The 57,671-nt window shown below is 71.5% G+C and carries 47 protein-coding genes (1 of these 47 cut by a window edge); 27 read left to right on the forward strand and 20 right to left on the reverse strand.

The genetic code is table 11. The features are described 5' to 3' along the window. Together ACGFY5_RS28280 and ACGFY5_RS28285 are read right to left on the reverse strand one after the other, a co-directional pair. Window positions 1-476, reverse strand: partial view of a PHP domain-containing protein gene (locus ACGFY5_RS28280; RefSeq protein ID WP_392724435.1) — the 5' portion only. Its footprint begins 373 nt before the window's first position; the window shows 476 of its 849 coding nt (coding positions 1-476); its start codon is at window positions 474-476; its stop codon lies beyond the left edge, outside the window. Window positions 477-489: 13 nt separating this feature from the next. After that, window positions 490-1,353, reverse strand: a complete 864-nt coding sequence (locus ACGFY5_RS28285) for a sigma-70 family RNA polymerase sigma factor (RefSeq protein ID WP_392724437.1) — start codon at window positions 1,351-1,353, stop codon at window positions 490-492. Between the two features lie 296 nt (window positions 1,354-1,649). On the opposite strand from ACGFY5_RS28285, the gene flgN reads away from it, so the two are divergent. From flgN to ACGFY5_RS28330, 9 genes are all read left to right on the forward strand, one after another. Further along, window positions 1,650-2,132, forward strand: a complete 483-nt coding sequence (gene flgN, locus ACGFY5_RS28290; RefSeq protein ID WP_392724439.1) for a flagellar export chaperone FlgN — start codon at window positions 1,650-1,652, stop codon at window positions 2,130-2,132. A gap of 2 nt (window positions 2,133-2,134) precedes the next feature. Continuing rightward, entirely contained in the window at window positions 2,135-3,517 is a 1,383-nt protein-coding gene (gene flgK / locus ACGFY5_RS28295) for a flagellar hook-associated protein FlgK (RefSeq protein WP_392724441.1), read from the forward strand. 11 nt (window positions 3,518-3,528) lie between these two features. Continuing rightward, a complete protein-coding gene (gene flgL, locus ACGFY5_RS28300) occupies window positions 3,529-4,416 on the forward strand; it encodes a flagellar hook-associated protein FlgL (RefSeq protein WP_392724443.1) in 888 nt (295 codons plus the stop codon). Window positions 4,417-4,545: 129 nt separating this feature from the next. Then, on the forward strand, window positions 4,546-4,980 hold the full coding sequence (gene fliW, locus ACGFY5_RS28305) for a flagellar assembly protein FliW (protein WP_392724445.1): 435 nt from the start codon (window positions 4,546-4,548) through the stop codon (window positions 4,978-4,980). Between the two features lie 52 nt (window positions 4,981-5,032). Next, entirely contained in the window at window positions 5,033-5,275 is a 243-nt protein-coding gene (gene csrA / locus ACGFY5_RS28310; RefSeq protein ID WP_035850138.1) for a carbon storage regulator CsrA, read from the forward strand. Between the two features lie 129 nt (window positions 5,276-5,404). Further along, complete coding sequence (locus tag ACGFY5_RS28315; protein ID WP_392724447.1) at window positions 5,405-5,653, forward strand: hypothetical protein; 249 nt, start codon at window positions 5,405-5,407, stop codon at window positions 5,651-5,653. 109 nt (window positions 5,654-5,762) lie between these two features. Then, window positions 5,763-6,686 carry a proteasome assembly chaperone family protein gene (locus ACGFY5_RS28320; protein WP_392724448.1) on the forward strand — a complete coding sequence of 308 codons (924 nt, stop codon included), beginning with the start codon at window positions 5,763-5,765 and terminating at the stop codon, window positions 6,684-6,686. A gap of 35 nt (window positions 6,687-6,721) precedes the next feature. After that, window positions 6,722-7,186, forward strand: coding sequence for a hypothetical protein (locus ACGFY5_RS28325; protein WP_392724449.1), 465 nt, complete (start codon window positions 6,722-6,724; stop codon window positions 7,184-7,186). Window positions 7,187-7,206: 20 nt separating this feature from the next. Continuing rightward, complete coding sequence (locus ACGFY5_RS28330; protein WP_392724451.1) at window positions 7,207-7,623, forward strand: cupin domain-containing protein; 417 nt, start codon at window positions 7,207-7,209, stop codon at window positions 7,621-7,623. Here ACGFY5_RS28330 and ACGFY5_RS28335 read toward each other — a convergent pair. Both ACGFY5_RS28335 and ACGFY5_RS28340 read right to left on the reverse strand, forming a co-directional pair. After that, window positions 7,613-8,500, reverse strand: coding sequence for a GNAT family N-acetyltransferase (locus ACGFY5_RS28335; protein ID WP_392724453.1), 888 nt, complete (start codon window positions 8,498-8,500; stop codon window positions 7,613-7,615). The genes ACGFY5_RS28330 and ACGFY5_RS28335 overlap by 11 nt on opposite strands. Window positions 8,501-9,945: 1,445 nt before the next feature. Continuing rightward, the gene (locus ACGFY5_RS28340) at window positions 9,946-11,298 is read right to left on the reverse strand and encodes an MFS transporter (protein ID WP_392724455.1); all 1,353 of its coding nucleotides are present in this window, start codon (window positions 11,296-11,298) and stop codon (window positions 9,946-9,948) included. A gap of 187 nt (window positions 11,299-11,485) precedes the next feature. Here ACGFY5_RS28340 and ACGFY5_RS28345 point away from each other — a divergent pair, with 187 nt between their 5' ends. Both ACGFY5_RS28345 and ACGFY5_RS28350 read left to right on the forward strand, forming a co-directional pair. After that, on the forward strand, window positions 11,486-13,726 hold the full coding sequence (locus ACGFY5_RS28345) for a putative bifunctional diguanylate cyclase/phosphodiesterase (protein WP_392724456.1): 2,241 nt from the start codon (window positions 11,486-11,488) through the stop codon (window positions 13,724-13,726). Between the two features lie 16 nt (window positions 13,727-13,742). Next, entirely contained in the window at window positions 13,743-15,527 is a 1,785-nt protein-coding gene (locus tag ACGFY5_RS28350) for an ATP-binding protein (RefSeq protein WP_392724458.1), read from the forward strand. Window positions 15,528-16,380: 853 nt separating this feature from the next. Here the strand turns inward: ACGFY5_RS28350 and ACGFY5_RS28355 are convergent. The 3 genes from ACGFY5_RS28355 to ACGFY5_RS28365 all read right to left on the reverse strand — a co-directional run bounded on the left by ACGFY5_RS28355 (window position 16,381) and on the right by ACGFY5_RS28365 (window position 18,170). Continuing rightward, the gene (locus ACGFY5_RS28355) at window positions 16,381-17,334 is read right to left on the reverse strand and encodes a hypothetical protein (RefSeq protein ID WP_392724460.1); all 954 of its coding nucleotides are present in this window, start codon (window positions 17,332-17,334) and stop codon (window positions 16,381-16,383) included. Between the two features lie 63 nt (window positions 17,335-17,397). After that, the gene (locus ACGFY5_RS28360) at window positions 17,398-17,703 is read right to left on the reverse strand and encodes a winged helix-turn-helix domain-containing protein (protein ID WP_392724461.1); all 306 of its coding nucleotides are present in this window, start codon (window positions 17,701-17,703) and stop codon (window positions 17,398-17,400) included. Further along, window positions 17,700-18,170 (reverse strand): hypothetical protein, encoded by a 471-nt coding sequence (locus ACGFY5_RS28365; RefSeq protein WP_392724463.1) that lies wholly within the window; start codon window positions 18,168-18,170, stop codon window positions 17,700-17,702. Before ACGFY5_RS28365 ends, ACGFY5_RS28360 begins: the two co-directional genes overlap by 4 nt. A 158-nt stretch (window positions 18,171-18,328) precedes the next feature. Here ACGFY5_RS28365 and ACGFY5_RS28370 point away from each other — a divergent pair, with 158 nt between their 5' ends. The 6 genes from ACGFY5_RS28370 (at window position 18,329) to ACGFY5_RS28395 (ending at window position 27,367) form a co-directional block, all read left to right on the forward strand. Then, complete coding sequence (locus ACGFY5_RS28370) at window positions 18,329-19,486, forward strand: exonuclease SbcCD subunit D (protein ID WP_392724465.1); 1,158 nt, start codon at window positions 18,329-18,331, stop codon at window positions 19,484-19,486. Window positions 19,487-19,497: 11 nt separating this feature from the next. Further along, window positions 19,498-22,992, forward strand: coding sequence for an AAA family ATPase (locus ACGFY5_RS28375; RefSeq protein ID WP_392724467.1), 3,495 nt, complete (start codon window positions 19,498-19,500; stop codon window positions 22,990-22,992). Further along, the gene (locus tag ACGFY5_RS28380; RefSeq protein ID WP_392724469.1) at window positions 22,989-23,933 is read left to right on the forward strand and encodes a hypothetical protein; all 945 of its coding nucleotides are present in this window, start codon (window positions 22,989-22,991) and stop codon (window positions 23,931-23,933) included. Before ACGFY5_RS28375 ends, ACGFY5_RS28380 begins: the two co-directional genes overlap by 4 nt. Before the next feature lie 208 nt (window positions 23,934-24,141). Beyond that, on the forward strand, window positions 24,142-25,719 hold the full coding sequence (locus ACGFY5_RS28385; protein WP_392724470.1) for an ATP-binding protein: 1,578 nt from the start codon (window positions 24,142-24,144) through the stop codon (window positions 25,717-25,719). An 87-nt stretch (window positions 25,720-25,806) separates the two neighbouring features. After that, window positions 25,807-26,172 (forward strand): hypothetical protein, encoded by a 366-nt coding sequence (locus tag ACGFY5_RS28390; RefSeq protein WP_392724471.1) that lies wholly within the window; start codon window positions 25,807-25,809, stop codon window positions 26,170-26,172. A gap of 10 nt (window positions 26,173-26,182) precedes the next feature. Next, the gene (locus tag ACGFY5_RS28395; RefSeq protein WP_392724473.1) at window positions 26,183-27,367 is read left to right on the forward strand and encodes a 2-dehydropantoate 2-reductase; all 1,185 of its coding nucleotides are present in this window, start codon (window positions 26,183-26,185) and stop codon (window positions 27,365-27,367) included. 119 nt (window positions 27,368-27,486) lie between these two features. Here the strand turns inward: ACGFY5_RS28395 and ACGFY5_RS28400 are convergent, their stop codons facing one another. The 4 genes from ACGFY5_RS28400 to ACGFY5_RS28415 all read right to left on the reverse strand — a co-directional run bounded on the left by ACGFY5_RS28400 (window position 27,487) and on the right by ACGFY5_RS28415 (window position 32,954). Beyond that, window positions 27,487-28,305, reverse strand: coding sequence for an enoyl-CoA hydratase-related protein (locus tag ACGFY5_RS28400; RefSeq protein ID WP_392724474.1), 819 nt, complete (start codon window positions 28,303-28,305; stop codon window positions 27,487-27,489). A 280-nt stretch (window positions 28,306-28,585) separates the two neighbouring features. Next, window positions 28,586-30,211, reverse strand: coding sequence for an ABC-F family ATP-binding cassette domain-containing protein (locus ACGFY5_RS28405; RefSeq protein ID WP_392724476.1), 1,626 nt, complete (start codon window positions 30,209-30,211; stop codon window positions 28,586-28,588). A 207-nt stretch (window positions 30,212-30,418) separates the two neighbouring features. Then, entirely contained in the window at window positions 30,419-31,594 is a 1,176-nt protein-coding gene (locus ACGFY5_RS28410) for a glycosyltransferase (protein ID WP_392724478.1), read from the reverse strand. Between the two features lie 16 nt (window positions 31,595-31,610). Beyond that, on the reverse strand, window positions 31,611-32,954 hold the full coding sequence (locus ACGFY5_RS28415; RefSeq protein ID WP_392724479.1) for a PucR family transcriptional regulator: 1,344 nt from the start codon (window positions 32,952-32,954) through the stop codon (window positions 31,611-31,613). A gap of 312 nt (window positions 32,955-33,266) precedes the next feature. Here ACGFY5_RS28415 and ACGFY5_RS28420 point away from each other — a divergent pair, with 312 nt between their 5' ends. The 6 genes from ACGFY5_RS28420 to ACGFY5_RS28445 are packed head-to-tail and all read left to right on the forward strand — an operon-like array spanning window position 33,267 to window position 38,654. Continuing rightward, the gene (locus ACGFY5_RS28420; protein ID WP_392724481.1) at window positions 33,267-34,448 is read left to right on the forward strand and encodes an ABC transporter substrate-binding protein; all 1,182 of its coding nucleotides are present in this window, start codon (window positions 33,267-33,269) and stop codon (window positions 34,446-34,448) included. Next, the gene (locus ACGFY5_RS28425; protein WP_392724482.1) at window positions 34,445-35,323 is read left to right on the forward strand and encodes an ABC transporter ATP-binding protein; all 879 of its coding nucleotides are present in this window, start codon (window positions 34,445-34,447) and stop codon (window positions 35,321-35,323) included. The genes ACGFY5_RS28420 and ACGFY5_RS28425 overlap by 4 nt, the downstream gene beginning before the upstream one ends. Next, window positions 35,316-35,981, forward strand: coding sequence for an ABC transporter ATP-binding protein (locus tag ACGFY5_RS28430; RefSeq protein ID WP_392724484.1), 666 nt, complete (start codon window positions 35,316-35,318; stop codon window positions 35,979-35,981). The genes ACGFY5_RS28425 and ACGFY5_RS28430 overlap by 8 nt, the downstream gene beginning before the upstream one ends. Next, window positions 35,978-36,832 (forward strand): branched-chain amino acid ABC transporter permease, encoded by an 855-nt coding sequence (locus tag ACGFY5_RS28435; RefSeq protein WP_392724486.1) that lies wholly within the window; start codon window positions 35,978-35,980, stop codon window positions 36,830-36,832. The genes ACGFY5_RS28430 and ACGFY5_RS28435 overlap by 4 nt, the downstream gene beginning before the upstream one ends. Beyond that, window positions 36,829-37,773, forward strand: coding sequence for a branched-chain amino acid ABC transporter permease (locus tag ACGFY5_RS28440; RefSeq protein ID WP_392724488.1), 945 nt, complete (start codon window positions 36,829-36,831; stop codon window positions 37,771-37,773). Before ACGFY5_RS28435 ends, ACGFY5_RS28440 begins: the two co-directional genes overlap by 4 nt. Next, window positions 37,770-38,654 (forward strand): PaaX family transcriptional regulator C-terminal domain-containing protein, encoded by an 885-nt coding sequence (locus tag ACGFY5_RS28445; RefSeq protein ID WP_392724490.1) that lies wholly within the window; start codon window positions 37,770-37,772, stop codon window positions 38,652-38,654. The genes ACGFY5_RS28440 and ACGFY5_RS28445 overlap by 4 nt, the downstream gene beginning before the upstream one ends. On the opposite strand, the gene ACGFY5_RS28450 is transcribed toward ACGFY5_RS28445, so the two are convergent. The 4 genes from ACGFY5_RS28450 to ACGFY5_RS28465 are packed head-to-tail and all read right to left on the reverse strand — an operon-like array spanning window position 38,635 to window position 43,853. Next, entirely contained in the window at window positions 38,635-39,465 is an 831-nt protein-coding gene (locus ACGFY5_RS28450) for an IclR family transcriptional regulator (protein WP_392724492.1), read from the reverse strand. The two genes, ACGFY5_RS28445 and ACGFY5_RS28450, sit on opposite strands and share 20 nt — an antisense overlap. Beyond that, window positions 39,462-41,330: a thiamine pyrophosphate-binding protein gene (locus tag ACGFY5_RS28455; protein ID WP_392724494.1), complete on the reverse strand. Its 1,869-nt coding sequence runs from the start codon at window positions 41,328-41,330 to the stop codon at window positions 39,462-39,464. Before ACGFY5_RS28455 ends, ACGFY5_RS28450 begins: the two co-directional genes overlap by 4 nt. Further along, window positions 41,327-43,117, reverse strand: a complete 1,791-nt coding sequence (locus ACGFY5_RS28460; RefSeq protein ID WP_392724495.1) for an FAD-dependent oxidoreductase — start codon at window positions 43,115-43,117, stop codon at window positions 41,327-41,329. The genes ACGFY5_RS28455 and ACGFY5_RS28460 overlap by 4 nt, the downstream gene beginning before the upstream one ends. Before the next feature lie 10 nt (window positions 43,118-43,127). Further along, window positions 43,128-43,853, reverse strand: coding sequence for an SDR family NAD(P)-dependent oxidoreductase (locus ACGFY5_RS28465; RefSeq protein ID WP_392724497.1), 726 nt, complete (start codon window positions 43,851-43,853; stop codon window positions 43,128-43,130). A 211-nt stretch (window positions 43,854-44,064) separates the two neighbouring features. Between ACGFY5_RS28465 and ACGFY5_RS28470 the strand changes: the two genes are divergently transcribed. The 3 genes from ACGFY5_RS28470 (at window position 44,065) to ACGFY5_RS28480 (ending at window position 48,267) form a co-directional block, all read left to right on the forward strand. After that, window positions 44,065-45,135, forward strand: a complete 1,071-nt coding sequence (locus ACGFY5_RS28470) for an ABC transporter permease (RefSeq protein WP_392724499.1) — start codon at window positions 44,065-44,067, stop codon at window positions 45,133-45,135. Window positions 45,136-45,290: 155 nt separating this feature from the next. Beyond that, on the forward strand, window positions 45,291-46,337 hold the full coding sequence (locus tag ACGFY5_RS28475) for a sugar ABC transporter substrate-binding protein (RefSeq protein WP_392724501.1): 1,047 nt from the start codon (window positions 45,291-45,293) through the stop codon (window positions 46,335-46,337). Window positions 46,338-46,353: 16 nt separating this feature from the next. After that, window positions 46,354-48,267: a sugar ABC transporter ATP-binding protein gene (locus ACGFY5_RS28480; RefSeq protein ID WP_392724503.1), complete on the forward strand. Its 1,914-nt coding sequence runs from the start codon at window positions 46,354-46,356 to the stop codon at window positions 48,265-48,267. Window positions 48,268-48,795: 528 nt separating this feature from the next. Here the strand turns inward: ACGFY5_RS28480 and ACGFY5_RS28485 are convergent. The 3 genes from ACGFY5_RS28485 to ACGFY5_RS28495 form a co-directional block, all read right to left on the reverse strand. Beyond that, complete coding sequence (locus tag ACGFY5_RS28485; protein WP_392724505.1) at window positions 48,796-50,607, reverse strand: EAL domain-containing protein; 1,812 nt, start codon at window positions 50,605-50,607, stop codon at window positions 48,796-48,798. Between the two features lie 226 nt (window positions 50,608-50,833). After that, window positions 50,834-51,913 (reverse strand): hypothetical protein, encoded by a 1,080-nt coding sequence (locus tag ACGFY5_RS28490; protein ID WP_392724507.1) that lies wholly within the window; start codon window positions 51,911-51,913, stop codon window positions 50,834-50,836. A gap of 359 nt (window positions 51,914-52,272) precedes the next feature. Then, window positions 52,273-53,565 carry a pyridoxal phosphate-dependent aminotransferase gene (locus ACGFY5_RS28495; protein ID WP_392724509.1) on the reverse strand — a complete coding sequence of 431 codons (1,293 nt, stop codon included), beginning with the start codon at window positions 53,563-53,565 and terminating at the stop codon, window positions 52,273-52,275. A gap of 915 nt (window positions 53,566-54,480) precedes the next feature. Here ACGFY5_RS28495 and ACGFY5_RS28500 point away from each other — a divergent pair. Next, the gene (locus ACGFY5_RS28500; protein ID WP_392724510.1) at window positions 54,481-54,684 is read left to right on the forward strand and encodes a hypothetical protein; all 204 of its coding nucleotides are present in this window, start codon (window positions 54,481-54,483) and stop codon (window positions 54,682-54,684) included. Between the two features lie 283 nt (window positions 54,685-54,967). Here the strand turns inward: ACGFY5_RS28500 and ACGFY5_RS28505 are convergent, their stop codons facing one another. Together ACGFY5_RS28505 and ACGFY5_RS28510 are read right to left on the reverse strand one after the other, a co-directional pair. Next, window positions 54,968-56,320, reverse strand: coding sequence for an NAD(P)/FAD-dependent oxidoreductase (locus ACGFY5_RS28505; protein ID WP_392724511.1), 1,353 nt, complete (start codon window positions 56,318-56,320; stop codon window positions 54,968-54,970). After that, a complete protein-coding gene (locus ACGFY5_RS28510; protein WP_392724513.1) occupies window positions 56,320-57,576 on the reverse strand; it encodes a 4Fe-4S domain-containing protein in 1,257 nt (418 codons plus the stop codon). Before ACGFY5_RS28510 ends, ACGFY5_RS28505 begins: the two co-directional genes overlap by 1 nt. Window positions 57,577-57,671 lie beyond the last annotated feature (95 nt).

Here is a 57,671-nt window from a genome sequence, read left to right on the forward strand (position 1 = left end):
GCGAGGTACTGGCGGACGACGGCCTCGGCGGCGAGCACGTTGTAGGCGTCCCCGGCGTCGAGATCTTCGTCGTGGCGGATCGTGTGCACGGAACCGAGGACGCGGTCGAAGCCCGCGCGGTCGACGAGTTCCTTCGTGCGCTGCTCGTGCCAATGCGGTTCGCTGAGTTCGACGCCGGTGAGGATTCGTAGGCCGGGGAAGAGGTCGCGGCAACGGGCGACCTCGGCGAGGTAGCCCTCGACGTCCAGGGTCGGGGGAGTGACCACACCGGCGTCGTCGGTGTGCTGCGCGAGCCAGTCGGGCAGCTCGCGGTGCGGGTCGGTCAGCGTCGTGAGGCCGAAGTCCGCGTGCTCGGTGAACGCGATCGAGGGAAGCCCGAGTTCCACGGCGCGCGCACAGGTGCGCTCCATGTCCCCGAACGGGGCGTCCCACGAGAACTGAGTATGTACGTGCCCGTCAGGAGGGTACGAAGTCATGCTCCCAGTCTTGTCACCCGGCTACGCGGGTGGGAGTCCCCAGCGGTGTGGTGTGCGACAAACGCGTGCGCAGGTCGCCGCGGGCGGCCACGTCGGCGTAGTACGCGGCGCGGCGGCGGGCGACGCAGCCCTCGGGACGGTCGGCGCCGGCGACCTGGTCCGGGTCGAGCTGGGAGTTGATGCCGTCGCGCAGCAGCGTCAGCGCCTCGGCGCGCAGCTGCGAGACCCGCGATTCGGTGACGCCCAGCTCGGACGCGATCACCGCCATCGGCCGTTCGTCGAGGAAGTAGGACTCCACCACCGTGCGCAGCCGCTCGGGCAGCGCGGAGATCGCCTGGTGCAGGTAGCCGATCTTCTCCCGGTGCAGCAGGAGCTCCTCGGGGCCCTGGGTGCGGTCGGGTACCAGGTCCTCGGCGGTGCCGGCGGCGAATCCCTGCAGCGACAACACGACGGCGCGCTGGACGTCGTCGGCAGCGGAATGAAGCTCAGCCACCGCGACGCCGAGCGTTTCCGCCAGTTCCGTGTCGGTCGGTGTGCGGCCCAGCTGGGCCGTGAGCTCCGCCGTGGCGGTCTCGATCTTGCGGGCGCGGTGGCGCACCGAGCGGCTCGCCCAGTCCAGACCACGCAGCTCGTCGAGCAACGCACCGCGGATGCGGACGGTCGCGAACGAGCCGAACGGCGTACCGCGCGACGGATCGTAGGACCGCGCGGCGGCAGCGAGCGCGGCCAGACCGGCAGAGGTGAGGTCGTCGCGGTTGACGTGGGCGGGGACGCGGCCGAGCATTTCGCGGACGAGGTGGCCGACCAGCGGCAAATGCTCACGCACCAGGTCCTCGGTGTGCCGGTCGGCGTTGGCACCGGAACTGACGGTGCCCACGGTTGCAGCAGTGAGGCTCACAGGAACGGCCCTTTCACGTTCGTCGACGGTCCCCGGGAGACCGGGACCCACCGGACGCTTCGCGTGGCCACATGTGTCACTGCGTTGCGCCCCAGTTGCAGGGTGTAACCCCTCCAACCATCAAAAACACTAATCCCAACATTTGCAACAAAAGTTGCAAGACAGATGTCCGCCGGTTGCGGCGAAACCTCTCAGGCCGTTCGAGGCGCTGCCGACGGTCAGGGCAGCAAGGGGTGCCGAACAGGTGCTCCGCCGGAGCAGAGAAGGGTCGACCCGTGGCTTTTGCGGATCTGTCGAACATCCTCTGGCGCGGACGGGAGATGCTCGAACTGCTGCTCTTCAAGCTGGAAGAGGAGCAGCTGGTCCTGGCGTCCGCCCGGACCCGCTGGCTCGCCCACGCTACCCGCGAGGTCGAGCTGGTGCTGGAGCAGATCCGTCAGGTCGAGGTGCTCCGGGCCGCCGAGGTCGAGGTCGTCGCCGCACTGCTGGGCCTGCCGCCGAACCCGAGCCTGACCGCGCTCTCCGAAGCCGCCCCGGACCCCTGGGGGAAGCTGTTCGCCGAGCACCGCAAAGCATTTCTCACGCTCACCGCGGAGATCACCGCACTGGCCGACGCCAACCGTGACCTGCTGACCTCCGGCCACCGCGCGGTCCGCGAGACCCTGCTGACGGTCGGCGGCGCGGTCGAGACATACGGCCCCCGTGGCGGCACCGTCACGACCGGCGTGCGACCTCGGCTCGTGGACGAGGCGATGTAGCCATGTCCAGCACCTTCTCCGGTATCTCGACGGCGCTGAGCTCCCTGCGGGCACAGCGTCAGGGTCTCGACGTCTCCGGTCAGAACATCGCGAACGTCAACACCGCGGGGTACAGCCGGCAGCGGACCGAGATGACCTCGGTCGAGGGTGTGTCGAACGTTCCGACGATCTGGGCCAAGCAGGACCCGGTCGGTACCGGCGTGAACGTCGGGGACGTCTCACGCATCCGCGACGAGCTCCTCGAAGCCCGCGTCCGGACCGAGCACGGCAACAACGCCTACCACGCCGGTCAGAGCCAGATCTACGACAGCGTCCAGGCCGTCTTCAAAGAACCCAGCGACACCGGGTTGCAAGAACGTATGTCGACGTTCTGGTCGGACTGGCAGGACCTGTCCAACTCGCCCGGCGACAACGCGGTGCGCACGAAGGTCATGCAGCAGGGCGGCGCAGTCGCGACCGGTCTCAATCAGGCGCACACGCAGCTCTCCACGATCTACGAGTCGGCCTATTCGGGTGCGACGGCGCACGTCAAGGACATCAACACCACGGCAGCCGAGATCGCCAGCCTCAACAAGGGCATCATGCAGGCGAAGGTCGGCGGGCTGCCGGCCAACGAGCTCGCGGACCGCCGCGACGGACTGGTGCTCAAGCTGGCCGACCTGGCCGGCGCCACGGCGACCGTGCGTGAGAGCGGCGCGGTCGACGTCTCGCTGTTCGGATCGACGCTGGTCAGCGGCACCGCAGCCCGTTCCCTGTCCCTCAACGGGTCCGAGACGCTCGCCGACCAGGGCACCAACCCGCCGGCGCTGTCGTTCACCGACAACGGTCAGCCCGCGATCGTGACGTCCGGCGAACTCGGATCGTCGATGGATTCGCTCAACAACGTCCTGCCGAAATACGCGAAGTCGCTGGACGACGTCGCCGCCAAGCTGGCCAGCACGGTGAACACGATTCACACCGGCGGCTTCGACCGGAACGGCGACGCCGGCGAGCCGTTCTACACCGGCACCGACGCCAAATCGATCAGGATGGCGATTTCCGACCCGGGCAAGGTCGCGGCCTCCGGCTCGGCGAACGGCCGGCTCGACGGCAGCAACGCCGACGCCCTGGGCGACGTCGCCACGTCCGGTACCGGGCCGGACGTCAGCTACCGCCAGCTCGTGGCGGACCTCGGCGTCACCGCGAAGAGCGCGACGCTCAAGGCCGAGACCCAGTCCACGATCACCGCCGACCTCGACAGCAACCACCAGTCCACGTCCGGGGTGAGCCTCGATGAGGAGATGTCCAACCTTCTTCAGTACCAGCGGGCCTACGAGGCTGCCGCGAAGCTGATGAGCACGATCGACCAGACGCTCAACACCCTGATCAACAGCACGGGTCGGTAGGGGACAGCGCCGTGGTCATCCGCGTCACCGAACGCTCGCTCAGCATGAACGCTATGCGCGGGCTGCAGGCGAACCAGGGTCGGCTGAGCAAGACCGAGGAACAGCTGACCAGCGGCAAGCTGATCTCGAAGCCGTCGGACTCGCCGACCGGGACGATGACCGCGATGCTGCTGCGCAGCGACATGCGCACCCAGGAGCAGTACGCGCGCAACGCCTCGGACGGCAAGAACTGGCTCAACACGATCGACTCGACGCTGGGCGCCACGCACGACAACGGCCTGCGCGTGCGCGACCTGATGCTGCAGGGCATGTCGGCGGGCGCCGGCGGCTCGGACACCGCGCGGGCGGGCATCGCGTCCGAGATCGACCAGGTCCGGGACGCAATGATCGGCCTGGCCAACACGAAGTACATCGACCGGCCGATCTTCGGGGGCACCACCGAAGGGTCCTCGGCGTACGACAAGGACGGCACCTACCTGGGCGACTCCGGCGCGGTCACCCGGACGATCGCCGAGGGCACGAAGCTGCGGGTGGACGCCGGCGGCGAAGAGGTCTTCGGCACCGGCGACGACCAGATCTTCAAGGTGCTCTCCGACATCTCCGACCACATGAAGAACGACCCCTCCAAGCTGTCGGACGATCTGGACCGCCTCGACAAAGCGCTGATCACGATCCGGACCGCGCAGGCCAGCGTCGGTGCCCGGTCGAATCGCGTCGACTCGATGCAGCAGACCGCCAACGACCGACACCTGGAACTGCAGACGCAGCTCACCGAGGTCGAAGACATCGACCTGCCCAAGACCATCACGGACATGACCTTGCAGCAGACCGCGTATCAAGCCGCGCTGGGCGCTACCGCGAAAGTCATCCAACCGTCCCTGATGGATTTCCTCCGCTAGTGCGGACTAAAGACGGCGCCATGCCGAACCGAGAAACCGACCGGTCAGCCCGGCAGTCGAACAACCCAGGAGGAGTACATGTCACCAAGAACCAAGTCCGCGAAGTCGTCCTCTGACATGGCAACCGACATGTCCCTCGAGACGTCTGCGCAGAACGCGGAGGCGAAGGCAGCGGCTTCGGGTGAGCAGCTGCCGACGATCGAGTTCGTCACGCCCATGCCCGGATTCCCGGGGCAGAAGAGCTTCGTGCTGGTCCGACTCGACGAGGTCGGCCTGCTGAACTCACTGCGGTCCGTGGACGATCCCGAGCTGCGCTTCATCACGATTGCGCCGCACCAGTTCTTCCCGGAATACGCACCGGAGATCGACGACGAGACGCTGGCCGCACTCGGGTCCAAGGACCCGGACCAGCTGCTCGTCCTGTTGATCGTCACGGCCGGTGACACTCCGCGGGACTCGACGGCGAATCTCATGGCGCCGATCGTCGTCGACCCGATGACGATGAAGGCGGCGCAGTGCGTGCTGACCGGGACCAACCTGCCGGTGCGCGCTCCCCTCGCCTAGCTCGTCGCTCGGCTACGCTGCGGGTACTCGTCCTCGAGGGGGGATACTGCCCGTGCTCGTGCTGACCCGTCGACCCGGTGAGAGCGTGATGGTCGGTGATGACGTTGTCATCACCGTGCTCGAAGTCCGGGGGGACGTGGTCCGGCTCGGCATCCGGGCCCCCCGCAGTGTGCCGGTGCATCGAGAAGAGGTCTTCCTCGAGCTGCGCGCCGCGAATCAGGAAGCGGCGTCTTCCAGTGAGGATGCGGTCCAGGCGCTCAGTCGCCTGATCGGCAGCGACGGCGAGAAGGGCTGACCGAGGCGGTCTCCGGGCCGCGTTCCACCACCGTGGTGGGACGCGGCCCCGCACCCGTTTGCGCCTACGGGCCTCCGGGGTACCTGCGGGTGCATACCCGAGTTGCCTAGGAGGCCCCAGGTGTCGTCTGTGTCCGAGAATCCCGAGGTCGTGTCGGACAACGTCGGTCAGTCCGACGCGGTGGACGCCGTCGAGCTGGCCGAGGTCGTCGAAGAAGGCATCGCGGCGGCGTACGAGCAGGCCGCCGGCGCTCCGGTCGAGACCGCGTTGGAAACCGTGCTCGACGAGGAGCAGGCTCGCGGAGTCGAGCTGAACGAAGACTTCGCGCTTCCGTTCGCGGAGGCGATCAGTCGAGGCGACGATCCGCTCGCGAACTAGGATCAGAGGCGGAATGCTGTAGCGCTCGCCCGACTTGTCACTGGGGTGAGCCACCCTTCGCCAGTCACCCCGGCTGGCGAAGATTCCGCTGTCTGGAGAGGTCGCCGTCATGCCGGACCCCGCGGAGCTGTACGAGATCGTCGGCGACTGGGAACCCCCGTCCGATGGCCGGCTCGTGATGCTGCACGCCCTGGACGGTTTCCTCGATGCCGGTTCTGCCGCACAGCTCGCCGCCAACCACCTCGTGGAGACGCTCGAGGGCGAGATCGTCGCGCGCTTCGACATCGATCTGCTGCACGACTACCGTGCCCGCCGCCCCCCGATGGTGTTCGTCGAGGACCACTTCGAGTCCTACACGCCGCCACAGCTGGTCGTGCACGCGCTGAAAGACTCCACCGGAGTGCCGTTCCTGCTGCTCAACGGCCCTGAGCCCGACGTGATGTGGGAGCGGTTCACCACCGCCATCGGTCAGATCGCCGACCGGTTCGGCGTCCGTCTCGTGGTCGGGCTCGGCGGCGTGCCGATGACCGTCCCGCACACCCGTCCCACCACGCTGACCGCGCACGGCACCCGGCCGGAGCTGGTACGGCGCACCAACGTCTGGCGGGGGAACCTGCGCATCCCCGGGAGCGCGTCCGCGCTGCTGGAGCTGCGGCTGGGGGAGAAGGGCAAGGACGCGATCGGGTTCGTCGCGCACGTGCCGCACTACCTGGCGTCGGTCGAGTTCCCGCAGGCGTCCGCCGCGCTGCTCGACGGCGTCGCCGAGGAGACCGGGCTGCTGCTGCCGGTCGGGTCGCTGCACGCGGCCGGCGTCACCCGCCTGCGTGAGATCGACTCCCAGCTCGCGGACGATCCGCAGGCGGTGGGCGTGGTCAAGGCGCTCGAGGAGCAGTACGACTCGTTCGTGTCGAACCGCCAGCAGGCCGAGCTCGGCGGGGAGTTGGACGAGAACGTGCCGAGCGGTGAGGAGCTCGGAGCCGAGCTCGAGCGGTTCCTGGCGCAGCTCGAGCGCGGCGAGGACGACGGTCGGTAGGTGTCGTCGGCGGTTCGACGGGGAACGGTGTTCGCATGAACCCGCTCCCGTCGATCCACCGCCACCGGCGGCCTCACTGGGTCGTCTCGGGCGCTTTCTGGGGCCTGTTGGTGCTCGCTGACGTGGCGATCCTGAGTTTGTGGGTCGCGATCACGTCGATCGTGTTGGCGGCGGTGGGGGCGGGTGGGATGGCGTTCCGCCGCCGGCGTCTGCTCGCCGCGGGCGGCGCCCCAGTGGTGATGACCCCGTCCGGCGCCCCCTTGGAATCACCCCCCACCGGCGTGGTGCCGCCCCCTGCGCCCGCCGGGAGTCCTGCGCCGGCCGGGAGTCCTGCGCCGGCCGGGGGTTCTGTGCCGGCCGAGTCGGCCGCGCCGATGCCGCCCGCTGGGGCCGTGCCGCCGGCTGGGGCCGTGCCGCCGGCTGGGGCCGTGCCGCCGGGGGCACCCGCGCCCAGGATGCCACCCGCGGTCGCGGAGGAGGGGCCGACCGCTCCCGCGTAGTGGGCTTTTAGGGTGGCCGGGTGGAGAAACCCGTGTTGGCGCAGCAGTTGGACCTCGAGCCGCACCCGGAAGGCGGGTGGTACCGGCAGACCTGGCGGTCGCCGGTCGAGTTCGTGCCCGACGGCTACCCGGGCCCCCGCGCCGCGGCGACCGCGATCTACTTCCTGCTCGCGCCGGGAGAGCAGTCCCGCTGGCACGTCGTCCGCTCCGACGAGCTCTGGCTGTGGCAGAGCGGCGGCCCGCTCACGTTGCGGATCGGTTCCGCCCCCGATGCCGACGACGTGCGCGAGGTGACCCTTGGCCCCGGGCACGAGCTCCAGGGTCTGGTACCCGGCGGCCAGTGGCAGGCCGCGGCCCCGGCCGGGAACGACCCGGTGCTGGTGAGCTGCGTGGTCGCCCCGGGCTTCGAGTACGAGGACTGGCGACTCAGCGAGTGACCATCGCGACGGGGTAGCCCTCCGGGGTGAGGCCGATCTTTGCGACCACCTCGAACCCGAAGCGCTGGTAGAGGCGCTGGCTCGCCGGGGTCGTCGCCTCGAGGTAGGCGGGCTCGTGCACCCGGCTGAGCCGGTGGTCGAGCAGCGCCGAGCCGATGCCCCGGCGGCGCGCGGTGGTCGCCACGGCGATGTCCGACAGGTACCAGTGCGGCTCGTCGGGGTGCGGGCGGTGCGCGGTCGCTCGCCGTGCGGCGGCGGCCACCAGACCGATCGGTCCGTGCGCCTGCACGAGCAAGGGCAACTGCCGAACGGTCGCCCCGAGCCGCCCGGGGGCAGCTATCCCGAGGCGCTGCGCCAGCGTGCCGAGCGGTCGGGGCGCTAACCCGAGGCGCTGCGCCAGGGTGCCGAGCGGTCCGGGCGCTAACCCGAGGCGCTGCGCCAGGGTGCCGAGCGGTCCGGGCGCGGCATGCCCGAGGCGTTGCGCCAGGGTGCCGAGCGGGCCGGGGGCGATCCCGAGGCGTTGTGCGATCGTGCCGAGCGGCCCGGGGGCAGCTACCCCGAGGCGCTGCGCGATCGTGCCGAGCGGCCCGGGGGCGGCTATCCCGAGGCGTTGTGCAAGGGTGCGGGGCCGCGGCGCCGGCGCTACCCATGCGGCGGCGCCCAGGATCGGGCCGCCCTCTTCTGCCCGGGCGGTGTCGACCACACCCGTGAGGAAGGCGCCCCGCAGGAACCCTGCCGTGTAGAACGCGGTGAGCTGCCGGTCCCGGTCACCCCGTCTCGGTACCACCACGGCGAGGACGGGGTCGTCGCGTAATCCGCTCGCGACGATCGCAGCACATTCCGGAATCTCTTCGCGCAGCGCGGGACGGATGATCATCGCGGGCTCCTTCGTCGAGCCCTCAGCCTCTCAACGCCCAGCCCCACTTCACCCCATCTTCCCGCGCCCCCACCAACCCGGCCCCACTCACCACCGCCCCCACCGCCCACCCCGCTCACACCCGCCCCACCCGACCGCCCCGATCGGTCCCACTAGGGCATCTCCCACCCCGCCGAAACGGGCCCGCTCCGAGCGGTCCCAGGAGGGGGCGCCCCGGCCCGCCGCAACGGGCCCGCTCGGTCGGGCACCCACCGGTTACCGGCGTTCAGGCGTAGCTCCGCGCCAACCCGCCCCAACCACCTCGAGCGGTCCCCAATGAGCGCGCCCTCGCCCGCCGCAACGGGACCGCATCACCGCGCGCCACCGGCCACCGCTACCCGCTCCTCGCGCCACGCCAGCCCGCCCCGCCCCGCGCCCCCCGCCCCGCCCCGCCCGAGCGACGCCGCCCGAGCGGTCCCACAAGGTCGCGCGCGAGCCCGCTCAAACGGGCCCGCTTCGCCAGGCAACCCCGGCAACCCCCGGCAATCCCCGGCAATCCCCGGCAATCCCCGGCAATCCCCGGCAATCCCCGGCAATCCCCGGCCACCGCCGCACACTCACCGCCCCGCGCGAGCCCGCCACTGACCAGCCCCGACCGGTCCCGGCAACCCTGGGCCACCGGAGCCCACTCATCGCGCCGCCCGAGCCCACCCTGAGTGGCCCCGTAGTGGCGCGCTCCAGCCCGCCAGAACGGGACCGCTTCGCGGGGCACCCAGTCACCGGCGTTCACTCGCCGTTCCGCGCGAGCCCGCCACTGACCGGCCCCGACCGGTCCCGGTAAGGCCTGCCCCAGCCCGCCGCAACGGGACCGCTCCGCAGCGGTCCCACATGGGCGCCCCCCAGCCCGCCGGAACGGGACCGCTTCGCGGCGGCGCCACCGGCTGACGGCGTTCAGGTGGCGCTCCGCGTTCGCCCGTCATCTGCCGGCCCCTAGTGGTCCCGATCCAGCGTGTTCCCGCCCGCCCGAAAGGGGCCGCTTCGTCGCGGCCACCCCGGGCGGCCACCCCAGCCCGGCCACCCCGGGTGGGCACCCCAGGCGGGCACCCCCCGGCGGGCAGCCCCGGCGGGCAGCCCAGGCGGGCACCCTCGGCGGGCACCCTCGGCCGGCACCCCGGCCCGGCCGGCACCCCCGGCTGGCACCCCGGCCGCCCACCCGGGTGGGCACCCCCGGCCGGCCACCCCAGGTGGACACCCCAGCCCGGCCACGCCGGGTGGGCACGCCGGGTGGGCACGCCGGGTGGGCACCCCGGGTGGCCACGGCCACCCCGACGGGCACCCTGCATACCCCCAGCAACCCGAGGGTGGGCGAGCAACCGCCTACGGCGGGGCGGGACGACCCGACCCCGACCACCCACCACGAGACGCGGAAGCGGCGAACATCAGCCCGGCAGGCGTAGATCGGAGCGTTAGACACCAGCCAACCGGGACGGGGACCGGCGCAGATACACGAACCATGTCACCGCGAAGCACACCACGTACAGCGCGATGAACCCCAGATATGCCGCGTCGGCGTTCTGGTAGGTGAGGAACGACTGGCGGAACACGATCTGGACGAGCGCGCCACCGCAGGCGCCGATCGCGCCCGCGACGCCGACCAGGGCGCTGGAGAGTCGCCGCGCTTCGTTCGGGTCCGCGTACCGCGCCCGGAAGATCGCCGGGATCATTTTGTAGGTCGAGCCGTTGCCGACCCCGCTCAGCACGAACAGCGCGATGAAGCCGACGTAGAACAACGCGAGCGACTTCTGCTGTGACGCGAACAGCACCAGGGCGGCGAACAGGCCCATGCCGACGAACGTCCACAGCGTGATCCGGGCCCCGCCGAACCGGTCGGCCAGCCAGCCCCCGGCCGGACGGGCGACCGACCCCAGCAGCGGGCCGAGGAAGATGACTTTCAGCGCGTCCACCGGCGTGACTCCCTGCACCGCGATCAGCACCTGACCGAACGCGAAACTGAAGCCGATGAACGAGCCGAAGGTGCCGACGTACAGCAGGGACATGATCCAGGTGTGGGGGTTGCGGACCACGTCACGCATCGCGCGCTTGTCGTTCGTCGCGTGGGTGAGGTTGTCCATCTTCCGGGCCGACAGGACCGTGACCAGCAGGATGAGCGGGAGGTAGACCCCCGGGACGAGCCGCGGTTCGACGTTCGCCGCCGCCCCACCGGCCGCAGCCAGCACGATCAGCCCCACGACCTGCACCAACGCGACGCCGAGGTTGCCTCCGGCCGCGTTGAGGCCGAGCGCCATGCCCTTGAGCCGGTTCGGGTAGAACGCGTTGATGTTGGCCATCGAGCTGGAGAAGTTGCCGCCGCCGACGCCCGCCACCGCCGCCAGGATCAGCAGGGTCGCGAACGAGACCCCGGGCTGGAGCAGCACCGCGGTCAGGATCGACGGGATCAGCAGCAGCGACGCGGAGACGATGGTCCAGTTCCGGCCGCCGAACTTCGCCACCGCGAACGTGTACGGCAGCCGGAGGAACGAGCCGACGAACGCCGGAACCGCGGTGAGCAGGAACTTGTCGTCCGGTGTGAGGCCGTACGCGTCGGCCGGGAGGAACAGCACCAGAACGGACCACATGGTCCAGATCGAGAACCCGATGTGCTCGGAAAGGATCGAGAAGATCAGGTTGCGACGGGCGACGGCAGCACCCCCGGCAGCCCAGAAATCCGGATCTTCGGGTCGCCAATCGTCGATCCATCGGCCGTTCCGGCGCTCGGGCGGAGCGTGTGTCGTCGTCGTGGAGATCGTCGGCGCAGCCATGGGTGTCCCTCTCGGTCTCAAGCGTCCGACCGACCGTAGAAATCGGCTGTTTCCCCGCCGTTGGGCGTGCGCGACGCCCGCGCAACATCTCCCGCACGTTGCGGTACGGGGGCGGTGAGAAGAGAACACTTGGGAACGGAAGTGGGCCGGTCGAATAGTCCGTCAGAGAACTGCGGGAGGGGTACGGATGACGGAGCGGCCGGGACGGCTGACCCGGGTGGCGCTGCTCTGCGTCGTGCTCAGCGTGGGGTATTTCCCCCTGACCTGGGACGCGCCGATCGGTCCGCCGTGGGTGGGCTGGATCGCGCCCGGCGCCACGATCGTCGTGGGCCTCGTGGCTTCCGCACGGCTGGCGATCGCCACCCCGCTGGGCGACGCGTCCCGGCGGTTCTGGCGGGTTCTGTCGGTGGCGGTCGGCATCATCGGGATCGCCGGGATCAGCCAGGCGGCGGACGCGCTGTCCGCGCCGGGCGGGTCCACGCAGATCATGTCGCTGCGGTCCGCGGCCGGGTTCCTCGTGGGTCTCGTGCTGATCCTGATCGCGCTGCTGTTGCTGCCGGTCGGCCAGATGTCGCGCACCGCGTGGGTGACGTTCGCGCTGGACGCGGGCACGGTACTGGCCGGTGGAACGCTGTTCACCTGGTACTTCGCGCTGCGGACGGCCGTCGACTTCGAGAAGACCACCGGGTCGGCGCTGCCGCTGATCGCGATCGTGGTCGCGGGGTTCCTCGGTGTTCTGGTGCTGCTCAAGATCTCGTTCGCCGGGGTGCGGCAGGTCGATCCGGGTGCGCTGCAGTACCTCGCGGTCGCCGCCCTGACGGGGGCCAGTACCGCGGGTCTCACCCCGCTGCTGGCGACGCGCCCCTACCTGAACTCGTCGTTCCTGGCGTTCCCCGCCGCGTTCCTGTTCCTGACCATCGCCGTGGAGCGTCAGCGGCGGGTCGCGCTGGCGGCGCTGGACTCGGCAGTGGAGGAGCCTCGCCGACGTCCCGCGCGGTTCCGGGCGCTGTACCTCCTGCCGTACGTGGCGGTCGCGCTCACCGACGTGTTGCTGCTCAGCTCGTCGGAGCAACTGGTGAAGATCGGCGCCGTGGTGCTCACCGCGCTGGTCGGTGCACGTCAGTGGCTGAGTTTTCGGGAGAACGGCCGCCTGCTGGACCAGCTGCTGCTGTCGGAGAACCAGCTGAGCCACCAGGCCAGCCACGACGGGCTGACCGGGCTGGCCAACCGGACGCTGTTCGTCGATCGGGTCGATGCCGCGGCGGGCCCTGACGTCGCGGTCGCGCTCATCGACCTGGACGACTTCAAGCTGGTCAACGACCGGCTGGGTCACGGTGTCGGTGACACGCTGCTGGTCTCCGCCGCAGCCCGCATCACGGGCGCGACCGGACCCGACGACACTGTGGCCAGGCTCGGCGGCGACGAGTTCGCGGTGCTGTTGCACGGCCCGGTGGGCAACCGTCTGGACGCGGTTCTGGAGGCCCTCGCCGAGCCGCTGCGCATCGAGGGTGACGAACTGCGCATCCGGGCGAGTGTCGGGCTGGCCGAGGGATGGAGGGGGGCGTCGTCGAGCGAGCTGATCCGCCGCGCCGACGTCGCGATGTACGCGGCGAAGGCCCGTGGCGACGGTAGCTGGGCGCGGTTCGTGCCGGCGCTCGACACCCCCGCCGCCGACCAGGCGCGGCTGGCCGCCGGGCTGCGTGACGGGCTCGGCCGGGGCGACTTCCGGGTGCTCTACCAGCCGATCGTGGCGCTGCCGTCGCAGCGGATCACCGGGGTGGAGGCCCTGGTGCGGTGGCACGATCCGGAGCGCGGCGTGATCCCGCCCGACCAGTTCATCCCCGTGGCGGAGCGGAGCGGGCTGATCCTGCCGCTGGGGCGGTGGGTGCTGCAGGAGGCGTGCCGGCAGGCCGTGCGCTGGCCCGGGGTCTACGTGTGCGTGAACGTGTCGCCCCGCCAGCTGGACGATCCCTCGTTCGTGGCCGACGTGGCGGACGCATTGGCTTCGTCGGGGCTTCCGGCTTCCTCGTTGACGCTCGAAGTCACCGAGACCGCGGTGTTCAGCGGCGGCCCGGCGGTGGACGCCCTGTACCTGCTGCGCGAGATGGGCGTGCGGGTGGCGCTGGACGACTTCGGGACCGGTCAGTCGTCGCTCGGACTGCTGCTGACCTGCCCGGTGGACGTGTTGAAGGTCGACCGGTCGTTCGTCGAGGGGGTCACCGAACCGGGCGATCGGGCGGTGATCGTGGAGTTCCTGGCGCAGGTCGCGCGAGGGCTTTCACTCGACACCGTCGCCGAGGGGGTGGAAACGCCGGAGCAGGTGTTGCGCCTGCAGGAGCTCGGCTACCGGAAAGCACAGGGATATCTGTTCTCCCCACCGGTACCGGCGTCGGAGCTGTTCCTTGATCCGGTTCTGTCCTACCGGTGAGGTAGCGTCCGGGCCCATGACAGCTGCACCGGAGAGGGTTTCGAGCGAGCCGCGGACGCTCCCGTGGGTGGGCCGGGTGCTCGGCACCGAGGACGCCACGCCGTTGCAGTTCCACGTGGCCCTGCGCGACGACGCCTACCTGCAGCTCGACGACGTCGTCGTGACCGTGCGGGACGTGCCGGGCCTCGGTCCGGTGCTCACCGCCGGGGTGGTCACCCAGGTCACGGCCCGGCACGAGGGCGCGCAGTACAGCTCCGACGTGTTCCTGATCGCCGACGGCGTCCTCCCGGCCCAGGTCCAGGAGGTCGCCGAGATCGCCACCACCCGGGTCGAACCCGAGGTGTACGTGCCGCCGCGTCCCGGTGAGCCCGTGCGGCGCGCCACCGGCGAGGAACGCGCGATCGCGCTCTACTTCGACCGGATGGAGCGCAAGGTCCCGGTCGGCCTGGGCCGTGACGGCACGCCGATCTACGTCAACCTCGACTTCCTCGACGGCACCCGCGGCGCGCACATCTCGATCTCCGGTGTCTCCGGCGTGGCCACGAAGACGAGCTTCGCGCTGTTCCTGCTGTACGGCCTGTTCCGGTCCGGGGTGCTCGGGCGCAAGGCGGTCAACACCAAGGCGCTGATCTTCAGCGTCAAGGGCGAGGATCTGCTGTTCCTCGACCACACGAACACCAAGCTCGACGAGACGCTCCGCCAGCAGTACGCGATCATGGGCCTGCCCGCCGAGCCGTTCGCGTCCACGGGCTTCTTCGCGCCCCCGCTGCCCGGTGACCTGACGGGCCGGCCCGACGTGCGTGAGCGCGCCACCGGCGTCAACGCGTTCTGGTGGACGCTGCACGAGTTCTGCCGCGACGAGCTGCTGCCGTTCGTCTTCGCCGACGCCGAGGACGAGCGCAACCAGTACACGATGGTCGTCCACCAGGTCGCGGCCCGCCTGCGCATGGATGCGGTGCCGGCCGGTACCGACGGGGCGATCGCCGTCGACGGACGCCAGGTGCGCACGTACGACCAGCTCGTCGACCTGATCTCCGACAAACTCAGCGACGACAACACCCGCTCGGCGTGGGCGGGGCAGGTCACCGGCATCGGCACGGTGAACGCGTTCCTGCGTCGGCTGCGGTCGTCGCTGCGGGCGTTGCGGCCCCTGATCCGGGGAGATCTGCCGGAGGCGCCCACGCGCCGGGTGTCCACGGAGAACCAGCAGCTCACCGTGGTCGACCTGCACAATCTGCCCGAACGTGCCCAGCGGTTCGTGGTCGGTGTCGTGCTGGCCGCCGAGACGCGGCGCAAGGAGGAAGCCGGCGCCGGCGGTCTGCTGTTCACGATGCTCGACGAGCTGAACAAGTACGCGCCGCGCGAGGGCTCCAGCCCGATCAAAGAGGTGCTGCTCGACATCGCCGAGCGTGGCCGCTCGCTCGGCATCATCCTGATCGGTGCGCAGCAGACCGCCAGCGAGGTCGAGCGGCGCATCATCTCGAACAGCTCGATCAAAGTGGTGGGGCGGCTCGACCCGGCCGAAGCGGGGCGGCCCGAGTACGGCTTCCTGCCGCCCGGTCAGCGTCAGCGCGTCACGCTCGCGAAGCCCGGCACGATGTTCGTCGCCCAGCCGGAGATCCCGGTGCCGCTCGCCGTCGAGTTCCCGTTCCCCGCGTGGGCGACCCGTTCGAGCGAGGCCGGCGAACTCGGTGTCGCGGGGCCACCGCCGGGGGTGAACCCGGTGACCGGCGAGATCATCGGTGGCCGCGACCCGTTCAAGCGCCTTCCGTCCGCGCCTGCCGACGACGCTCCGTTCTGACTTTCATTACGCCTGCCGGGTGGGGGTTGGCGGCTTCCGCGTCTCGTGGTGGGTGGTGGGGGTTGGGTCGTCCCGCCGCGCCGTAGGTGGTTGCTCGCCCACCCTCTGGTTGCTGGGGGTGTGCAGGGTGGGCGGTGCGGGTGGGGGCGCCCGCTGCTGCTGCTGCTGCGAAGTGGTCCCGTTCGGGTGGGCTGGGGCGCGCTCTTTCGGGACCGCTTAGGGCCGGGCCGTGGCGGGCTCGCGCGGGACGGTGAGTATGGGGCGGTGAGTGTGGGGCGGTGGCGGGTGGGCGCTTTGGCGAAGCGGTCCCGTTCGGGTGGGCTGGGGGGCGCCCCTGTGGGACCGCTGCGGAGCGGTCCCGTTGCGGCGGGCTGGGGCAGGCCTTAATGGGGCCGGTCGGGGCCGGTCAGTGGCGGGCTCGCGCGGAACGGCGAGTGAACGCCGGTGGCCGGGTGCCCCGCGAAGCGGTCCCGTTCTGGCGGGCTGGGGCGCGCCGTTACGGGACCACTTAGGGTGGGCTCGGGCGGCGCGATGAGTGGGCTCCGGTGGCCCGGGGTTGCCGGGGGTTGCCTGGGGTGGCCTGGCGAAGCGGGCCCGTTTGAGCGGGCTCGCGTGCGACCTTGTGGGACCGCTCGGGCGGCGTCGCTGGGGCGGGGCGGGGCGCGGGGCGGGGCGGGCTGGCGTGGCGCGAGGAGCGGGTAGCGGTGGCCGGTGGGCGCGCGGTGATGCGGTCCCGTTGCGGCGGGTTCGGGCGCGCCCTTCAGGGACCGCTTTGGGGCGGACCCGGTTCGGCGGGCTGGGGCACGCCGGAGTGGGACCGCTCGGGCGTACCGCTTGGAGCGGGCTCGGAACGCTAGGAGGCGTTGGGGTAGGGCCACTCGGCGCGTGCCAGCAGGCAGCCTGGGCTACAGGGGGTGGGGAAGTCGTCCCAGCCCCCACCGCGGAGGGTGTCGGCGACCTGCGCCGCAACCTCACACGGCCGCTCCCGGACGTCCTGCCACCCGTACCGCAGGGTGATCTCCCGCCGGCACCCCGAGGCGTTGTCCCGCACCATGTCCCGCCACTTCGCAACGACAGGACCGTGCACCGCCCGCCCGTCGAGCTCGATCGTCGTCAGGTATTTGCGGTGACACACGTCCTGGCGCGTGCCGGCCACCGCCCGCTGACGCTCGCCGCTCGGGAGCCCGTGCGCCCGCTCGACGTCGACCAGGAAGTGCCATTCGAGCGCAGAATGCGCGCCGCCTCGGACGTCGTCCAGTACGGCGAGAAAGTCGTCCCGGCGCGGCATCGTGCGCCGCTCGAGCACGAGCCCGCGGGTTGCGTCCAGCTCCTGCGGGAACTGCTGCGCGAGCCGCCCGAGGACGGAGGCCAGGTCCGAGAGGCTCGTCGCGCCGGCACAGAGATCGACGGCCGTTCGGGCGACACCGGTGCAGGGCGGTGATCCCACCGGCACGAACGGGACACGCGACCGGTGCACCACCAGCCCGCGCCGCGACCGTGCGTTCCGCGGCCGCGGGATCGTGACGTGCAGCGCCTGCTCGCGCCGTTCGGGCATCAACCCCCACGCCATGCCCGCGGTGGTGTGACTCAACGCGGCCCCCGGCCCGGCATGCAGCACCGCCGCCCAGCGTCGCGTCATCACGGGCAACGGACCGCTGAACACGACGTAGATGCCCGGTATGGAGCGCTGCCACCGTCGGCCGGCGATCTGAGCTGCGATTTCCCCGCGGCTGAACCCGTGCGCGAACAGCTGCTCACGCGTCACCGCCCCGTGCTGCTCCAGGAGCAGTCCCTCCCACTCGTCCACGGACCAACCCTGGCCCCCACCGAGCCCCCAATTCGGACAGGCCAAGAATCTGTGGACAGCTCCTCAGAGCGCGCCGGAGCGGGAGCGGGCCACTATCTCCTCCAACGCCGCCACGTGCCCCTCGAACGCCTCCCGACCAGCCGGGCTCAGCCGCACGGTGGTGCGTGGCCGTTTCCCCACGAACGCCTTGTGGATCTCCACGTACCCCGCGTCGCTCAGCGTCGTCAGTTGTTTGGACAGCGCCGAATCCGACAGTTCGAGCGAGTCGCGCAGCCACTTGAACACGACCCAGTCCGCGGCGGCGAGCTGCGCGACGATGCCGAGCCGGGTCGGCGCATGGATCAGCCCGTCGAACTTGGCCGACGTCATCGGTTCACCCGACGGAACGCCGCGTCCCGTAGCCGCCGGCTGAGGATCGGCCCGGTCACCGCCATCACCACCCCCGCGATGCCGACGGCGATCGTCGTCCCGTACGGCACGTCGGCGCGGTCGAGCACGATTGCGATCGCGGCGCCGATCGCGTTCACGCTGAGCACCAGCACGACGATGCTCGCGACGTGCACGGCCCCGAGTGAACCCTTCCGCTGCCGGATTCCGGTGCGGAAGACCACCCACAACACCGCTACGGCATTCCCGAGCACGAAGACGATGACTCCGATCACGAGTAATGCCGGTACGGAACTCTCGACCGTGGCCGCATACAGAACGGTCAGCGCCGCGATCGTCGCCCAGAACCCGTCCGGCACCATCGACGCCGAGATGACCGCCTTCTGCTGCGTGCGGACCACCTCCAGCGCCGCCTGGGCTGACGCCTGATCGATCGGCTCGGTGCTCATCGCGGCCTCCTCGTCGGCGAAAGTACTTGCCTACCAGGAAAGTACCGTGCCACTTTCCCAGTAGGCAAGTACTTTCCGGGGATCGTCCAACCGCGTTCTGTCACAGGAGTCGGCTAGCGTCGCCTGCAACGTCGTCCCCCGACTGCGAGAGAAGAGTCGTGAAGTTCCTGCACACCTCCGACTGGCATGTGGGCAAGGTCCTCAAGGGCCGTAACCGCCTCGACGAGCAGCGCGCGGTCCTGCGCGAGATCGTGGCTCTCGCCCGTACGCACGAGGTCGACGCGGTAGTGGTCGCCGGAGATCTGTACGACTCCGCGGCTCCCAGCGCGGAGGCCCAGGAACTCGTCGTCCAGGCGTTGATGGCACTGCGAAAGACCGGTGCCGAGGTGATCGCGATCGCCGGCAACCACGACCATCCCCGCACCTTCGACGCCTACCGGCCGCTGATGGGCATCGCCGGCATCACGATGGTCGGCTCCGTGCGCACCGCCGAGACCGGCGGCGTCGTGAGCTTCACCGCCCCCCACACCGGCGAACCGGTCAAGATCGCGGTGCTGCCGTTCCTCTCGCAGCGGCACGCGATCAAGGCCGCCGAGCTCGTCGCGAAGACGCCCGCCGAGAACAGCGCCGGCTACGACCAGTTGATGCGTGACCTGCTCAACACGCTCACCTCGGGCTTCGGCGACGACGCGGTCAACCTCGTCACCGCCCACCTCACGGTCACCGGCGGCGCCATGGGTGGCGGGGAGCGGGCCGCCCAGTCGATCTTCGAGTACCACGTCCCGGCCGGTGCATTCCCCGCCGACGCACACTACGTCGCACTGGGCCACCTGCACCGGCGGCAGACGCTCCCGGCGGCGTGCCCGGTGGTCTACTCCGGAGCTCCGATCGCCGTCGACTTCGGAGAGCAGGACAACCTCCCCTCCGTGTGCCTGGTCGAGGCCACGCCGTCCACCCCGGCCCGCGTCACGGATCTCCCGCTCACCAGCGCGAAGAGGCTCCGCACCCTGCACGGCACGATCGCCGAACTCGGCGACAGAGCAGAAGAACATGCCGACGACTACCTGCGCGTCGTCGTCCGCGAACCGGCCCGCGCCGGCCTCCGCGAGGAGGTGCAGGCCATCCTCCCGGGTGCGCTCGAAGTCCGCATCGACCCGGAGTTCGCAGCCCCGCTCCAGACGACGCGTTCCGACAAACGCAACGAGCAGAGCGGCCCCGCCGAGCTGTTCGCCGAGTTCCTTACCGAACGCAAAATCGTCGACGAACGGGTACAGAGCCTCTTCACCCGCCTGCACGACGACGTCACCACGGGCTGAGGAGGTCACCGATGCGCCCCGTACTCCTCGCGATGGACGGATTCGGCTCGTTCCGCGAGCCCACCACCGTCGATTTCGCCGAAGCCGACTACTTCGCGCTGGTCGGCGCCACCGGCGCGGGCAAGTCCACGGTGATCGACGCGATCACGTTCGCGCTGTTCGGCAGCGTGCCGCGCTGGGACGACAAGCGGAAGGTCTCGCTGGCGCTCGCGCCCACCGCCAGCCGCGGCACGGTCCGGCTGGTGTTCGACGTCGGGCCCGAGCGTTATGTGGTCGTGCGCGAGCTGCGCCGGGCGGCGTCCGGCGCGGTCACCGTGAAGAACGTCCGGCTGGAGCACCTTGCCGACCCGACCACGCTCGGCGACCTCGAGGACGACACCGAACTGGTCGCGGCCGACAAGGAAGCCACCCCGGCGGTGGAGACCCTGCTCGGGCTCACGTTCGAGCACTTCTGCACGTGCGTCGTCCTACCGCAGGGCGACTTCGCGGAGTTCCTGCACGCTCGCGCCGGCGACCGGCAGAAGATCCTGGTCAAGCTGCTCGGGCTGGAGGTCTACGACCAGATCGCCAAGGCCGCCAACACCGAGGCCGCCCGCGAGAAGCAGAACGCCGACCTGCTCGGTGAACAGCTACTGCGCTACGGCGACGCCACGGAGGAGGCGCACGAGGCCGCGAACGACAGGGTCGTCGCACTGGTCGACGCCGAGAACCGGGTCGCCACCGCACTGCCGGTCCTCGCGTCCGCGGCCGCCGAGGCCCACACCGCCCGGCACACCGTGGCCCGGCTCTCCACCGAACGGGAGTGGCTCACCGCGGTCGAGGTGCCGGAAGGGCTCGGCGAGCTGGATGCGAGGTTCCGCGCCGCCCAGGACACCGCCACGCAGGCCAAGGACGCTCTGGCCGAGGCCGAGAAAGCCGACTCGGACGCCCGTGCCGCGGTCGCCGCCGCGCCTGCCCGCGGACCGCTGGAACAGGCCCGGCGCGCCCGCGCCGAGCTGGTGGCGCTGGAGGCCGGCCGGCCGGTGCTGGTCGAGCGTCAATCCGTCGCCGTTCAATCCTTGGGCGACGCAGAAGCGCGGGTCGTGGCCGCTGACCAGGCCGTCGAACAGGCGCGCACCACGCAGCTCGAGGCCACCGCCGGGGCCGACGCCGCCCGCGACACCGTCGCCCGGCTCACGGCCGAACGCGATCGGCTCGCCGCGGTGCGGGTACCGCCGGGCCTGAACGAACTCGACGCACGGCTGCGCGCCGCGCGCGAGGCGGCGTCCCGGGCGGCCGCGGCGCTGACCGAGGCGGAGGCCGCGGATTCAGCGGCCCGGGCGGCGGTGAGCGGTTCCCCTCCCCGCGGCCCGGTGGAGGAGGCGCGGCGGGCCCGGCGCGAACTCGACGCCGCGGTGTCCGGCCGCCCGGCCCTGGTCGAGCGCACCACCGAGGGTGCGGCTCGTCTCGCCGACGCCGAGCGTGCCGTCGACGACGCACGCACGGCCCTCGAGCAGGCCCGCGCGGCACGCGAGTCCGACGCGCGGGCCCGCACCGCGGCCGTGTTGCGTCCGCACCTGGTGGCGGGGGAGCCGTGCCCGGTCTGCGAGCAGTCCGTTCTCACGCTCCCGCCGCCGTTGGACGACCAGGCCGGCACCGCCGACGCCGACCGGCTCATCGCCGAGGCCCAGCACGCCGCGGACCAGGCGTCGACTGAACGGTCGACGGCCGCGGCCGTTCTCCGCGCCGCCGAGACGGCCCTCGCCGATGCCGACCAGACGATCGCGCGCCTCCAGGCCGTGCTCGGCGAGGAGAGCCTGCGCACCACGGTCCACGGCGCGGGAGCCGGCGCGGTCGAGATCCTCTCGCTCGCCGACCTCGAGCGCTGGCTCACCGCGCGCGACGCGCTCGACACCGCCGCCCGGGCCGCGGACCTCGAACTCGTGGCCGCCCGCACGGCCCGCGCCGACGCCGACCGCGATGCGGCCAAGGTCGACGCGGAGTCCAGCGGCATCCGCTCCGCGCTGCGCGAGACCCGCGATGCGATGGCCGCGCTCGGCGCCCCGGCCGGTCTCGTGGAGGACGTCGCGGCCGGCTGGGCCGCGCTGGCGACCTGGGCGTCGTCCGCCGCCGCGGAGCGCACCACGGCGCTCGCCGCCGCGGCCACGAACGAGAAAAAAGCAGCGAAGACGCTCGCCGCGGCGGAGACGACCCTCTCCCAAGCCCAACAGCACCTTGCCGACGCCCGTCGCGCGCACACCGAGGCCAGCCGCGCCGAGCAGCGCGCAGCAGCCGAACTCGCCGCTGCCGACCGCACCGCCGAGACGCTCACCACGCAGCTCGGCGACGCCCCTGACGCGGCGGCGCTGGCCGCGTCCCTCGCGGAGCTCGATGCGCTCGACGCCCGGGCCCGGGAGGCCGACGAGCGGCTGCGCACCGCCCGGGGCGCGCTGACCACCGCTCAGCGCACCGAGAAAGTGGCGTACGAGCAGGTCGCGACGACCGTTCGTGGGCTCACCGCGGTCCGCGAACCGCTGGTGCCACTGGGTGCTCCCGCGATCCCGTCGGACGACCCCGTCGGTGGGTGGCGCGCGTTCGCCGAGTGGGCGGCCACCGCCGCAGCCGAGCGCACCGACCAGCTGGTCGAGGCCCGAACCGCCGTCGACACCGCCGACCACACCCTCTCCGTCCACGAACAGTCCCTCCGCGACCTCTTCACCGACCTCGACATCCCCCTCCCGCCTTCCGCGGGCACGGCCGCCGAAGCCGGCCGCGGGCCTAGCGCGCGCGTCGAGCCGGGCCGCGCGTCAGGTGCGGCCATCGCCGACGGCCCCGACGGTGGGGCCGGGGCGGCCGATCGGGGGGCGCCGGCGCCGGGCGGGCGGCCGCTGGCCGAAACCGCGCCGCCGGCGGTGGCGCGGGCGCTCGCGGAGGCGCGGGCCGCGGAGGCGCGCATCGCCGAGCGGCGGAAGGAGTCCGCCGAGCTGGTCGAGCGGCGCGACGCCGCCGAGACCGCCCAGCAGGTGGCGCGGCAGCTCGGCCAGCTGCTCCGCTCGGACGCGTTCCCGCGCTGGCTGGTCGCGTCCGCGCTGGGCCTGCTCGTCACCGAGGCGTCCGCCACTCTGAGCGAGTTGTCCGGCGGTCAGTTCGCGCTCACGCACGAGGCCGGCGAGTTCGTCGTCGTCGACCGGGCCGACGCCGACAGCAGGCGGCCGGTCAAGACGCTCTCCGGCGGCGAAACGTTCCAGGCGAGCCTTGCCCTGGCGCTCGCACTCTCCACGCACCTGTCGACGATGGCGGCGTCCGGCGCCGCCCGGCTCGACTCGATCTTCCTCGACGAGGGCTTCGGCACCCTCGACGAGGCGACGCTCGAGGTGGTCGCGGCGACGCTCGAGAACCTGGCCGCCGGTGGTGACCGCATGGTCGGGCTGGTCACGCACGTGGCGGCGCTCGCGGAGCGGGTGCCGGTACGGTTCGAGGTCAGCCGCGACCAGCGCACGTCCGTGGTGACGAAGGTGATGCAATGAAGTTCTCCGTCGACGCCTGGGATCCCGGGTACGGCACCAGCACCGAGGACGACGCGGCGCGCACGAAGTCCTCGGCCCAGCTGGATCTCGAGGTCGAGCGGCCGCAGACCGACTGGAAGCCGATCGAGCCGCGGCCGGTCGTCGCGCCGTCCGCGGTGCTGTTCGTCGACGGGGTCCGGCGCATCGACGCGCAGCTCTGGGTGCACAGCGAGAACGCGGCTTCGCTGGCGATCTGTGCCTCGTACGCGGCCGGGGTGGTCTGCTGCACGGACTCCGGGGCGACGGTGCCGACCGTCCAGGTTCGCCGGGGTGTGTTCACTGCTGCCGAGGACGCTGCGCCGGTCAGTACCTCGGTGGGCACGTATGCCCTGTACAAGGTGCGGCGCGACGACGCCGACGCGCTGAGCCTCGGGGTGCAGAGTCAGCTCGCGGACGTCGAGATGGAGGCTGCCCGCAAGGCGCGGGACGGGCTTTCCGAGGCGGCGACCGGTAGCGACCTGCTGGTGATCGATGGGCCGCTCAAGGGACGTCAGCACCTGCCGCGGGCGATCGGGTTCATCAAGACGCACAAGGCGGAGTACCTGCCCGCGCATCTCAACGGGGTGATCGCGCGGCTGGAGGCGGCGCATCGGTCGCCGGTGTTCCGGATGGGTACCAGCTGGGACCGGTACGCCTGGTACCTCCGGCTGCCCGGTGGGGTCGGGGCGCCGTGGGCGGGTGTCGTCCGCGTCGAGTGCGCGGCCGACCTGACCGCTGCTGACGCGGTCGCGCTGGCGAACCTGAGCCAGGAGACGCTCTGCCGGTACGCGTCCGTCGAGTTCAAGGACTCGCGCGCCCCGCAGAACCTCTTCCCGATCGCCGGCCTCGAACGCGCCCTCCGCCGCCGCCTGGGCGACCCAGGCCTCCTCTACCGAGCCCTCCGATCCGCCGCCCGCCCCTAACGCCCTTCCACACGCACTACACGCCTCCCACGCCCGCGCTTCCCGCGCTGGCGCGTGCCCGCGCCTCCCGCGCCTCCGCGCGCCCGCGTTTCCCGCGCTGCGCGCGCCCGCGTTTCCCGCGCTGCGCGCGCCCGCGCGTTCGAGTGGCGATCGACGGGGTATAACCTCGCATAAGGGGCATAACTGGCGACGGAGAGGGGCTGGGCCCGTGCGGTCGGCGGCCACGCGGATGCGCTTCGGCTTCGCGATTGTGATCGTCTTCCTGCTGCTCGCGGCCGCAGTGGAGTTCGCCTCAGGAGCGCTGGACGGCGGGGTCTTCTCGCTCGGCGGAGCGATCCTCGTCGGCCTGATCGGCACGCGCCTGAGCCGCGAGATCGCCCAACCGCTCGACGCCGTGGGCGACGTCCTGCACCGCGCCGCCGCCGGCGACCTCGCGGCCCGCGCACCCCTGGACGGCCCGCACGTGTACGCGGCCGCGAACACCGTCATCGCCGGGTGTGAGCAGGCAGTGTCGGTCGAGGAGGCGCGGCGCCTGGTCCGCCGGCTCGCCGACCCGAACGGCGAGGTACCGAGCGCCAAGGGCCCCGAAGCCGCGCTCGCGGACGTCGTCCAGCGCGTGGGCGTCGCACTCTCCGTCGACCGGGTGTTCGTCCGAGTCACCGCCGGAACGCCACTCGTCGCCCAGTGGCACCGCGAAGGCCTCGAACCGGTGTCGGAGGAGCTCCCGCTCCTGCCACCCGACCCGCGCAGCACCGAACCGCTCGGCACCCCGGACGCCCACACGAACCTGCGCGGCGACCCGATCCTCTACGGCGACACCCCCCGCGCCCGGGCCGCCCGCACCCTCACCGAGGAAGCGGACGTCCGCGCCCTGGTCGCCACCCGCATCTCGGTCGCCCGGAAGCCGTGCGGCGCGCTCATGGTGATGGACAGCGCCGGCCCACGCACCTGGACGCCCGGCGAGCTCGACCTGCTCTCCTCGGTGGCCGCCGACCTGAGCCGCATGGTGGAGAACGCCCAGCTGATGGCCGACCAACGTCGGCTCGAGAGCGAAAAACAACTGTTCATCGCGACTGCGTCCCACGAGCTTCGGACCCCGCTCGCGAGCATCCTCGGCTACCTCGAGCTGCTCTCGGTCGGCGACTTCGGCGGCCTCACCGAAGACCAGCTGAACGCCATCCGGGTCGTCGAACGCAACACGGCCCGCCTGCACGAACTCGTTCTCGACCTGCTGACGATCTCCGGCATCGGACCGGCGGGCAACCTCACCGATCGCCCGCCCGTCGACCTCAGCGACGTCGTCGCGAAAGTCGTCACGGAGACCGGGCCCATCGCCGCCGAGGCGCGGATCGAGGTCCGGTTCGAGGAGAAGGACCCGGCGACGGTCCTCGCCGAATCCCGGCAGCTCGAGCGCGCGCTCACCGCCCTGGTGCACAACGCCATCGTGTTCACCCCGGCGGGCGGGTCGATCACGATCACGCTGGACCGGGACACCGGCGGTCCGATCGGGAGCGCGCGGCTGACCGTCGCCGACACCGGCATCGGCATTCCGGAGGACGAGCTCGCCCGGGCGGTGGAGCCGTTCTACCGCGGGTCCAACGCGCTCGAGCGCGGTATCGCGGGTTCCGGCCTCGGGCTGTCCATCGTGGCGATGGTCGCGCAGCAACACGCCGGGACCGTCACGCTCGCCGCCCGGCCCGGCGGTGGCACCGAGGCCACGATCCGGCTCCCGCTCGCCCAGTTCACGGCCGCAGCGGTGTCGAGCTCGATCATTGGTTGGCGCTGACCAACGGACCGAACGGGACGCCCGCGACGCGGTGTACGGATACGGTTATCGTGAGCCGGATTCGCCCTTCGACCTGAATGGACTCCTGTGCCCACGTTCCGTGTGACGCGCTACGTGCTCTCCTACGGCGCGGTGAAGACTGCCGGTGAGCGGCCGTTCCCCTGGCACTCGATCATCCTGGTGTTCGACCCGGACGGGCGTCCGCCGGTCTCCGACGCGGTGGTGTTGTTCACCCCCAGCAACAGCTTGGGCAACATGAACACCCCCAACCGGTTGACGGCGTACCTGCCGGTCGAGGATTTCGACACTTACCACCGCATCCTGCAGACGGAGAGCCCCTGTTTCGCGGAGTGGACCGAGGACAACGGCGGCCGGCTGACCAGCTTCTATCTCAAGACGCAGGAGGAGCCCGTGGGTGAGGGCCCGGTCGACCGGTCCGAGGGTCCGGGCTGATCCTCACCGCGTGAGCATCGACAAGGTCTGCGTCGTCGGCGCCGGAGCCGTCGGCGGCGTGCTCGGCACCCGCCTCGCGTCCCACGGCGTCCGCGTCTCCGCGCTGGCCCGTGGAGCCACGCTGGCCGCCCTCCGCGCCCACGGCTGGCGCCTCCGCGAGCGCGAAGCGCATCCCGGCCCGCCCGGCGCCGCGCAGGCCCCCGCCTCCGGCGTCGCGCAGGAGCGGGCCTCCGGCGTCGCGCAGGCGTCCGCCTCCGGCGTCGCGCAGGAGCGGGCCTCCGGCGTCGCGCAGGCCCCCGCCTCCGGCGCGGCACAGGCCCCCGCCTCCGGCGCGGCGCAGACCCGTGGCGCAGGCTCGGTGGTGACCGCGCCGGTGGTCGCCAGTGGCGACCCGGGGGAGCTCGGGGTGCAGGATCTGGTGGTGGTTTCGGTCAAAGCCACTGCTCTGGGCGACGCTGTGAGCGCGCTGCCGGCGCTCGTGGGGCCGGACACGGTGGTGCTGACGGCGATGAACGGCGTGCCGTGGTGGTTCTTCGCCGCAGGGGAAGGGCTCCCCGCGGAGCTGCGGGGGATGCGGCTCCGCGCGGTGGACCCCGACGGCACGATCGCGGCCACGGTCCCGGCCGAGCACGTGCTCGGGGGCGTCGTGCACTACAGCGCGGCGGTGGCCGAGCCCGGCGTCGCGGTGCTCAACGCGCTGGGGCACGGGCTGATCGTCGGTGAGCCCGACGGGAGCCGGTCGGAGCGGGCCGCCCAGGTCGTCGACCTGCTGTCCGCGGCCGGGATCCCGACGGTGCTCTCCACCCGGATCCAGGCCGACGTCTGGTACAAGCTCTGGGGCAACATGACGATGAATCCGGTCTCGGTGCTCACCGGCGCCACCAGTGACCGGATCCTCGACGATCCGCTGGTGTACGAGTTCTGCGCCGGTGTGATGCGGGAGGCCGCCGAGGTCGGAGACCGGATCGGCTGTCACATCGACGAGACCGTCGCCGATCGGATGACCGTCACCCGCGGGCTCGGGGCGATGACGACGTCGATGCTGCAGGATGCCCGCTCGGGGCGTCCGATCGAGCTCGACGCCCTCGTCGGCGCCGTCCGCGAGATCGCCGCCGCAGTCGGGGTCCCCACCCCGGCAACAGACGCCCTCATGGGCCTGACTCGCCTCGCTGCGCGTGAGCGCTCCCTGTATTGAAATCTCTGACCTGGAGCCCGTCGAGGGCGACGCTGCCGAGCGGGCGGAAGGACGCCGCGTATAGGTGATACTCAAGTCCTTCCGCCCGCTCGGCAGCGTCGTTCTCGGCGGGCCGCCCCCTAGTCCGGGACGGCCCAGTGGGGGAGGCGAGTCTCCAAGAGGGCCGCGATGCCCTCGCGTGCTTCCGGGGCCTCGCAGAGTTCGGCCCAGAGCTTCACCATCGCCGGACCGTGCTCGTCGAGTTGTGCCCGGATCGGGCGTTTGAGCAGCTCCTTCGTCGCGGCGAGCGCCCCGGGGGAACCGGCGAGCAGGCTCGCGACCGCGAAGTCGACGGCCGCGTCGAGCATCTCGTCGTCGACGACCTGGCTGACCAGCCCGATTTCCTCGGCGATCCCGGCGTCGATCGTGACGCCGGTGAGGTACGCGCGGGCGGCGGCGCGGGGGGCGATGCGTGGCAGGGTCGTGAGCGCGGCCAGCGTCGGTGCCAGGCCGATTCGCGTCTCGGTGAAGCCGTAGAGGGCGCTGCGCTCCGAGATGACCAGGTCGCTCGCGCCCACGAGCCCGAGCCCGGCGGCGACCGCCTCGCCGTGGATGCGGGTGACGATCGGCTTCGGGAGGCGCACCATCGCCCGCAGCAGGGTGAGGTAGGCCTCCGCCCAGATCTCCGGGTGGTGTTCGCCGGGCTCGGTGAGTTCGGTGAGGTCGGCGCCGGCGCAGAACACCTCGCCTTCGGCGACCAGCACGACGACCCGGACCTCGTTGTCCTCGGCCGCCGTCTGCATCGCGTCGATCAGGCCGGTCACGACCGGGAGGGACAGCGCGTTCCGGTTGGCCGGAGAGTCGAGCATGACAACGGCGACCGCGCCGTCCAAGCGGGTCCGCACGAGCGGCCGGCCCGCGTCGGCCGGCGCCGACGCTCCCATGGTCGATTGCTCCATATCGCCCAGCTTTACACATCTGCCGCATTCAGCACGCCAGCGCCCACCCCCGGCGCGGCGCCGCCGCTCGCGACCGCCTGCCGGCGCCCCACGGCGCCCGCGCTTCGGCGCGCGTGGCGCTGCGGGGTGTGTGGGAAAGCAGCCCCCACCCCACGCCCGCTGCGCCCGCTGCGCCCGCTGCGCCCGCTGCGCCCGCTGCGCCCGCTGCGCAGGCGGCGGTCAGGCTGGCGGGGCGTACCCCCCATGCCCCGCCTGCGCTCGCGCTGCCGCGGGGCGGCGGTCAGGTTAGCGGGGCCGCGCCCTCCTCGGTGAGGACGCCGTCGCGCAGGCGGAGCCGACGGGTCACGCCGACTGCCGCCAGGAAAGGCTCGTCGTGGCTGACGATTAGGAAGGCGCCCTCGTAGGCGTCCAGGGCGCTCTCCAGTTGGCCGACGCTCACCAGGTCGAGGTTGTTCGTGGGCTCGTCGAGGAGCAGCAACTGCGGCGCCGGCTCCGCGTAGAGTACGCACGCCAGCGTCGCGCGCAGCCGCTCACCCCCCGACAGCGCCCCGACCGGCAGATGCGCCCGCGCCCCGCGGAACAGGAACCGCGCGAGCAGCGTCAGCCGCTCCGACTCCGGCCTGGCCGGGGCGAACACGGCGAAGTTCTCCGCGATCGTCCGGTCGAGATCCAGCAGGTCGAGGCGCTGGGACAGATACGCGACCCGTCCCGCCCCGGAGGAGCGCAGCACTCCGGCGGACGGCGTCGCCTGTCCCGCGATCAGCCGCAGCAGCGTCGACTTGCCCGACCCGTTCGGACCGGTCAACGCGATCCGCTCCGGACCGCGGATCGTCAGCTCGAGCCCGGCCCCGAACAGCTCCCGAACCTGCAACCCTTCCCCACTGAACACCGTCCGCCCAGCCGGTACGCGCGTACCGGGAAGATCCAGCACGATCGCCGCATCGTCCCGCACCGCACGTTCGGCGTCGTCGAGCCGCGCCTGAGCGCTCCCGAGCCGCGCGGCGTGCGTACCCTCGGCGCGCGCCGCCGACTCCTGCGCACTCCGCGCCATGTTCCCCGCGAAGATCCGCGGCAGACCGGCGCTCTTCAGGTTCCGCGAGGCGTTGCTCGCGCGCCGCGCGGCCCGCTCCCGCGCCTGCTGCGCCTCCCGCTTCTCGCGTTTGACGTCCTGCTCCGCACTGCGGACGTTCTTCTCGGCCACCTCCTGGGCGGCCGCCACGGCCTCCTCGTACGCACTGAAGTTGCCGCCGTAGAACCGCATCTCGCCCCGGTCGAGCTCGGCGATGCGGTCCATCCGGTCGAGCAGCGCCCGGTCGTGGCTGACGACGAGCACACAGCCGCGCCACTCGTCGAGCACCCGGTAGAGCGCCTGCCGGGCGTCCCCGTCGAGGTTGTTCGTCGGTTCGTCCAACAGGAGCACGTCCGGCTGCTCCAGCAGGCGGGCGGCGAGACCGAGCGAGATCACCTCCCCGCCGCTGAGCGCGTCGAGGCGCTGGTCGAACGCCAGGGCGCCGAGGCCGAGGCGGTCCAGCTGGGCGCGGGTGCGGTCCTCGACGTCCCAGTCGTCGCCGATCGCCGCGAGGACCGCCTCGCTCGCGTCACCGGACTCCAGCGCGTCGAGGGCCTGGATGACCGGCGCGATGCCGAGGACCTCGGCGACGGTCGGGTCCCCGACGAGCGGCAGCGTCTGGGGGAGGTAGCCGAACGTGCCCTCGACGGTGACGCTCCCGGCGGCGGGCCGGAGCTCGCCGACGATCAGCTGGAGCAGCGTGCTCTTCCCGGAGCCGTTCGGGGCGACCAGACCGGTACGGCCCCCGCCGAGGCTGAACGAGAGGGAATCGAAGACCGGAGTGCCGTCCGGCCAGGAAAACGACAGGTCGGAACAGCTGACGAACGCAGTGGACATGCCAAGCCTTCACGGTGGAAACGCGGGCACGCCACTGGCGGCCCGACACGATCAGGGAACGACGAAATGGCCACGGCGGCGCGCTCGCGCCGGTGGCTCACCTCCGGAACTCACCCGGAGATGTCGTCGTCACCCAACACGGTCGTCTCCTCGGATCACCGATCTGACAGTTCGACGGTAGCAGCCATCCGGAACGCCGCGAGGTGCTCACCGCAGGCGCCCCACCGCCGCGACGACGGCCTCGGCGCCGTCCTCCGTCGCGAGGATCTCGGCGAGCGCCTCGGCCCGTTCGCGGTAGGCGTCGCCCGCGACGGCGGCTCGAAGAACGTCGGCAAGGGAAGTGAGGGAGGACGAGCGCAGACGGAGAGCCGCCGGAGCGACGCCGAGCGCCACCGACCGGCGCGCCCACAGGTACTGGTCGGCCTGGACGGGAGCCGGGACGGACGGAACGCCGGCGCGGAGGGTCGCGGCGGTGGTGCCGGCGCCACCGTGGTGCACGACCGCGGCCATCCGCGGGAACAACCGCTCGTGCGGGACGTCGTCGACCCGGAACAGATCATCGCCGGACGGCACGGCCACCGCGGACGCCCGCAGCACGATCCGGGCACCGACGCGACGGCAGGCGCGAACGGCGAGCTCGGTGAAGCGGCGGGCGGCGCGTCCGTCGCCGACGCTGCCCAGTCCGACGTAGACCGGCGCCGGACCGGCGGCCAGGAACTCGACGAGCGACGCCGGCGGGTGCCACTGGGCGGGCGCGGGCCACCAGTAGCCGACCGCGCGGGCGTCGGCCGGCCAGTCCGGGGGAGGGGGCAGCACCGCGGGGCTGAATCCGTACAGCACCGGATGGTCGGGGACGCGGCCGCGCAGGCCCAGTTCACGGCGAATGCGCCGGACGGCGGGGGCGGAGAACGTGTCCACGACGGACTGCACGAACCGCGCCGCGGGCCGGTTGCCGGGCCCCAGGGTGCCGATGCTGGTCACGGGTGGTGCGAACGCGCGCGTCGGATGGGCCGGCTGGAGATGCAGACCCACTACGGGGACGCCCAGCCCGGCGCCGATCTGCGTGGCGAGCGGCGCGGTGGCGGCGCTGGTGAGCAGCGCGTCGACGCCGGAACGGGCGGCGTCCAGCAGTGCGGTGCCGAGCTGGTCGAGGTAGCGCACGATTCCCGGTGCCGCCCGGATCGAGATCGCGGCGGCCTCCAGCACGGTCTGCTGGTCGCCGGGCAGCGGCCGGAACGCGGCACCGGACCCGGTGACCAGCCCCGCGTGGCCGCGATGGGTCGCGATCGTGACCGCGTGACCGGCCTCGCGGAGCCGGACGGCGAGTCCGGTGTAGGGCGCGACGTCGCCGCGCGAGCCCACGGTGACGATCAGTACTCGCATCGGCGCCGAAGGGTGCTCAGCGCTCGGCTGCTCGGACGGCGATGGTTGCGGTGCGGACGTTGACGAGGTCAGGGACCGCCTCGTGGTGATGAGGGGTTCGGGGGCCGGAGGAGCCCGATGGCCTGGGCCTCGGCGGGTCGGTGCCCGGCGGTGTTACGCGGTGCGACGGGGAAAACGGCGTTTCCGGCACCGGGGAGGTCACCCGGTCGTGGCGGAGCGTCGCCAGGTAGATCGCCACCTGGTCGGCCGCCCGGCTCAGGTCGAGGCCCAGCCGCTCCTCGATCCGGCCGAGCCGGTACAGCAGCGTATTGCGATGGATGTGCAGCGTCGCGGCCGTCGTCGTGCGGTCGAACCCGAACGCCACCAGCGCGTGCAGCGTCGTCCTCAGATCGTCGGGGAGCGGATCGTAGACCCGGGCGGTCAGCGCATCGCTGACCTCGGGGCAGAGCTCCACCAGCACCTCCGGAGCGAAGTCCGCGAGCCCGACCTTTCCGGTGCGTCCGCGCCGCACCGCGACGTCGATGACGACATGGAGATCGTGACACGCGGCAGCAAGCCGTCCGCGCGAGGCCGGCGCACCGACTGCGAACGCGACCTCGTCCAGCTCGGTCAGCCGCTCCAGCGACGACTGCGACAGGCAGATCCCGTCGACCCGCCCGCCCTCGCTGAAGGCCAGCACCCCACCGGCAGCGGTGAGTTCGGCGGCGAGACGGGTGTGGTCGGCCACACCGGCGTTGTGGTGCGCGGCGGCGAACGGCAGGTACTCACCCGTCGTGGACAGGCCGATGTCCTCGGCGAGCTCCACCAGGTCGGCGGTGAGCGCGGCGGCGCCGTCCAGCGCGTCGAACAGCCGGCGGAAGCGCCGCTCGCGCTCGGACCGACGCAGGTCACGGTCGTCGAGGCTGGCCTGCACGATCGCGGCCGTCGTCAGGTTGACGTAGGTCATCATCTCCTCGGTCACCGTCACGACCGCCGGGAGGTCGTCCGGACCGGCCGCCGCCCGCACGGCCCGGCACGCCGCCTCGGCCGCGATCCGGTACGAGCGCAGCAGTTCCTCCACCGGCGACTGGGACGCCGCGGCGGCCTGCCGCGCCAGGGCACGCAGTTCCGCGCGGGTGGGCTGCTCGCCGGAGTGCAGCATCCGGGTGAACATCCGGACGTGGTCGCGGACGACCGGCGCCGCCGCGTGCCAGCGCGGGTTCCCGGCGCGGGGCTCGGCGGGGACGCTGCCGTCCAGCCCGCGGCTGGCCCGCAAGGCCTGCAGGACGGCGTCCGAGACGGTGTCCCGGTCGAGGGCGTCGATGAGGCGGCGGACACGTGCGCGGTCGGACAGCGAACGAGACTCGTCGGACTCCGGCATGTTCCAAGACCTTGCCCGCCATTTCTCGATGGAACTCCTCGTCCGGGCTGCGATAGGTCACCGATCGGGTTTCCTTAATGTTGCCCAGGTCGGCTTCGATTCAGCTGATCGACGTCGCGGAGAAACTATCCGTCTGGGCGTATTGATGCTCCGAATGGTCCTCTGGCCTGCGGCGTCGCAATTGCAGTTTCCAATCTGGAGATGAGGATCCACACCATATTGACCGGCGGTCGTCACGCCTCTAGATTCCCGAATCACGGACCGGCTGACTGTGGCCTGTGCCACATGGCATCGATGCCTGGAGGTTCACCCGTGCGGATCCGGATGGCGTCCCTACTCGCTTTAGCGCTCGTTCTGGCCGGGTGTTCGTCCAGCGGCGACGACTCCGAGACCGGCCCGATCCGGATCGGCCTCACCGTGCCGCTGACCGGCAATTACCAGGCACTCGGCACCGGCGACCAGCAGGGTGCGCAGATCGCCGTCGAACAGATCAACGCCGACGGCGGGATCGACGGCCGGAAGATCGAGCTGGTCATCAAGGACGACAAGACACAGCCCGACCAGTCGGTGCTGGCGTTCAACGCGCACAAGAACGAGGGCGCGGTCGCGGTGATCGGCTCCTCGTTCTCCAACTCCGCGCTCGCCGCGATCCCGCTCGCCGAGCGCGCGTCGATGCCGTACCTCTCGCTGGCCGCTGCCGATCAGCAGGTCGATCCGGTGCGAAAGTTCGCGTTCCAGATCCCGGCTCGGTCTTCCACCTACGCCGAGCAGACGCTGAAGTACTTCCAGACCGCCAAGATCACCAAGATCGCGCTGGCGCACGACACGAAGAGCTCGTACGCGGTCGCCGGGTACGAGGCGGTCAAGGAGAAGGCGTCTCAGTACGGCGTGACGGTCGTCGTCGACCGGGCGTTCGACACGGGCACACAGGACTTCAGCGCGGTGTTCGGACCGGTGCGGACGTCCGGCGCGCAGGCGGTGTTCTTCTGGGCCACCGGGCCACCCGCGGTGATCGCCACCAAGCAGTTCGCGACCGCGGGGCTGTCGATCCCACTGGTCCTCACCGGTGCGCAGGGCACTCCGCTGTTCACGAAGCCCGCCGGTGCGGCCGCGGAGAAGGTCGTTCTCTCCACCTCGATCGGCGTCATCGGCAAGGACCTGCCCGCCGGCGACCTGAAGCAGGCCGTCGACAAGCTGGGCGGTGACTACCAGAAGAAGTACGGCACGCCTCCGCCGCAGTTCGCCGCCGATGGGTACTGCGGGGTGATCGTGCTGGCCGAGGCGATTCGGAAGGCCGGCAGCACCGACGGCAAGAAGGTGCAGGCGGAGCTGGAGAAGCTGTCGCTGCTCACCCCGAACGGGCGGTACGAGTACAGCGCGGACGACCACTCGGGGCTCTCCACCGACAACATCGCGATCGCCACGGTGACCGGTGGGGCGTTCGTGCCGACGTCCTGGATGACCGAACAACTGAAGACGAACCTCCCCAAGTGAACTCGCCCGTACTGCAGCTCGAAGGGTTGTCGCGCTCGTTCGGTGGGGTGTTCGCGGTCCGTGACGTGAGTCTGTCCGTCCCCTCCGGACAGACCCGCGGCCTGATCGGCCCGAACGGCGCCGGTAAATCGACGCTGTTCAACCTCGTCGCGGGTTTGCTCCGGCCGGACGCCGGGCGGGTGAGCCTGGCCGGGGACGTCGTCACGCGGTTGCCGGCGCACCGCCGGGCCGCGTCCGGCGTCGCGATCGTGTTCCAGGGGGCGCGGGTGTTTCCCGGGCTCACGACGGTCGAGAACGTGATGGTCGGTGCGCACACCCAGGCCCGGCACGGGTTCTTCGCGGCTGCGGTGCGGTCGCGGCGGTGCCGGCGGGAGGAACGCACGGTGCGGGACGCCGCGCTCGCGGCGCTCGAGCGGGTCGGGCTCGCGGAGTGGGCCGACGTGCCGGCCACGTCGTTGCCGCTCGGGCAGCAGCGGCGCGCCCAGTTGGCGCGGGCGTTGTGCGCTCAGCCGCGGCTCCTGTTGCTCGATGAGCCGGCGGCGGGGCTGCGGAGCGCGGAGCGGGCCGCGCTCGCCGAGGTGATCGAGGGGCTGCGGGGGGAGGGGTTGACGATGATGCTCGTCGAGCACGACGTCGGGTTCGTGTCCCGGCTCGCCGACCAGGTCACGGTGCTCGATCTCGGCACGGTGATCGCCGAAGGCACTCCAGCGGAGGTCCGCCGCGATCCAGCGGTGATCGCCGCCTACCTGGGCCCGGAAGCCGCTGCGCCGTCCGCCTCGCGGCCGCCCACGGCGCAGGTCGCGTCCACCGCCCCGGCGGCCCGGTCCGCGGACGCGGCGCCGGCGCCGGCGCGGGAGGGGGAGAGGGATGCTTGAGGTGCGCGAGTTGGTGGTGCGGTACGGCACTGCTACGGCTCTGGACGGGGTGGACCTGGACGTCGCGGCCGGTGAGATGGTGGCGCTGGTCGGGGCGAACGGGGCCGGGAAGTCGACGCTGGTCAACACGCTGTCCGGGATCGTCCGGCCGGCGGCGGGAACTGTCCGCCTGGACGGGCGGATGGCTCAGGTGCCCGAGGGGCGGCAGCTGTTCGCGACGCTGACCGTCGAGGACAACCTGCGGCTCGGAGCGTGGCGCAACACTCGGGCCCGGCGCGACCCCGCCCGGATCTACGACCTGTTCCCCGACCTGGTGCGGCTCCGGCAGCAGCTCGCCGGGTCGCTGTCCGGGGGACAGCAGCAGATGGTGGCCGTCGGGCGCGCACTGATGGCCGACCCCGATCTGCTCGCGGTCGACGAGCTCTCGCTGGGCCTGGCCCCGCTCGTCGTCCGTGACCTCGCCGCGCACCTCGCCGAACTCAACCGCGACCGCGGCCTGGCGGTGCTGCTGATCGAACAGGAGACGACGCTGGCCTTCGAACTGTGCACCCGTGGCTACGTGCTCGAGGCCGGCCGGGTGGTGGCGTCCGGTCCCTCCGCCGACCTCCAGGCGAGCCCCGAGGTAGCCGCCGCCTATCTGGGAGGGCTGCCCGGATGAGCGAGTTCCTGGGGTACGTGATTGCCGGGGCGGCGCTCGGGTGCACCATCGCGTTGCTGGCCAGCGGGTTCGTCGTGGTGCACCGGGTCACCGGGGTGGTGAACTTCGCGCAGGGGATGTTTCCGGTGGTGGCCGGGCTCGCCGCAGGGTCGCTGCTCTCGGCGCACTGGCCGCACGGTGTCGCCGAGCTCGGGGGTGTGGCGCTGGCCGGTGCGGTCGGGCTCGTGGTCGGGATCGTCGCGATCGGCAAGCCCGGTACGCCGCCGCTGGCATCGCTGGTGATCACGTTCGGTCTGGGGTTCCTCGGCTACGCGCTCGAGATCATCGTCTGGGGCGACCAGCCGCGCGGCTTCGACGGTGTGTCCGGCGTCGTGACGATCGGCGACATCCGGATCCAGAACCAGTGGCTGCTGGTGATGGTCGTCGCGGCGGGTACGTTCGCCGCGCTCGGCTCGTTCTTCGGGCGCACCTATCTGGGGAAGGGACTCACCGCGTGCGCCGCGAACCCGTACGCGGCGCGGTTGGCCGGCATCGACGTCCGCCGGATGGGGCTGTACGCGTTCGCGCTCGCGGGTGTGCTCGGCGGTATCGCCGGCGTGCTCCTGACGCCGCTGCAGTCGATCGCGTTCGACCGGGACGTCGCACTGGCCGTGAACGGGTTCGCCGCGGCGGTCCTCGGTGGCCTGGACCGGCCGGGTACCGCCCTCGCTGGCGGTCTTCTCCTCGGCATCGGGCAGACGCTCTTCGCCGGGTACGTCGACGGCTCGTTCCAAACCGAGGTTGCGCTCGGGTTCATGGTGCTCGTCATGGTCGTCCGAGCCATCCGCCAACCCCAGGCGGTAGCCGTATGAACCGGCTCGTCGGTGCCGGCTTCCTGCTCGTCACGATGATTCTGCCGCTCGTCCTCGACGACACCCGGCTCTCGATCTACGTCCTCATGGGCTTGGCAGTGCTGGCAGTTACCGGCATCAGCCTCCTCATGGGCTACGCCGGTCAGGTCTCCCTGGGCCAAGCCGCGTTCTACGCGATCGGCGCCTACACCGCCGCGGTCCCGGCGGTGCACGGCTGGCCGCCGCTCGTCGGCCTGCTCGCCGCCCCACTGGTCGCCGCCGCAGCCGCGGCGCTGCTCGGCGCGCTGCTGCTGCGGCTCCGCGGCCACTATCTCGCCTTCGCGACCCTCGCGCTCCAGCTGATCATTCTGTCGGTAGCCGCCGAGATCGAATTCTTCGGCGGCGCGATCGGCCTCCAGGGCATCCCCCAGTTCGGCATCGGCTCGGTCACCCTCGACGAGCCCCGCGAATACGCCTGGCTCACCTGGGCCGCCGTGGCGGTGGTACTTCTCCTCACCGCGAACATCGTCGCGAGCAGACCCGGCCGGGCACTGCGCGCCCTCGCCGGCAGCGAACAGGCCGCCGCGGCCAGCGGAGTGCCGGTGATCCGCTACAAGGTCACCGTCTTCGCCCTCTCCGCAGCGTTCGCCGGCCTCGCAGGCGGCATCTACGCGTTCTTCCTCGGCTACATCGCCCCGGGCTCGTTCACGATCGCGATGTCCGTCGAATGGGTCGTGATGGCCGTGTTCGGCGGTCTGGGCACCCGCTGGGGTCCGGTGTTCGGCACGGTCGCGGTCACGCTCGTCGTCCAGGCGCTCAACGACCTGAGCACCCGCCCGGGCGCACCGAGCTACGCGCCGACCGTCCTCGGATACGCCGCCTACGCCGTGCTGCTCATCGGCGTGCTGCTGTTCATGCCGGCCGGTGTAGTGCCGTGGCTCCGCAACCGCCTACGAACGTGACGACGGTCCAGTTACCTCGTCGCCAGGCCGGAACCTCGCCGCAGCACCTCCTGGTGACGCTGCTCGGCGACTACTGGAACGGCCGCCGGGAGCATCTGCCCTCGGCGGCGCTGGTCGCGCTCGTCGAGGAGTTCGACGTCGGCGAGGTGAGCGCGCGGGCCGCGTTACGACGCCTCGCGCGCCGGGGCGTGCTGGAGTCCAGCAAGGTCGGGCGCAACACGTACTACGGCCTGACCGCGTCGGCGACCCGCACGATCGTGCAGAGCTCGAGCCGCATCGTCCACCTCGGAACGCGGGAACAGTCCTGGGACGGCGTCTGGACCGTCGCGACGTTCTCCCTCCCCGAAGAGCAGCGCGACCTCCGTCACCTGTTGCGCAGCCGCCTGCGGTGGCTGGGGTTCGCGCCCTTGTTCGACGGTGTGTGGGTCTCACCGCGCGCGGCGACCGCGGAGGTCCGGGAATTCCTCGACGAGCTCGCGATCAGCTCGGCGGCGGTACTGCGTGCCGAGGAAGCGGTCGGCACACCGTTGATCTCGGCTTGGGACCTGGACGAGATCCGGTCCGCCTACGAGACGTTCCTCGCCGAGACCAGCCCGCTGCGCGAGCGCCTCGACGGCGGTGACGTGGGATCGGCCGAAGCGCTGATCGCCCGCACGCGCCTGATGGACGTCTGGCGGACGTTCCCGTCGCTCGACCCGGACCTGCCCGAACGGGTGCTGCCCGCGGACTGGCCCCGGCGTCGGGCCCGGCTCGTGTTCGGTGAGCTCTACGACGCGCTGGGCCCGCTCGCCGAGGCACGCGTGCGGCAGGTGCTCGCGCGTTTCGACGCCTCGCTCGCGCCGCTCGTGCGCCACCACACGACTACTGGGCTGACCACCTGAGCGTCCCGTTCGCGGTGTCCCTGGCCAGCTCCCGGGAGAGCGCGAGCGCTGCGGTGCGCACCGCCGGGGCGAGACGTTCCAGGTCGAGGTGCTGCGCCCAGCCGGTGATCGAGATCGCCGCGATCACCGAGCGCCGATGGTCGAACACCGGCGCGCCCACCGCCGAGACGCCGACCTCCGCTTCCTCGCGGTTGACGCCGTAGCCCCGCTCCAGTGTGCGGGCCAGCTCCTGGCGCAGCAGGCCGGGCATCACGATCGTCCGGGGCGTCAGCCGGGGGAGCCCCGCCTCCATGACCTGGCGCAGCCGCTCCGGCGACCCGTACGCGAGGAACACCTTGCCGGTGGCAGTGCAGTGGGCGGGGAGCCGCCCGCCGACCCGGGACACGATCGGCGTCGAGCGGCGTCCGCTGACCTTCTCCAGGAACAGCGTGTCGTTGCCGGCGGGCACGGTGAGGTGGATGTTCTCGTGCGTCGCCTCGTACAGGTCTTCCAGGTACGGGAGCGCGGCCTCGCGCAGCTCGCGGTGGCGTGGCACGCGCTGGCCGAGCACGAACAGGCTCATGCCCAGGCGGTAACCGCGGGTCGTGCGCTCCAGACCGCCCCAGGTGACCAGCTCGTTGAGCAGCCGGTACGCGGTCGGTTTCGGCAGGCCGGTGCGTTCGGACAGCTCGGAGAGGGTGAGGTCGACGTCGTTGGCCTCGAATGCGTCGAGCAGGCGCAGCCCGCGCGCCAGCACCGACTTCGGAACGACGCCATTGCCTTCCATCCGCTGATCGTGGCGGGGTGCGTTGGCCGCCGCAATCGATCTCATGTCGCTTCTGCGGTGGATGTACCGCTGGGTGCGGTGAACGCGTGCGTGGTCACCGGAACCTCCACGAGCAGGGGTTGTTGCCGGTCACCCGCGCCGCCTACCAGGGCGCGTAGTTCGTCGGTGTGGGTGACGGTGGTGGAGGCGAGCCCGAAGAGCTTCGCGGCCGCCTGCCAGTCGAGGCCCGGGAGGTCGAGGCCGAGGTAGGTGTTCTGTTCGCTCGACCGGCTCTTCGAGCCGTCCAGCGTGTCCTTCAGCGTGCGGTACTCGCCGTTGTTCACGATCACGAACGTCACGGCGACGTCATAGCGAGCGGCGCTCCACAGCCCCTGGAGGCCGAACATCGCCGAACCGTCGCCGAGGACCGCCACCACGGGGCGGGTCGGGTCGCCGATGCGGGTGCCGATCGCGGCGCCGATGCCCCAGCCGAGGCCGCCTCCTACGGTGTGCACGTAGGAGTGCGGACGGTCCGGGCGATACACCGAGCGTAGGGCGATGCCGGCCGTGATCGCCTCTTCGACGACCACCGCGTCGGGCGGTAAGCCGCTGGCCAGCGCATGCATCGCGGCGAGCGGATCCAGCGGCGCCGGCCCGTACTTCCCCCGCGCCTCCCGATCGACAGCCTCCCGATCAGCCGCGATCTCGGCAGCCACCCGCACCGCCCGCTCCCGGATCCGTTCAATCCGCCGCTCGACGATCTCAGCCGCCACCACAGCGGCATTCGGCGCGACCCCTGCCGCGCCCGCGCCACCCGCGCCCGCGCCACCCGCGCCCGCGCCACCCGCGCCCGCGCCCGCCGCGCCCGCGTCTGCGTCCGCGGCGCCCAGCGGCCTCGCCGTGTCTGGGCTGGCCGCAGCGGTGGCGGCGGGCGGCGTGGCTAGGGCCTCCGCGAGCGCGGCGTCGAGGGCGGTGAGGGTGGGGGCGATGGCGCCTACGAGGCCGGCGGCTACCGGGAAGTTGCGGCCGACTTCGGACTGGTCGGAGTCGAGTTGGACGACCGCGGTGCCGTCGGGGATCGGCGACCCGGGCGTGTAGTGGTGCGGCATGAACGCATGCGCACCCACGATCAGCACGACGTCGTGCGGCTCGAGCGCCGCCCGGATCGCGGCGTGCCGCGGCGGCAACATCCCCCGGTGCAGCGCGTGGCTGCCGGGAAAGTCCACCCCGTCGAACATCGGCTGCGACCACACCGCAGCCCCGAGCCGCTCGGCCACCGCCACCAGCGCCGGCACCGCGCCCTCGCGCCCGACCCCGTCCCCGGCCACGATCACCGGTGCCGCCGCCGACGACAGCAGGCTCACAGCGTCGCCCAGAGCAGTTGCTGCTGGAAGGGCAGCCACCCGCGACGGTGCCGGGACCGCGACCGAACCCTCCTCCTCGAGGAGGTCCATCGGGACCGACACGAACACCGGACCCGCCGGCGGACGTCGGGCCAGCGCGAACGCCCGGCGGAGCAGGACGGGCAGGTCGTAGGCCTGATGCACCTCGACCGCGGACTTCGCGACCGGAGCCGCGATCCCGACCAGGTCGCCGGAGAGCATCGGGTCGGCCTGCAGGTGCCGACGGTCCTGCTGACCAGCGAGGATCACCATCGGCGTGCGGGACCGGCTCGCGTTGAGCAGTCCGATCAACCCGTTCGCGAGCCCCGCGGCCACGTGCAGGTTCACGAACGCGGTGCGACCGGTCGCGCGGGCGTACCCGTCGGCCATCGCGACGACCGACGCCTCCTGCAGGCCGAGGACGTACTGCAGGTCGGGGGCGTCGACGAGGGCGTCGAGCAGCGGCAACTCGGTCGTACCGGGATTGCCGAAGACGTACTGGACGCCCTCGCTGCGCAGGATCTCCAGCAGTGCGTCCACAGGTTTCACGTGAGCTCCTCGTGCAGTGCGTCGGCGACCCGGGCGGCGAGCGCCATGACCGTGAGCGACGGGTTGACCGACAGGGACACCGGGACGAGCGACGCGTCCCCGACGTAGAGACCGGCGACGTCGTGGCTGCGCCCGGTCGGGTCGACGACCGAACGCGCCGGATCCACGCCCATCCGTGCGGTGCCCTGGACGTGGGTCGTCGACAACCCGCTCCACACGACTTCCCGCGCACCGGCGGCCCGCAGCGCCGCCACGCTGAAAGCCAGCGCGTCGGCAAGGCGTACCCGTTCGGTCTCGGAGAAACGCTTGGTGACGACGGCGTCGTCGTCCGCGCCGAGTTCGACGACGCCGGTGTTCTCGTCGTTGGCCATGGCGAGGAGGCCGGCCCAGTGGCGGTAGTTCTGGCCCGTGTCGTGAAGTCGTCGACCCCACAAGGGGCGGTTCGACGGGTCGATCAGGCTTTCCGCGAACGCGACCGGGTCCTGGATCGTCGTGCCTTCGACGAGGAAGCTCGACAGGTTGCTCAGGCAGTGCGCGGTGATGGGGTAGGCGCGGTGGCAGTCCTGGGGTTCGTCGAAGCGGCCGTAGACGAGGCGGGCGGGGTGCAGGCCGAGGTAACGCCCGATGTTGGCGTTGGGCGTGTTGCTCCGTCGGAGGATCAGGGGTGTATTGAGTGCTCCTGCGGCGACGACGACGGTCTTTGCTCTGACCTCGCGGTTGCCGTTGTAGCGGACGCCGGTGACCCGGTTGTTCTCGATCAGGACTTGATCGACGGTGCAATGCGTGCGGACGCGGACCTGGTTGTTCGCGAGCGCGGGGGCCAGGAACGTGTTGAGCGCGGACTTGCCGGCGTTGCTCGGGCAGCCGGTGAGGCAGGCGCCGCAGCGGGTGCAGTTCGCGTCGGTGTAGGAGCGGACCGGTTCGAGCTTGGTGTCGAGGGCCGCGAAGCCGGTGGCGAGGCGGTGGACGCTGGGGGTCCAGTCGTTTCGTTCCCGGACTCCGAGTGCTCGTTCGACGCGGTCGTAGTCGAGGTCGGCCGGGAAGGGCCAGCGGTCGAAGTCGTGCGCGGGGGCCCGCATCGCGACTTTCGTGTTGATGACGGTGGAGCCGCCGACGCAGCGCCCGGCGAGGAGGGCGACGGGGCCTGGGCAGTCTTCGCCGGTCTCCGCGAAGCGGGTCGGCCACCAGAGGTGGTGCCGCGCTCCGAGCTCGAAGCGGGTGTGAGATTCGGCGGGGTGGTAGCCGCCGGCTTCGAGGACGAGGACGTCGTGACCGTGGCTGCCGAGTTCGGCGGCGATGAGGCCGCCGCCGGCGCCGGAGCCGACGACGACTATGTCAGCTTCGTCGGGGACGGGGGTGGTCATGCCGTAGGGGTCGTCGGCCCAGTGGGGATCGGTCGCGGGCCGGCCGCGGCCGTCGGCCGGGGCGGGACCGTCGGCCGGGCGGCCGAGGAAGGTCCAGTCTTTGCGGAGGTGAGCGGCTGCGGGTGGCGTGAAGCCGATCGTTTCGTGAGGGGTGGGGCCCGTGTAACCGGGTGGGGTGAAGTCGCCGTAGTACGCCTCGATCGCGAGACGGCGAACCAGCGCGAACGCCGCCGTGCCGGTGAGCCGGCCGAGATCACCGGTGCTGAGCAGCCCGATCGCCGCGTGCAGGCGATCCTCCTCCGCGGCCGACATGCCACCGACCGCCCGCTCGATGTACTCCAGCGCACCGGTGGCGACCGAGCCCGGCACGATCGCGTCGCACAGTTCCGCGAGCACCGCCGCCTGCCCAGGACCGAACGACATCCCGGCCTCCTCAGCTGCGGGTCGAGCCGCCGTCGACGTTGATCGTCTGCCCGGTGAGGAAGCCGCTGCCCTCGTCGCAGACGTACAGCAGTGTCGAGACGACGTCCTCCGGAACTTCCGTGCGCGGGATCGCCTGCAGCGAGCGCACGTGCTCGAACCCGCCGTGGGCGCCGGTCGTCGCCGCGGCCGTCTCGGTGTGCGTCAGGCCGGGCGCGATCGCGTTCACCGTGATGCCGTCCTTCCCGACGGCCGAGGCCAGCGCACGGGTGAACCCGACCAAGCCTGCTTTCGACGTCGTGTAGGCGACGAGGTCGGGCGGACCGAGATCCACGGCGGCAGAGACGATGTTGACGATGCGGCCCCAGCCTTGGGCCCTCAGATAGGGGAGCGCAGCCTGCGTGACCAGGAACGGGCCGTCGAGATTGAGGCGCAGGATGCGGTGCCAGTCGTCGAGCGTGGTGTCCTCGAACTCGATCGGCGGGTAGATGCCGGCGTTGTTGACCACGATGCCGGGGGCGCCGAGCGTTGCTGCGACTCGCTCCACGGCGGTGGCGACCGCGCTCTCGTCGGTGACGTCGACCTCGACCGGAAGGAAGCCGCCGTCGATGCGGGCTTGCGTCGCCGACTGGTCGGCGACGTCGAACCCCGCGATGACGCACCCGCGTCCCGCGAGCGCGACCGCGAACTCCTGACCGAGCCCGCGGGCTGCGCCGGTGACGATCGCGACGCGTGGCATGGCGACTCCTCGGGAAGCGGGCTGCACTGCGGGGGCAGCGTGAGCCCTGAGCGCTGTCGAGGACAAGGAGGGCATTTCGGTGAGTGAAATGGGGTTCGCCTGACGCGATTCCGTGCCGCGTCCATTTCGGTGAGTGAAACGACGCCCTTGTGACCGGGGAAAGCCACGACCACCCTGCTGGCACACCGCGGCCCGCGAGGAGGCACTCCCGATGACCGACCGCCCCGCGACCGGCACCCCACCCCCACCTCCACCGTCGGCCGAGTCCGAGGTTGCGCCTGCGCTGGGTGCGGACGCGGGGAAATCCGGGGCGCCGCGGCGGGGGCGGACGTGGCTTCGGGACGAGGCCGGGGTCCTGGTCGTCCTGGTCGCGCTCGTCGTGGTGGTCGGCGCGTTCCGACCCGACTTCCTGATCACCGGCAACCTCACCGAGATCGCCAGGCAGTCCTCCTACATCGGCATCCTGGCCATCGGCATGGTCTTCGCGCTGGCCATGCGCGAGGTCGACCTCTCGGTCGGCGGCACGTACGCCCTCACGATCGTGGTCGGCGCGCTGCTCATCCGCGACGCCGGTTTCAGCCCGTGGCTGGCCGCGCCGATCGCCGTCGGCATCGGCGGGCTCCTGGGGTTCCTGAACGGCCTGTTCACCACCTACGTCCGGGTGCCGTCGTTCATCGCGACACTCGGCACGCTCTCCCTCTACAAGGGCCTCGCACTGGCCCTCTCCAACGGCCAGCAGGTCGGCGGACTGGACCAGAAGCACCCGCTCTTCCAGGTCGTCGGCGGCACGATCCTCGGACTCCCGGGCGCGGTCTGGGTGCTCGTCCTCTCCGCGGCGCTGATGACCGTCGTCTTCACCCGCACCCGCTTCGGTGCCCGGATCCGCGCGGTCGGCTCCAATCCGGACGCGGCCGCGTTCACCGGCATCCCGGTCAACCGCGTCCGGATCGCGGCGCTCACGGTCACCGGTCTGTTCGCCGGGGTGTCCGGGGTACTCGCGCTGTCGTTCTTCGTCGCGGGTGACCCGACGGTCGGCCAAGGCTACGAGCTGATGGCGATCGCGGCCGCGATCATCGGCGGCACCCCGCTCCGCGGCGGCACCGGGTCCGTGCCCGGTGCGGTGCTCGGCTCGCTGATCCTCAGCGTCGTCGCGGCCAGCCTGGTGTTCTTCAGCGTCCCGATCAACTGGACGACGTTCGCCACGGGCGGCGTGATCCTGCTCGCCGTCGCCCTCGACAGTGGCCTCCGCCGCGCCCGCGCGGCCCGCCGCCGCGCCACCTGACCCCGAACTCCCGGCCCCCCGGAAGGACCCCCATGCCGACCTTTCCCAGCACCGCAACTGATCGGGGTTACGCGCCAACTTTCCGGGCTCAAGCCCGCCGGGTTGAGCCCGGGAACTCGCGCCATCACCCCGAGAACTCCCAGCATCGACGTGGCATGCGGCGACGGGTGGGTGGTGCCGCGCTCGTGACGGTGGCGCTCCTGGCCGCGGCGGCGTGCAGCGACTCGGGCGGTGGGACCGGTGGCACGAAGAAGATGTCGTTCGTCGTCGCCAACATCAGTTTGAATTTTGCTTTGGAGATGGCCAACGGCGGTAAGTACGCGGCCGACGAGGCCGGGGGCATCGACCTGAAGATCGTCGGGCCGGCGACGACCGACGGGCCGCAGGAAGTCCAGATGTTCCAGAACACCATTACGACGAACCGCGACGGTGCGGTGGTCGAGAACCTGGCCCCGGACCTGTTCACCCGCCCGTACGCGCAGGCCGTCGACAAGGGCATTCCGATCGTCGCGCTCGACACCGTCCCGCTCGACGGCAGCAAGGTCGATCTCTACGTCGGCAACGACAACTACGAGCTGGGGACGCAGCTCGCCGACGAGGCGATCGAGCGACTCCCCGCGAACGCCAACGGCACGATCGTGCTCGGTGTCCCGAACCCGGGCGTCCCGGTGCTCGACATGCGTGCCAAAGGCATCAAGGACACGTTCGCGAAGAAGCTGCCGGGCGTCGCCGTGAAGGGGCCTTTCCAAACGTTCAGCGACCCGGGTCAGAGCTACAACGCCTGGTCGGCGCAGGTGCGAGCCAACCGGGGCGCGTTGGCGTTCCTGGGCGTGGGCGACGCGGACAGCTACTCGCTCGCGCGCCTGAAGAAGGAAACCGGCGGCAAGTGGCTCTCCGGCGGCTTCGATCTGGACGCCAAGACGCTCGAAGCCGTCAAGGACGGGACGAACTTCGCCACCATTTCGCCGGAGCACTACCTCAAGGGATACGTGGCGATGCGGCTGCTCGCCGAAGCGGTGAAGGACGACAAGGACCTGCCCAAGGGCTGGTTCTACACCCCGGGGCTCATCGTCGATTCGAAGAACATCGACGCGATCATGGAACGCCAGGCCTCCGACGACGCCCGACGCAAGGGCATCGCGGACCCGGCGAAGGAGCTGTTCGCGTCGCCGGAGCTCCGGCCGCTGAAGTCAGCGCGATAGAAGGGCGGGCGCTGAGATGCTGCTCGCCACGGACCTCACCAAGCGTTATGGCGGCGTGACCGCCCTCGCCGGTGCCGGGCTGCGCCTGGTGCCCGGCGAGGTGCACGCGTTGCTGGGGGAGAACGGTGCGGGGAAGTCGACGCTGGTCAAGGTGCTGGCGGGGGCCGTGACGCCGGACACCGGCCAGGTGACGATCGGCGACTCGCCGGTGCGGCTGGCCGGTCCGGGGGACGCGCGGCGGCACGGGATCGCCGTGGTCTCGCAGGAACTGAGCCTGTTTCCGGACCTGGACTTGCTCGAGAACCTGTTCGTCGCCGACTTCCCGGCGCGCGCCGGGCTCGCGGACCGTAGTGAGATGGCGCGCCGAGCGCGTCCGCTGCTCGTCGAGCTCGGGCTCGGGCACATTCCTTTGCGGACGCCGGTCGGCGAGCTGGACCTCGCTCGGCGACAACTCCTGGAGATCTGCCGTGCGCTGCTCGGGAACCCCGGCGTGGTGATCCTGGACGAGCCGACCTCGGCGCTCGCGGCCGCGGCGGTGGAGCGGCTGCACGCGGTGATCCGCCGGATCACCGGCCGGGGCGTGGCTGTGCTGTACGTGTCGCACTTCCTGGAGGAGGTCGCCGCGCTCGCGGATCGGGTGACGATTCTGCGCGACGGGCGGAACGTGGTGAGCGAGGTGCCGGCGGGTGAATTGACCGTCGCGGAGATGGTGACCGCGATGCTCGGCGAGGCGCCACTCGCCGAGCATCGCGCCCGCGCGGCGACGGCGGTGGTGGCGGGCGATCAGGTGGGCTTGGCGGACCTGACAGGCGCCTCTCCTTACGCGACCCCGTCCGGTCCGGTGCGTGCGATATCGCGGGACTCGCCGGGTGCCGCGGATCCGGTGGCTTCGGCGGGTGCGGCTGGCCCCATGGCGGCGGCAGCGCCGGTGGAAGCGGCGCCGGGGGTGGTGGCGCCGGGGGTGGTGGCGCCGGGGGTGGTGGCGCCGGGGGAAGCGGCGCCGGGGGTGGCGGCGAGTCCGGAGGTGGTGGCGCCGGGGGTGGCGGCGAGTCCGCAGGTGGTGGTGGCAGTGGGGGATGCGGCGGCGGTGGAAGCGGCGCCGGGGGTGGTGGCGAGTCCGGAGGTGGTGGTGGCGGTGGGGGATGCGGCGGCAGGGGGAGCGGCGGTCGCGGGCGCTTCGGCGAGTTCGGGGGCGCGGGGTGGTCGGGTGGGGGTTCGGTTGGAGGGGGTTTCGGTAGCGCGGCGGTTGGAGGAGGTTTCGCTCAGCGCGAGGGTGGGGGAGGTGGTGGGGCTCGCGGGGTTACAGGGGGCCGGGCACCTGGCGGTGTTCGAGGTGCTGTGGGGACTGGTCGCGCCGACCGCCGGCACGGTCCGGCTGCCCGACGGTGGGGAACGCCCGCGCACCACGGCCGAGGCGGTACGGCGCCGGGTCGCGTTCGTGCCCAGCGACCGCAAAGGGCTCGGGTTGACGCTCGATCAGACCGTCGCCGAGAACATCACCTGCGTGTCGTGGCTCGCCCGTCGGCACGGCGGCTTCTTCCTGCGTCCCGGGCGCACCCGGGAGATCGCCCGTCGGCACATCGCCGAGCTGCGGATCAAAGCCGATCCGGACGATCCGGTCGCACGGCTCTCGGGTGGGAACCAGCAGAAGGTCGCCTTCGCGAAATGGATCGCCGCCGAGCCGGACGTCGTGCTGCTCGACGATCCGACGCGGGGCGTCGACGTGGGTGTGAAGGCGGAGATGCACGCGATCGTGCGGAGGCTCGCGGGGGAGGGCAAGGTCGTGCTGATGTGCTCGACCGACCTGGCCGAGCTCGCCGAGGTGTGTGACCGCGTGGTCGTGTTCCACCGTGGCCGGGTGCGCGAGGAGCTGCTCGCCGAGTCCCTCACCGAGCACACGCTCCTCCACGCGATCAACGCCGGCACCTAACCCTGACGCCGAGCCTCACCGGCCCGCACCACCCTCCAATCTGCCCCGGCGCACACTCGACGCGACGCCATGGGACCACTCCGAGCGGTCCCATTCCGGCGCGCCCCGACGCCACCCACAGGTACCACTTCAAGCGGTCCCGTTCCGGCGTGTGCTGGCGCCACCCATGGGGACCGCTTCGAGCGGTCCCGTTCCGGCGCGCCCCGACGCGACGCACAGGGACCACTTCAAGCGGTCCCGTTTCGACGTGTGCTGGCGCCACCCATGGGGACCGCTTCGAGCGGTCCCGTTTCGGCGTGTGCTGGCACGGCGGAAGGGGGCCGGTTCGAGCGGCCGCGCTCTGGCGCGGCGCCGGGGGCCACCTGGAGCGGTCCCGCTGTGACGTCGCCGGGGGCGGCGGAGTGGGGCCGTTTGATGTGGTCCCGTTTCGGTGTGTGCTGGCGCGGCGTATGGGGACCACTTCGTGCGGTCCGTGCTGGTGGGGCTTAGGGGCACCGCGGCGAGGGGCCGTACAGCGTGGGTGGTGGGTTAGTTGGCCCAGCCGACGCAGGCGGGGACGTTGCGGGCGGGCAACGGGTGGCCGTAGTGCCAGCCCTGGGCGCGGTCGATGCCGAGTCGACGCGCCAGGCCCGCTTCGGCGACGTTCTCGATCCCCTCGACCGTCGTCGTGAGGCCCAGGCGCTGGGCCAGCGCGGTGACCGTCACCAGCACGTCGGTGCCCGCCTGAGCAGCGGGGAACGGGAGCTGGCGCACCGGGTCGAGGAGTGCGCCGGCGAGTTTCAGCCCGTGAATCGGGAGCACCGGGAGCATCGCCAGCCGGGACAGTCCCGTGCCGAAGTCGTCCAGCGTGAGCTGTACACCGGTCGAGGCGAGGCCGCGCAGGACGGGGAGGTCCGCGTCGGTCAGGGAGACGTCCTCGGTGATTTCCAGGTGCAGGAGTTCCGGGGCGAGACCAGTGCGGTCGAGCAGTTCGCGGATGTCCTCGACCAGGGCGGGGTCACGTAGTTCCGCGGGGGACACGTTCACGCCGACGAAGAGCGGCCGGCCCGATTCGGCCTGCCAGATCACCGCGGCCTCGCATGCTTCGGCGCGGAGTCGGCGGCCGAGGGCGCGGTAGAAGTCGGAGTCCGAGGCGTCGGGCAGGAAGGCTGATGGCGGCAGCGTGCCGCGGACCGGGTGTTCCCAGCGGGCCAGCGCTTCGAAGCCCAGCAGGCGCTCGTCGTCGAGCGCGACGATCGGCTGGTAGTAGGGCACGACTTCGCCGCGCTTGAGCGCGCCCGGGAGTTCTGCCCGGTACCCGGTGTCGAGCACCCGACCGGTCCGTCCGATCCGTATCTCGTCGCCCGTCGCGGCCGCGTCTTCGATGGCAATCTCCACTGCACCGTTCATGGCAGCGCCATCGTCCGCAGCAACCACTCCGCGCGCACCTGCTCCGTGGGAACTTGCCCCGTGGGAACTTGCCCCGTAGACGGCCCCGTTGGTGGCGGCCCCGTTGGTGGCGGCCCCGTTGGTGGCGGCGGCCCCATTTGTGGGAGCGCCGCCCGCGCCGGCGCTGCCGTTAGCGCCGACAGTGCCATTCGGACCGGCAGTGCCGTCCGCGGCTGATACGTCGTCAGCGGCCGGTACGTCGGTGGCGGTAGGGACTCCACCGCCACCGGTGACTCCATCCGAGGTGGCGGGCCCTGCGGCAGCTGCAGCCCCACCCGGGACACCGCCAGGCCCACCCAGCGCCGCGGCAGTGAATGCGTTCGTGGTGCTCGTTTCACTCGGGACGCCGGTTTCGCCCAGGGCGCCCCGGGTGGGATGCGTCGAGGCGGGTGGGGTGCTCGCGGCTAGTTGGGCTCGTAGGGCACGCTCGACACGCTGGCGGGCCACCAGATCCGACGTGCGGATAGCGTCCTGCTGCTCCAGCGTCCGATCGTGCGCGGCTCGCGCGAATCCCACTCCAACCGCCCCCACCAGTGACGCCATCCGCCGGGGCAGTACGCCGTCGGCGGGGTCGATGCCGAGCTCGGCGGGTAGACGCGTGCCGAGCAGGGACAACGTGCGACCGAGCGCGTCCGGCGCCGCGAAGCCGATCGCCACCACGCCCTCACCGATCGCTCGACCCGCCGCCGCCGGTTCCGCCCGGCCGAGCAGCGCGTCAGCGGCCTGGTCGGCGAGGAGCCGGAGCCGCTCGACGATCACGGTCCGATCGTCCGCGACCCAACTCGTCCCGCTCAAGTTCCGGGCCCACTCCCACGCGAACACCGCGATGTCGACCGCACGATTGCGTTCCGCGCGCCCGAGCCGCTCCTCGCCACCCGACCCGCTCCGCCGCCCCTCAGGCGCGCGCGTCACCGCTTCCACCCGGCCGCGCACCAAAACGGCACGACGGGCGGCGCGGAGGGCGCCACGGAGTCAACCGTGTCCGAAACCCAATCCGGACGGTCCACGCGCAAGCTCCCGGGTGTAGGCGGGTGGTCGATCGATCCTATGACCACTGTGGCCGGTGGTTGTTTCCGAACAATGTACGTTGCGCGGTTTTCTCATACTTTCTCGACCGGGAAAGGCCCCCAGACAGCGGTCAGACCCGGAATTCGAAATAGGCGAGTCGCTGCAATGAATACCGCGCCAGATCCTGCTCGGACAATCCGTCTCCGGCGTCCGAATCCGCGACGATCGTGCGTTCGTGCCGCACCGGAAGCAGCACCACGACGTACCGAACCCGAATTCCGGCGAACCCGCCGTAGCCGATTTGTCCCTGCGGTACGAACACGCATTGACCGACAGTTCGGATCGACGGCCGCGGGTAATATCGCCCATTGCCCGAATTGTGCTCGGGGGTGGAGTCGACGGTGTTCGGATCAGCCCGCTCCAGCAGCTGCACGGTCGTGCCGGGCGGCGGCGGCGCCGACAGCATTGCGGCGATCTCCAACCGCGGCGGATCCGACCGCTGCAGGTGGTACGCGGCCGCCCGCACCTGCGCCGGAGCGCCCGGGAGCGCGGTGAGCTGCGCCTTCGTCTCCTGCGCCGGCGTGATGCACGGACCCGGCGTCGCAGCGGCGGCACTAGTCGGAGCATCGCCGGGCCACCGATCGACGACCGTCCGCACCCCGTCGGCCACCGCCACCAGCGCGAGCACCACCAGCACCGCGTACAACGCCCGCGGCCACACCCCCACCGGCAACCACAAATTCTTCGGATCGACGCCATACGGCGCACCACCGCCCGCAGCCTCACCCCCGGGGTCACCATCGACGGCCGGAGCAGGCGCTTCCCCACCCTCCGTGCGGCCTCGAACGGTTGCTCCACTCACCGCGCTTTCCGGCAGGGCCACCGGCTCGTCATCGATCGCCGCCGACACGGGCTGGCGAGGCCGACGAGGCGGCTGAACCCGATGCCACGCCTGCCGCGCCTCCCCGACCTCGTCCGGCGCATACACCCCGACGATCTTCGTCAGCGCATCCAGACTGACCCGCCGACGCCCCATCCGTAACTCGTTGACCGTCGTCTTCGACAGACCGGTCTCCGCGGCCACCGCCCGGACGTTGGTCCGCGCGGTCATCAGCGCCTGGATGTATCCCCGCAGCTCCTCTTCGGTGCCGACCTGGGCCGGCGTCGGTCGCCCGGCCGAGGGTCCGTCGATCGCGCCCTTCTCTTCCATCGAACTCGGACTCTCCCTCGTCGAACCCCGGACACCGCCGACGTGGCTGTCCCGTCCCGTCCTGCGGGAAAGGCGTTCCGCTGCGGGACGGAACTGGTCAGGCCACGCCGTCCGAACAGGGCTCTTCCCCTGCCCGTGCTTTTCCCCGACTGTGAAACGGAGAGGTTCCCGGGAGAATATCGGCGGGTCGGGGGCAGGCGCCTCGTCCGTCCCGGGGATCGGGAGCTGGCGCTCCGGTGGCGGTCCGTGCGGAGGGGGCATGGCTCGGCCCGTCCACCGGGGTGCCGAATAGTGCCCGCTCGGAGGATAGGCGCAGAACAATGCCCCGGTCGACGTCGACCGGGGCATTGTTGTTGGTCTTAGCGGGCGCGTGCCATCCTCGGGCCGCCCAGCGGGTCGGAGCCCATCAGCGGCACGACGCGGTCGCCCAGCGGGTCGTCGTCGATCAGCTGGTGGGTGCCGGTCTGCACGCCGGAGGGCTGCGCGAAGCGGCCGGCCAGGTCCATCGGGGTCGCGCCGTCGAGCGACTCGCTGAACGACGACGTCAGGTAGCTGCGGATGCCGTTGAGCAGGCGGTCGGTGTCGGCGCGCGGACGCACGACCAGCCGGACGAACTGGCTGGTGATGCCGAGCTTGTTACCGCACTCGCGGATCAGGACGCCGTGGCGCTGCAGCAGGTAGTCGCGCAGGCGGGGCCCCTCGACCTCGGCCGGCAGCTTGACGAGCACGAAGTTGCCCTGCGACGGGAACACCTGCATGCCGGGGATGCGGCGCAGCTCGTTGATCATCTCGTAGCGGTCGCGGGCCAGCAGGCGCAGGCTCTCGCGGTACTCGCCGAGGTGGTCGCGGAGCATGAACACGACGGTCTCGGCGAGCGAGTTGAGGTTCCACTTCGGCAGGCGCGAGCCGATCTTCTTCACCAGCGCCGGGTTGCCGACGACGTAGCCGAAGCGGATGCCGTGCAGGCCGAAGTTCTTGCCCAGGCTCTTGAGCACGAGGACGTTGTTGCGCAGCATCGCTTCCTGCGCGATCGACGGGCGGTGCTCGGCGTCCACGAAGTCGATGAACGACTCGTCGACGACGACCAGGTCGCGGTCGGCGAGCGAGTCGACGAACCGGAGGACTTCCCACTTGGGGATGTAGTTGCCGTCCGGGTTGTTCGGGTTGCAGACCACCGCGACGCGGGAGCCGCGCTCGCGGATGAAGTCGATGTAGGCGTCGATGTCGAGGGCGAAGCCGCCGGCCTCGGGGAGCTGGAACATGTCGACGCGCTTGCCGGTTTCGAGCGACTGGTCGGTCCAGCGGCCGAAGGTGGGCACCGGGGTGGCCATGCTCTCCTTGATCAGGAGGTGGTCGATCCAGGTGATGAGTTCGGTGGAGCCGTTGCCCATCGCGATCGTCTGCGGCGGCATCTGCAGAAGGCTGGCGAGCTGGCCGGTGATCGCGCCGGCGTCGGTGGGGTAGTACTTGAGAATCGTCTCGAGCTTCGCGGACAGTTCGCCGAACATCTCCGGGGTGGGGAAGTACGGATTGCAGGGGATGCAAAAGTCGGAGAGTTCTTCGGCGCCGGTACCCATGCTGCGGGCGAGTGTGAAGTACGACGGGCTGTGGTTGCCCTGTCGGAACATTCCCATGTCCATCGAGTGCTTCACTCAGGTCCTTCCATCGGGCCGGTCGAGGGGTTTACGCGGCTCGCAGGCGGTGCACTCAGACAGACGGTCTGTAGGGGACTGCGGTTCACCTCAGTTGCTGGTGTGACCGACGTGTTCTGCGGCGGTGAGTCTTGTCGCGACCGCTGTGGTTAGCGCGTTGGGAGAGGGGTGCGCGGTTGGCACCCTGTGGGTGGCGGGGCGAGCCGAACGAGCCCACCGCCCAGCACCCCCCACGCTCCCGGCCGCGGCGCCCTCCGCCGAGTCGATCTCGCCCCCTGCGCCGCCGGGCGCGGCACCATCCGCGCCGCCGTCCGCGCCGCCGGGGGCTGCGCCGTCCGTGCCGCCGGGGGCGGCGCCGTCCGTGTCGCCGGGCGCGGCGCCATCCGCGCCGCCATTCGTGCCGCCTGGGGCTGTGCCATCCGTGTTGTCACCGGCGCGTTGACTCTCGCCTTCGCGCCGATCAGCCTCTTTCCCTGGTCACGTCCAGCGATTACTCGTTCGTCAAACTGCTCAACGTCGGCATTCTGATGTTGACCGGGTTCATCGGTCTGAGCCTCATGGTGGACGGGATACGCGGCCTGAACCGCCTCTCCGGCCACGAGCCCATCCCGCGCCCCCGCCCGGCCCCGGCTACGCGTGGCAGGCCCTCGACGCCCAATACGCCGCCACCCACCCCGGGCCCGTCCACGCCGCGTATGCCACGCCCGCCCCGCACACCACCCAGGCCGTGCATACCGCCCCAACCGCGCACACCGCCCCAACCGCGCACACCGCCCCGAACGCACACAGCGCCCCGAACGCACACAGCGCCCCGGACGCGCACGGCGCTCGAGGTGGGCAGGCTGTGCACGCCGCGCATGGGTGCGCACGCCGCGCACGGTGCGTCGAGCGTGCACGGCACGTCGAGCGTGCACGGTGCCGGCGGTCGGGGCGTTCGATCGGCCGGTCACTACGCGGCTGCTGTCCGTGTGGGCGTTGCTGTTCGGGGCCGTCGGCGCCCAGCTCGCCTGGACCCTGCGGCCCTTCATCGGCGAGCCGAACCACTCGTTCCAGCTGTTCCGCGACATCGAGGGCAGCTTCTACTCGAACGTGCTCTCCACGATCGCCTCACTGTTCTAGCGCCGAATGGTTGTCAAGAATTCAGCGTCATGAGGCGAGAGATCTGACAACCACACCAGGGCCCACGTGGGCAGCGTGACAACCACGATCGGGCGGCGGTGCGGAGGGATGCCCTGCCCGCAGAAGCCACCTAGTGGCACCCCCGCACACACAGAAGCCCGCCCCGGCTAGGAACGCCGGGGCGGGCTTTTCTGGAACGCATCGATGGAGTTCGTACCGGGTGCCCGTCGGCAGGGACCCCATCGATGCGCCTCTCACCGGCCGAATACAGCCGGCAGCTTCATCAACCGGTCGCAGCCAAGCGACGACCGTCACGCGACAGAACGCCGGTCGGAACCTGCACCGGCCGACGCGGCGCGGACAGCTCGTAGCGCGGCTTCGCGTACAGCAGCTCACGAGCCACCGTGACGAACTCCGACGGCGCGTTGATCGCCACGACGCCGACCAGGTCCCGGCCACGGTAGTGACAGGTCAGAACGCCGGTGCGGGCCGTCTTCTTGTGGCCCGGACGACGCTCCAGACGACGCACGTCGCTCTCGTCGGAGATGTCGCCGCAGACCTGGATCCGCAGACCCAGCTGCTGCGACCAGTACCGGGGGAGCAGGATCGCCGGGTGGCTGGCCGCGTCACCGGCGAGCAGCGACCGCGCGGCCTGCTGACCCTGCTCGAGCGCGGCGATCCACTGACCGACCCGCCCGTTCTTGCCGTTCATCCAGTAGTTCGGCCACTTCGCCAGCGCTCCGGCGGCGACGACACCTGGCACGACGTTGCCGTCCTCGTCCAGGACGCGCAGCGCGTCGTCGCAGACCACGCCGTCGGACGTGTCGATGCCGGTGCCTTCGAGCCACGAGATCGACGGCTTCTCACCGGCGGTCATCACGACCATGTCGGCGGTCACGCGGTCACCGTTGTCGAGCGTCAGCTGCCACTTCTCGCCCATCCGGTCGGCGGCCTTCACGCGGCGACCCAGCCGCATGTCGATGCCGTCCTCGATGTGCTCCTCGGTCATCAGCTCCGAGGCCGTCGCGTCCAGAACACCGTTCAGGACGACGTTCCGCGGGTGGATGAGCGTGACGTTCTTGCCCATGCCACGGATGCTGCAGGCGAGCTCGGTGCCGGTGAAGCCACCGCCGACGATCGCCACGTGCTCGGCGGTCCGCAGGCCCACGCGGATGCCCCAGGCGTCCTCGATGTCGTGGACGATGTGCGGCGTCGCCTGACCGGACCACATGCTGTTGAGCATCGGGCGGGCGCCGTTGGCGATCACCAGACCGTCGAAGCGGAAGCCTTCGCCGGTGTGGGCCCAGACGACCCGCTCGTTCATGTCACAGGCGACCGCGGTGCGCCCGAGGCTCCAGTTGATCTCCCAGCGCTTGTCGGTGACGCCGATCCGGGCGTCCTTGGGGCGCTGGGTCCCGGTGATCAGGCCCTTGGAGCAGGCCGGGCGGTCGTACGAGCCGCCCGGGTCCTGGCAGAGCAGCTGGATCTGGCCGCGGAAACCGAGACGCCGGAGCTCCTCACCGGCCGCGGTGCCGGCGGGGCCACCGCCGACGATCAGGATCCTGTCGGCCGGCCCCAGATTCGCCAGTGATTTCTGGGGCGCGAGGCGGGAGATGTTTGCCGCTCGCCTCTGCATCACTTACCTCCTCGGGGACGAAGCCCCGTCACGTTGTTGAACTGGCCGGTGTTGTCCCTGCTGTCCCTGCGCTCCGGTCGGTTGGGTACCGACCGCAGCGGCGGCGGTGGCGGCGGGTTCACGGGCTGGCCGTGACGCCGTCCGGGGCCGCCGGGAGGGAACGGCCCGAGTCGGCCCGTGGGCCGCGGTGCGCCGGCACCGGCCGGTACCGGCATGGGGCCGGAAGGCTGCGACGGCCCCGCCGGGCTGGTCGGCATGTCCGGGACGGCCCGGGGACCGTCGACGGGGGACACCGGCGCGATGTGCGGAACCACAGTGGTCTCGCGGTTGTCGGCCACCGGAGCGGCGGCCGGCACCGGAGCGCCCTCCGACTGCCCGGGTCCCGCCGTCGGGCCGATGTTCGGCTTGCCCGCGGTCTGTGCGCCGGGCGGGATCGTCAGGTCGAACGGAACGCCAGGGCCGGTCATCGAGATGGCGCGTGCCGGGCAGATCTTGATCGCCGAGTAGACCTTGTCGACCTCGTGCGGCTCGACCGTCGTGCGGTAGGCCAGCCGGCCGGTGTGCTGCAGCTTGAAGACGTCCGGCGCCTCGTGCTCGCAGAACCCGAAGCGGGCGCAGACGTGCGGGTCGACGTTGACGGTCGTGGTGTTGGTCCGCTTCTCGTGCAGACCCACCGCGACGGTCTCGAGCCGCTTGCCGTACTTGTTCGGGCCGACGGCCAGCCAGAAGCCGGTGGCGACCAGCCAGGAGGCGACGACGGCCCAGGTGACCCAGCCCGTGACTTCGGAGCCGGTGAAGACCAGGTGCGCCGCGGTGACCGTGTAGGCCGCGTAGGCGGTCGAGTGGATCATTCGCCAGCGGGCGTGGCCGAGCCGGCGCTGCACCGGCACCGACAGCGCGATCGCGATGAACATCTCCATGCAGAGCGTGCCCAGTCCGACGCCGATCGGCTTCGTCGGGTTGATGAACGGAATGAACTCGTCGATCACGCGGACGTACGTACCGGGGGCCGCCAGCTGCGCCAGGCCGTGCACGATGCCGAGCGCGAGACCACCGATCGCGAACGACATGTGCAGGTTCTTCAGCGACGCGTGCTTGATCCACGGCAGGGACCAGGAGCGGCCGAGCGCTGTGCCCATCAGGATGCTGATCCACAGTGCGATCGTGGAAGCGAATCCCACAGCTGCCGCGACTACGTGCACTGCTGCCGCGGCCGCGGCGTCCTCAGCGGATGCCGCCAGCAGGGCGGGTTCCATTCACGTCCTCCTCGTAGTTCCACCGGCCGAGCGCATCTGCGTCCCTGCAAAGAGTCCGGCCGACCGGACGGGCGTCCGATCGGCCGGTGCTCCCG

This window comes from Cryptosporangium sp. NPDC048952, assembly GCF_043197895.1.
In the GTDB taxonomy this organism is placed as follows: domain Bacteria; phylum Actinomycetota; class Actinomycetes; order Mycobacteriales; family Cryptosporangiaceae; genus Cryptosporangium.

Bases quoted from the DNA above. Each gene is read 5' to 3' on its own strand.
- flgK (WP_392724441.1), top strand. From the start codon at position 2,135: ATGTCCAGCACCTTCTCCGGTATCTCGACGGCGCTGAGCTCCCTGCGG.
- fliW (WP_392724445.1), top strand. From the start codon at position 4,546: ATGTCCCTCGAGACGTCTGCGCAGAACGCGGAGGCGAAGGCAGCGGCT.
- ACGFY5_RS28320 (WP_392724448.1), top strand. From the start codon at position 5,763: ATGCCGGACCCCGCGGAGCTGTACGAGATCGTCGGCGACTGGGAACCC.
- ACGFY5_RS28325 (WP_392724449.1), top strand. From the start codon at position 6,722: ATGAACCCGCTCCCGTCGATCCACCGCCACCGGCGGCCTCACTGGGTC.
- ACGFY5_RS28335 (WP_392724453.1), bottom strand. From the start codon at position 8,500: ATGATCATCCGTCCCGCGCTGCGCGAAGAGATTCCGGAATGTGCTGCG.
- ACGFY5_RS28340 (WP_392724455.1), bottom strand. From the start codon at position 11,298: ATGGCTGCGCCGACGATCTCCACGACGACGACACACGCTCCGCCCGAG.
- ACGFY5_RS28345 (WP_392724456.1), top strand. From the start codon at position 11,486: ATGACGGAGCGGCCGGGACGGCTGACCCGGGTGGCGCTGCTCTGCGTC.
- ACGFY5_RS28350 (WP_392724458.1), top strand. From the start codon at position 13,743: ATGACAGCTGCACCGGAGAGGGTTTCGAGCGAGCCGCGGACGCTCCCG.
- ACGFY5_RS28360 (WP_392724461.1), bottom strand. From the start codon at position 17,703: ATGACGTCGGCCAAGTTCGACGGGCTGATCCATGCGCCGACCCGGCTC.
- ACGFY5_RS28365 (WP_392724463.1), bottom strand. From the start codon at position 18,170: ATGAGCACCGAGCCGATCGATCAGGCGTCAGCCCAGGCGGCGCTGGAG.
- ACGFY5_RS28375 (WP_392724467.1), top strand. From the start codon at position 19,498: ATGCGCCCCGTACTCCTCGCGATGGACGGATTCGGCTCGTTCCGCGAG.
- ACGFY5_RS28380 (WP_392724469.1), top strand. From the start codon at position 22,989: ATGAAGTTCTCCGTCGACGCCTGGGATCCCGGGTACGGCACCAGCACC.
- ACGFY5_RS28400 (WP_392724474.1), bottom strand. From the start codon at position 28,305: ATGGAGCAATCGACCATGGGAGCGTCGGCGCCGGCCGACGCGGGCCGG.
- ACGFY5_RS28405 (WP_392724476.1), bottom strand. From the start codon at position 30,211: ATGTCCACTGCGTTCGTCAGCTGTTCCGACCTGTCGTTTTCCTGGCCG.
- ACGFY5_RS28410 (WP_392724478.1), bottom strand. From the start codon at position 31,594: ATGCGAGTACTGATCGTCACCGTGGGCTCGCGCGGCGACGTCGCGCCC.
- ACGFY5_RS28415 (WP_392724479.1), bottom strand. From the start codon at position 32,954: ATGCCGGAGTCCGACGAGTCTCGTTCGCTGTCCGACCGCGCACGTGTC.
- ACGFY5_RS28430 (WP_392724484.1), top strand. From the start codon at position 35,316: ATGCTTGAGGTGCGCGAGTTGGTGGTGCGGTACGGCACTGCTACGGCT.
- ACGFY5_RS28435 (WP_392724486.1), top strand. From the start codon at position 35,978: ATGAGCGAGTTCCTGGGGTACGTGATTGCCGGGGCGGCGCTCGGGTGC.
- ACGFY5_RS28440 (WP_392724488.1), top strand. From the start codon at position 36,829: ATGAACCGGCTCGTCGGTGCCGGCTTCCTGCTCGTCACGATGATTCTG.
- ACGFY5_RS28450 (WP_392724492.1), bottom strand. From the start codon at position 39,465: ATGAGATCGATTGCGGCGGCCAACGCACCCCGCCACGATCAGCGGATG.
- ACGFY5_RS28460 (WP_392724495.1), bottom strand. From the start codon at position 43,117: ATGTCGTTCGGTCCTGGGCAGGCGGCGGTGCTCGCGGAACTGTGCGAC.
- ACGFY5_RS28465 (WP_392724497.1), bottom strand. From the start codon at position 43,853: ATGCCACGCGTCGCGATCGTCACCGGCGCAGCCCGCGGGCTCGGTCAG.
- ACGFY5_RS28470 (WP_392724499.1), top strand. From the start codon at position 44,065: ATGACCGACCGCCCCGCGACCGGCACCCCACCCCCACCTCCACCGTCG.
- ACGFY5_RS28475 (WP_392724501.1), top strand. From the start codon at position 45,291: ATGCGGCGACGGGTGGGTGGTGCCGCGCTCGTGACGGTGGCGCTCCTG.
- ACGFY5_RS28480 (WP_392724503.1), top strand. From the start codon at position 46,354: ATGCTGCTCGCCACGGACCTCACCAAGCGTTATGGCGGCGTGACCGCC.
- ACGFY5_RS28490 (WP_392724507.1), bottom strand. From the start codon at position 51,913: ATGGAAGAGAAGGGCGCGATCGACGGACCCTCGGCCGGGCGACCGACG.
- ACGFY5_RS28505 (WP_392724511.1), bottom strand. From the start codon at position 56,320: ATGCAGAGGCGAGCGGCAAACATCTCCCGCCTCGCGCCCCAGAAATCA.
- ACGFY5_RS28510 (WP_392724513.1), bottom strand. From the start codon at position 57,576: ATGGAACCCGCCCTGCTGGCGGCATCCGCTGAGGACGCCGCGGCCGCG.